Source organism: Romboutsia ilealis (assembly GCF_900015215.1).
Taxonomy (GTDB): Bacteria; Bacillota; Clostridia; order Peptostreptococcales; family Peptostreptococcaceae; genus Romboutsia; species Romboutsia ilealis.
On record NZ_LN555523.1, the window covers coordinates 2,436,256 to 2,482,028 of the forward strand.

43 protein-coding genes, 6 tRNA genes, 2 rRNA genes and 1 other annotated feature (1 of these 52 running past the window's edge) are annotated in these 45,773 nt (G+C 30.7%); of the genes, 16 read left to right on the forward strand and 35 right to left on the reverse strand.

What is annotated here, in order from left to right; all coding sequences use genetic code 11:
* From CRIB_RS11515 to CRIB_RS11530, 4 genes are all read right to left on the reverse strand, one after another.
* Positions 1–768, reverse strand: the 5' portion of a protein-coding gene (locus tag CRIB_RS11515; RefSeq protein ID WP_180702469.1) for an ABC transporter substrate-binding protein. Its footprint begins 288 nt before the window's first position; the window shows 768 of its 1,056 coding nt (coding positions 1–768); the start codon lies at positions 766–768; its stop codon lies off the left edge, out of view.
* 152 nt (positions 769–920) lie between these two features.
* Entirely contained in the window at positions 921–1,400 is a 480-nt protein-coding gene (rlmH, locus tag CRIB_RS11520; protein ID WP_180702470.1) for a 23S rRNA (pseudouridine(1915)-N(3))-methyltransferase RlmH, read from the reverse strand.
* Positions 1,401–1,435: 35 nt separating this feature from the next.
* Positions 1,436–2,230: an MBL fold metallo-hydrolase gene (locus tag CRIB_RS11525; RefSeq protein ID WP_180702471.1), complete on the reverse strand. Its 795-nt coding sequence runs from the start codon at positions 2,228–2,230 to the stop codon at positions 1,436–1,438.
* Positions 2,231–2,316: 86 nt separating this feature from the next.
* Positions 2,317–3,786 carry a M1 family metallopeptidase gene (locus CRIB_RS11530; protein ID WP_180702472.1) on the reverse strand — a complete coding sequence of 490 codons (1,470 nt, stop codon included), beginning with the start codon at positions 3,784–3,786 and terminating at the stop codon, positions 2,317–2,319.
* A gap of 127 nt (positions 3,787–3,913) precedes the next feature.
* Between CRIB_RS11530 and CRIB_RS11535 the strand changes: the two genes are divergently transcribed.
* Together CRIB_RS11535 and CRIB_RS11540 are read left to right on the forward strand one after the other, a co-directional pair.
* Positions 3,914–4,972 (forward strand): DnaD domain protein, encoded by a 1,059-nt coding sequence (locus tag CRIB_RS11535; RefSeq protein ID WP_180702473.1) that lies wholly within the window; start codon positions 3,914–3,916, stop codon positions 4,970–4,972.
* A gap of 8 nt (positions 4,973–4,980) precedes the next feature.
* Positions 4,981–5,970, forward strand: a complete 990-nt coding sequence (locus CRIB_RS11540) for an ATP-binding protein (protein ID WP_180702474.1) — start codon at positions 4,981–4,983, stop codon at positions 5,968–5,970.
* Between the two features lie 122 nt (positions 5,971–6,092).
* Here the strand turns inward: CRIB_RS11540 and CRIB_RS11545 are convergent.
* The 31 genes from CRIB_RS11545 to rpmH form a co-directional block, all read right to left on the reverse strand.
* Positions 6,093–6,167 (reverse strand) — tRNA-Thr (locus CRIB_RS11545).
* Between the two features lie 14 nt (positions 6,168–6,181).
* Positions 6,182–6,258, reverse strand: a tRNA-Asp gene (locus CRIB_RS11550).
* Positions 6,259–6,271: 13 nt separating this feature from the next.
* A tRNA-Val gene (locus tag CRIB_RS11555) sits at positions 6,272–6,347 on the reverse strand.
* A gap of 7 nt (positions 6,348–6,354) precedes the next feature.
* A tRNA-Glu gene (locus CRIB_RS11560) sits at positions 6,355–6,429 on the reverse strand.
* Positions 6,430–6,435: 6 nt separating this feature from the next.
* Positions 6,436–6,511, reverse strand: a tRNA-Lys gene (locus tag CRIB_RS11565).
* Positions 6,512–6,907: 396 nt separating this feature from the next.
* Positions 6,908–8,194 (reverse strand): adenylosuccinate synthase, encoded by a 1,287-nt coding sequence (locus CRIB_RS11570; RefSeq protein WP_180702475.1) that lies wholly within the window; start codon positions 8,192–8,194, stop codon positions 6,908–6,910.
* A gap of 565 nt (positions 8,195–8,759) precedes the next feature.
* The gene (gene dnaB, locus CRIB_RS11575) at positions 8,760–10,088 is read right to left on the reverse strand and encodes a replicative DNA helicase (RefSeq protein ID WP_180702476.1); all 1,329 of its coding nucleotides are present in this window, start codon (positions 10,086–10,088) and stop codon (positions 8,760–8,762) included.
* Between the two features lie 22 nt (positions 10,089–10,110).
* Positions 10,111–10,560, reverse strand: a complete 450-nt coding sequence (rplI, locus tag CRIB_RS11580; RefSeq protein WP_180702477.1) for a 50S ribosomal protein L9 — start codon at positions 10,558–10,560, stop codon at positions 10,111–10,113.
* Complete coding sequence (locus CRIB_RS11585) at positions 10,561–12,552, reverse strand: DHH family phosphoesterase (RefSeq protein ID WP_180702478.1); 1,992 nt, start codon at positions 12,550–12,552, stop codon at positions 10,561–10,563.
* 9 nt (positions 12,553–12,561) lie between these two features.
* Positions 12,562–13,515: a YybS family protein gene (locus tag CRIB_RS11590; RefSeq protein WP_180702479.1), complete on the reverse strand. Its 954-nt coding sequence runs from the start codon at positions 13,513–13,515 to the stop codon at positions 12,562–12,564.
* 7 nt (positions 13,516–13,522) lie between these two features.
* Complete coding sequence (locus tag CRIB_RS11595; RefSeq protein ID WP_180702480.1) at positions 13,523–13,843, reverse strand: MazG-like family protein; 321 nt, start codon at positions 13,841–13,843, stop codon at positions 13,523–13,525.
* A 94-nt stretch (positions 13,844–13,937) separates the two neighbouring features.
* A complete protein-coding gene (gene rpsR, locus CRIB_RS11600) occupies positions 13,938–14,165 on the reverse strand; it encodes a 30S ribosomal protein S18 (RefSeq protein WP_071118875.1) in 228 nt (75 codons plus the stop codon).
* A gap of 19 nt (positions 14,166–14,184) precedes the next feature.
* Entirely contained in the window at positions 14,185–14,631 is a 447-nt protein-coding gene (locus CRIB_RS11605) for a single-stranded DNA-binding protein (RefSeq protein WP_180702481.1), read from the reverse strand.
* 34 nt (positions 14,632–14,665) lie between these two features.
* Entirely contained in the window at positions 14,666–14,944 is a 279-nt protein-coding gene (gene rpsF, locus CRIB_RS11610; protein ID WP_180702482.1) for a 30S ribosomal protein S6, read from the reverse strand.
* A 285-nt stretch (positions 14,945–15,229) separates the two neighbouring features.
* Positions 15,230–16,432, reverse strand: a complete 1,203-nt coding sequence (locus tag CRIB_RS11615; RefSeq protein WP_180702483.1) for an aminotransferase-like domain-containing protein — start codon at positions 16,430–16,432, stop codon at positions 15,230–15,232.
* A gap of 76 nt (positions 16,433–16,508) precedes the next feature.
* Positions 16,509–16,694 (reverse strand): DUF951 domain-containing protein, encoded by a 186-nt coding sequence (locus CRIB_RS11620; RefSeq protein WP_071118869.1) that lies wholly within the window; start codon positions 16,692–16,694, stop codon positions 16,509–16,511.
* 14 nt (positions 16,695–16,708) lie between these two features.
* Positions 16,709–16,972 (reverse strand): DUF3343 domain-containing protein, encoded by a 264-nt coding sequence (locus tag CRIB_RS11625; protein ID WP_180702484.1) that lies wholly within the window; start codon positions 16,970–16,972, stop codon positions 16,709–16,711.
* Positions 16,973–17,000: 28 nt separating this feature from the next.
* Entirely contained in the window at positions 17,001–17,591 is a 591-nt protein-coding gene (yedF, locus tag CRIB_RS11630) for a sulfurtransferase-like selenium metabolism protein YedF (RefSeq protein ID WP_180702485.1), read from the reverse strand.
* A 111-nt stretch (positions 17,592–17,702) separates the two neighbouring features.
* Positions 17,703–18,995 (reverse strand): helix-turn-helix domain-containing protein, encoded by a 1,293-nt coding sequence (locus CRIB_RS11635; protein ID WP_180702486.1) that lies wholly within the window; start codon positions 18,993–18,995, stop codon positions 17,703–17,705.
* 251 nt (positions 18,996–19,246) lie between these two features.
* Positions 19,247–20,389: an aminotransferase class V-fold PLP-dependent enzyme gene (locus CRIB_RS11640; protein ID WP_180702487.1), complete on the reverse strand. Its 1,143-nt coding sequence runs from the start codon at positions 20,387–20,389 to the stop codon at positions 19,247–19,249.
* A 21-nt stretch (positions 20,390–20,410) separates the two neighbouring features.
* Entirely contained in the window at positions 20,411–21,286 is an 876-nt protein-coding gene (locus CRIB_RS11645) for a ParB/RepB/Spo0J family partition protein (RefSeq protein WP_180702488.1), read from the reverse strand.
* Positions 21,287–22,060, reverse strand: coding sequence for a ParA family protein (locus CRIB_RS11650; RefSeq protein WP_180702489.1), 774 nt, complete (start codon positions 22,058–22,060; stop codon positions 21,287–21,289).
* 55 nt (positions 22,061–22,115) lie between these two features.
* Positions 22,116–22,901, reverse strand: a complete 786-nt coding sequence (gene noc / locus CRIB_RS11655; RefSeq protein WP_180702490.1) for a nucleoid occlusion protein — start codon at positions 22,899–22,901, stop codon at positions 22,116–22,118.
* A gap of 172 nt (positions 22,902–23,073) precedes the next feature.
* Entirely contained in the window at positions 23,074–23,793 is a 720-nt protein-coding gene (gene rsmG, locus CRIB_RS11660; RefSeq protein ID WP_180702491.1) for a 16S rRNA (guanine(527)-N(7))-methyltransferase RsmG, read from the reverse strand.
* Positions 23,783–25,681 (reverse strand): tRNA uridine-5-carboxymethylaminomethyl(34) synthesis enzyme MnmG, encoded by a 1,899-nt coding sequence (mnmG, locus tag CRIB_RS11665; protein ID WP_180702492.1) that lies wholly within the window; start codon positions 25,679–25,681, stop codon positions 23,783–23,785. The genes rsmG and mnmG overlap by 11 nt, the downstream gene beginning before the upstream one ends.
* Before the next feature lie 60 nt (positions 25,682–25,741).
* Positions 25,742–27,121 carry a tRNA uridine-5-carboxymethylaminomethyl(34) synthesis GTPase MnmE gene (gene mnmE / locus CRIB_RS11670; RefSeq protein ID WP_180702493.1) on the reverse strand — a complete coding sequence of 460 codons (1,380 nt, stop codon included), beginning with the start codon at positions 27,119–27,121 and terminating at the stop codon, positions 25,742–25,744.
* Positions 27,122–27,243: 122 nt separating this feature from the next.
* Complete coding sequence (gene jag, locus CRIB_RS11675; RefSeq protein WP_180702494.1) at positions 27,244–27,867, reverse strand: RNA-binding cell elongation regulator Jag/EloR; 624 nt, start codon at positions 27,865–27,867, stop codon at positions 27,244–27,246.
* Complete coding sequence (locus tag CRIB_RS11680) at positions 27,842–28,540, reverse strand: YidC/Oxa1 family membrane protein insertase (RefSeq protein WP_180702495.1); 699 nt, start codon at positions 28,538–28,540, stop codon at positions 27,842–27,844. Before CRIB_RS11680 ends, jag begins: the two co-directional genes overlap by 26 nt.
* A 29-nt stretch (positions 28,541–28,569) precedes the next feature.
* Entirely contained in the window at positions 28,570–28,821 is a 252-nt protein-coding gene (gene yidD, locus CRIB_RS11685; RefSeq protein ID WP_180702496.1) for a membrane protein insertion efficiency factor YidD, read from the reverse strand.
* 29 nt (positions 28,822–28,850) lie between these two features.
* Complete coding sequence (gene rnpA / locus CRIB_RS11690; protein WP_180702497.1) at positions 28,851–29,192, reverse strand: ribonuclease P protein component; 342 nt, start codon at positions 29,190–29,192, stop codon at positions 28,851–28,853.
* A gap of 77 nt (positions 29,193–29,269) precedes the next feature.
* Positions 29,270–29,404 carry a 50S ribosomal protein L34 gene (gene rpmH, locus CRIB_RS11695; RefSeq protein ID WP_007285206.1) on the reverse strand — a complete coding sequence of 45 codons (135 nt, stop codon included), beginning with the start codon at positions 29,402–29,404 and terminating at the stop codon, positions 29,270–29,272.
* A 663-nt stretch (positions 29,405–30,067) separates the two neighbouring features.
* Here rpmH and dnaA point away from each other — a divergent pair.
* The 14 genes from dnaA to CRIB_RS11765 all read left to right on the forward strand — a co-directional run bounded on the left by dnaA (position 30,068) and on the right by CRIB_RS11765 (position 45,571).
* Positions 30,068–31,390 carry a chromosomal replication initiator protein DnaA gene (dnaA, locus tag CRIB_RS11700; protein ID WP_180702498.1) on the forward strand — a complete coding sequence of 441 codons (1,323 nt, stop codon included), beginning with the start codon at positions 30,068–30,070 and terminating at the stop codon, positions 31,388–31,390.
* Between the two features lie 241 nt (positions 31,391–31,631).
* Positions 31,632–32,738, forward strand: coding sequence for a DNA polymerase III subunit beta (gene dnaN, locus CRIB_RS11705; protein WP_180702499.1), 1,107 nt, complete (start codon positions 31,632–31,634; stop codon positions 32,736–32,738).
* Between the two features lie 120 nt (positions 32,739–32,858).
* A complete protein-coding gene (gene yaaA, locus CRIB_RS11710) occupies positions 32,859–33,065 on the forward strand; it encodes a S4 domain-containing protein YaaA (protein ID WP_180702500.1) in 207 nt (68 codons plus the stop codon).
* Between the two features lie 15 nt (positions 33,066–33,080).
* Positions 33,081–34,196, forward strand: a complete 1,116-nt coding sequence (recF, locus tag CRIB_RS11715) for a DNA replication/repair protein RecF (RefSeq protein ID WP_180702501.1) — start codon at positions 33,081–33,083, stop codon at positions 34,194–34,196.
* On the forward strand, positions 34,197–36,098 hold the full coding sequence (gene gyrB / locus CRIB_RS11720; protein ID WP_180702502.1) for a DNA topoisomerase (ATP-hydrolyzing) subunit B: 1,902 nt from the start codon (positions 34,197–34,199) through the stop codon (positions 36,096–36,098). It begins immediately after the preceding gene.
* 17 nt (positions 36,099–36,115) lie between these two features.
* Positions 36,116–38,542, forward strand: coding sequence for a DNA gyrase subunit A (gene gyrA, locus CRIB_RS11725; RefSeq protein WP_180702503.1), 2,427 nt, complete (start codon positions 36,116–36,118; stop codon positions 38,540–38,542).
* A 75-nt stretch (positions 38,543–38,617) separates the two neighbouring features.
* Positions 38,618–38,905, forward strand: coding sequence for a YtxH domain-containing protein (locus CRIB_RS11730; RefSeq protein WP_180702504.1), 288 nt, complete (start codon positions 38,618–38,620; stop codon positions 38,903–38,905).
* Positions 38,905–39,165: a DUF948 domain-containing protein gene (locus CRIB_RS11735; protein ID WP_180702505.1), complete on the forward strand. Its 261-nt coding sequence runs from the start codon at positions 38,905–38,907 to the stop codon at positions 39,163–39,165. Before CRIB_RS11730 ends, CRIB_RS11735 begins: the two co-directional genes overlap by 1 nt.
* Before the next feature lie 18 nt (positions 39,166–39,183).
* Positions 39,184–39,501: an STAS domain-containing protein gene (locus tag CRIB_RS11740; protein ID WP_180702506.1), complete on the forward strand. Its 318-nt coding sequence runs from the start codon at positions 39,184–39,186 to the stop codon at positions 39,499–39,501.
* Positions 39,502–39,525: 24 nt separating this feature from the next.
* Positions 39,526–39,912: an ATP-binding protein gene (locus CRIB_RS11745; RefSeq protein ID WP_180703727.1), complete on the forward strand. Its 387-nt coding sequence runs from the start codon at positions 39,526–39,528 to the stop codon at positions 39,910–39,912.
* Positions 39,912–40,688: a SigB/SigF/SigG family RNA polymerase sigma factor gene (locus tag CRIB_RS11750; protein ID WP_180702507.1), complete on the forward strand. Its 777-nt coding sequence runs from the start codon at positions 39,912–39,914 to the stop codon at positions 40,686–40,688. The genes CRIB_RS11745 and CRIB_RS11750 overlap by 1 nt, the downstream gene beginning before the upstream one ends.
* Positions 40,689–40,883: 195 nt before the next feature.
* Positions 40,884–42,388: ribosomal RNA gene (locus CRIB_RS11755) — 16S ribosomal RNA — on the forward strand.
* A 112-nt stretch (positions 42,389–42,500) separates the two neighbouring features.
* Positions 42,501–42,576 (forward strand) — tRNA-Ala (locus tag CRIB_RS11760).
* Positions 42,577–42,673: 97 nt separating this feature from the next.
* Positions 42,674–45,571: ribosomal RNA gene (locus CRIB_RS11765) — 23S ribosomal RNA — on the forward strand.
* The 16S and 23S rRNA genes sit together here with 1 tRNA gene alongside, the layout of an rRNA operon.
* 146 nt (positions 45,572–45,717) lie before the next feature.
* Positions 45,718–45,770: a sequence feature (5S ribosomal RNA rRNA prediction is too short), on the forward strand.
* Positions 45,771–45,773: the final 3 nt, after the last annotated feature.

The window sequence follows — 45,773 nt, forward strand, 5'->3', positions numbered from 1 at the left end:
GAAATTTGCACCTTCCTTAGGTACTACATAAGCTAAATTAGGATATTCATCTTGAAGATTTAAGCCTTCTCCAGACCAAATCATATTTATATCAGATTCTCCTGCTGGAATCATAGTTGTTCCATTATCTACTCCATATACTGGGTCTACTAATTTTCTTTGCTCTAATAATAATTCTTTAGCTTCTTCAATCTCTTTTGGATTCTCTGAATTTAAAGAATATCCTAGTTTCTTTAAAGCTACTCCTATAGTATCTCTGTAAGTGTCAAACATAAAAATTTTATTTTTATATTTTTCATTCCATAATATATCCCAACTATCTACTTCTTCTTTTACTACATCTTTATTATATATAAGACCTACTGTTCCAAACATATAAGGCACTGAATATTTATTACCTGGGTCTATATTTAGGTCTAAGTACTCCTCATCCATCTGAGATATATTAGGTATATTATCTTTATTTAGTTCTTGAATAAGGTTATTCTTAATCATTCTTGGCATTAAAGCATCAGATACTAAAATAACATCATATGTAACTCCTGAATTACTGACCTTTTGATACATAGTTTCCATATCATCAAAAGTTTCCACATTAACCTTTATACCATATTCTTTTTCAAATTCTTTTATAGTCTCTTCATCTATGTTTTCTCCATAGTTAAAAAAGCTTATTTCTTCAGAGTAATTTTTATTACATCCTACAAAGAATGTTCCCATTATCAGGACAAAAGTTGATAAAATTAATAATTTAAATGATTTTTTCATATTATAATTCCTCCTATTTTTTATATAATTATTCTAATACCCCAATCTTACAACTTATAATTCCCTATTTATAATTATATCACTCTTAAAGTTATTAAATAGAAAAAGAATGAATACAATATTCATTCTTTCTTCTTTCAAAATATGTCCCCTTACTTGTGATACGGTTCATTATTATTTATTCTAAACGCTCTATAAACTTGTTCTAATAATATAAGCCTCATTAATTGATGAGGGAAAGTCATCTTAGAAAAAGATAACTTGTAATCTGCTCTTTTTAAAACTTCCTCTGACAATCCTAAAGAACCACCTATAACAAAAGTTATATGGCTGTTACCTCTAACTGCTAACTTACTAATTGTATCTGCAAGTTCTTCAGAAGATAAATTTTTACCGTCTATAGCAAGAGCTATAACATAACTATTATTCTTTATCTTACTAAGAATTTTTTTCCCTTCTTTATCTTTAACAATAAGCATATCCTTTTCACTTAAATTTTCAGGACACTTTTCATCATCAAGCTCTATTACATCTAATTTACAATACTTAGTTAATCTCTTTGAAAATTCATCTATCCCTAACTTTAAATATTTTTCTTTAATTTTACCTACACCGATTATACTTATATTCATAAATTTCTCCTTAATCCGTCCTACTTTTATATATATTATTTCACATTATATATATCAGATACTTCTTCCCTTAATAAAACATCTAGTTTTATATCTTGACCAATAATTATATCATTTTGAGTCAGAATAGATTTAGATGTTTCATACGCTAACTCTGGAAAGTTATTTTCCTTACTTAAGTGAGCTAATAGTATTCTTTCTGTACCCTCTTTTACAAGATCTATACAAAATTTAGCTGCATCTTCATTTGATAAATGCCCTGTATCTGACATTACCCTCTTCTTTAATGAGTAAGGATAAGACCCCATCATAAGCATGTTAGGGTCGTAGTTTGATTCTAATACTACTAACTTTGATTTATATAAATGTCTTCTTATATTATCCGTTATCGTCCCTATGTCTGTAGCTATTGACATCTTCTCATTTTCTGCATAAAAATTATACCCTACTGCATCTGATGCATCATGAGATATAGAAAAAGGTCTTATTATTAAATCCCCCAAAGAATAGCTTCTATCATTTTCAAATACTTTCATATTGCTATCTTTTATATCCCCAAGCTTATCCTTCATTGCACACCATGTCTTTACATTTGCAAATATAGGTATATCATATTTTCTAGATATTATACCCGCACCTTTTATATGATCCGAGTGCTCGTGTGTAATAAATATTCCTTTTATATTTTCCATATCTACATTTATATCATCAAGACCTGTAGTTATTCTCTTCCCACTAAGGCCTGCATCTACTAGTATGTTGGTATCTTTATATCCTATATAATGGCAGTTTCCACTACTTCCGCTTCCTATTGAACAATATTTCAGCATACTGTCACCTCATTCTTTATAGTCATAGCTTATATTATACCAAAAAATTAGAGCATTAAATAAAAATTTAATGCTCTAATTAAAATTTACTTGTATTCACTTATTATCTTATCTATATCTATACCTTTTTTATTCCATAAATCAACAAATTTAGCTCCATTCACATTTTGGAACATATATGTATTGTAGTATTCTTTTAACGTTTCAAAGAATACCTCATCTCCTACTTTATTTCTTACTTCATTAAATGCTAATGCCCCTTTAGTGTACACATTTAAGCTATAGTCTATCGAATTTTTATATTGAGTTGTTGACTTAAATATATCTTCACTAGAATAATTTCTTGTTTGTATTTCCATTGTCTTTATAAGTTTAGAGCCTACCTCTTTACCATACTTTTCTTCAAAATAAAGAACTGTTGAGTATTCTGTAAGGGCTTCATCTAACCAAGGTTCACTTATTTCGTCATTACCAATTACTGAATACCACCATTGATGTGCAGTTTCATGTGCTATTACGTATTCAAGTAAAAATTTGTCCTTTTCATTATATAAACTTTGATCAATCATAACCAATGTTGGATATTCCATTCCACCTATGAAAAAATCACTTGCTATTACTGAATATGTATCATACGGATATTCCCCAAACAAATCACTAAATATTCTAATTGAGTCTTTAGCTATCTTGGTTACTTCTGTTGATAGAGTTTCATTTAGATTATATGTATTTATATTCACATCTTTATAAGTATCCTTCTTAATTTTAAATTTATCACTTAAGACGAATGCAAAATCTCTGACTTTTTTTGCTTGTATTTCATAAAATACTTTTTCTGAATCAGACTTCTCTGAAATTATGTTTCCTGTGCAACCCAATTTATATTTTTTAGGTATTAATAGTTTAACATAAAAATTACTTGTTTCACTATAAAATGGATCTCCTAGTGTCTCATAACTCTTTAAATTCCATCCTCTATCATCATGAACACATACTATAGGGAACCAATTTGTTACATTTATAGTATTTTCCCCATATCCAAATCTACCTTCTGAGTTAGGTATTTTTACATTGTATTTCATATCTATAGATATTTTTTCACCTGGCTTTAATTGTCTTCCTATATTTACTTCTAATACGTCATTTTTTTCACCTGTTATCTCATACTCTAACTTATTGTTATTATTTAATACATTTTTTATATCTATGTATCCCTCATTGAATCCATTTGGATAGGCTTGATTCATTTCATCCTTTTCAAAAGGAGCAAACTCCTCTTTAGAAAAGGCATTGGGATATATATGGAAATATATCTTATCCAAAGCTATATTTGTATTATTTACATACTCTATGTTTTGATTACACATTAGCCTTTTACTTTCCTCATCAAAAATAACATCAATAATGTATTTATTTAAATTTTTACCTTCTTCAACATTTAATGTTTGTACAGAATTTTTGTTATGATATACATATACTCCGCCCCCTATAACAATTAATAACGTGAGTATCATTCCTGTTAATATTCTTACTTTTTTCGTAAAGTTTATTATCAATTTCTTTCCCCCTTTCTTTTTTAATATGAATAATTTTTTTGTTTTTTCTGTAAGATAAACTTGTATAATTACAGGTTATAATTAAAGTTTTAGTTTTTTATGATATAATCTTATCTGAGGTGATAAAATGTTTTTCAAAGAAGTCAATGAGATAGATTTAGGTGAAACTACTATTGCCAATATCTTTATAGATATATTTATGCCTATGGCTAATGGATTATACGTTAAAGTTTATCTTCTAGGTTATAGACAAGCATGTGACCCTAACTCTAATCCTAAATTTGATAATAATTCAATTGCTAAGAATTTAAATATACCTCTTTCTGATGTGATAGAAGCTTGGAAATTTTGGGAGAATAAAAATATAATTAAAATGCATAAAAATGAAGGGTTAGATGATTTTAACTATTCTATAGAATTTTTAGACTTAAAAAGATTTTATATGGATAATATGCATATAAACACAAAGTCTATAAAATCTAATAGTGACAGCATCGTTTCAGCATCAGAAAACCCTAGTATTAGAAAGATGTTCACTACGATAAATAAAATAGTTGGAAGATATCTTGATCCAGGTGAAAAAATAAATATCTTAGAAATAATGAATAAATACAATATGGATCCAGATATGATAGTATGTGCTTACGAGTATGTTAAAGATAAGCATGGTTCATCTAGACCTGTTAAATATATTGAATCAATCCTTAGAGGATGGTATGATTCTAATTTATTTACTCCTCAAGATGTTAAAGATAGCTTTGTAATAAGAAGTGAAAGATATATGATGTACAAAACAATATTTAATGAATTAGGATTTTATAGATCTCCATCTAAACCCGAGGAAAGAATTATGGATAGTTGGTTTGATAAGTATAATATGGATATTGAGGTTATCTTATCTGCATGTTCTAGGGCTAAAAATACATCTAACCCATCTATATCATATATAAATGGTATAATTGAAAAATGGAAAAAATCTGATGTGAAAACTTTAGATGATATAAAAAGACTAGATGATGAATTTAAAAAGAAATCTGAAGAGAAAAAACAAGTATTTAAAAATACTAAATCATCTGAACCTGCAGTAAAAACTAGATTCCATAATATAAATCAAACATTTACAAAATATACACCTGAAGAACTTGAAAAAATGCTTCAAGAAAGTCAAAAAAATAAATTTAAATAGGTGATTAAATGAGAGAATCAAAAATAAGAGAAATACTTGTTTCTTACCAAAAGAAAAGAGATAAAGCTGAATCTGAATTAGAATTTAGAAAAAATGATGTTTATTCACAGATTCCTGAATTTAAAAAATTAGATGATGAAATAAGCAAGGTTGGATTACAGTTAGCTAAATTAGTATTACAAAATCCGTCAAATAAAGAAAATATTATTTTAGAATCTAAGAAAAAAATGGATTCATTAAAAAAACAAAAAGAAGAATTACTAACTAAATATAAAGTTCCAAATGGATATCTTGAAGTTCAACATAATTGTAATATTTGTAAGGATAAAGGATTCTTAGATAATGGACATAAATGCAATTGTTTAAAGCAAGAAATAATAAATGAGGCATATAAAATGTCTAATATATCCAGAATGCTTGAAAAAGAAAATTTCACCACTTTAGATACAAGTATATTTTCTTCTGAAAAGGACCCCGAATCTAATATATCTCCTCAACAGAATATGCTTCAAATAGTATCTATATGTGAGTCATTTATATTGGATTTTGATAAAGATAACGGAGAAAACTTATTATTCTATGGAGATACAGGACTTGGAAAAACTTTTATGTGTAACTGTATAGCAAAATCTCTTTTAGATAAAGGCCATCTAGTTATATATCAAACTGCATTTAAAATGTTTGAGATAATAGAAGATTATAAATTTAAAAATGCAGACAGTCATATCTCTAAAGAAAACTACGAAAATTTATTTGACTGTGATTTATTAATTATTGATGATTTGGGAACTGAACTTACAAACTCCTTTACAAATAGTGAATTATTTAATATCTTAAATACTAGACTTTTATCTGGAAAGAAAACCATTATATCAACAAACTTATCTCCTATGCAATTAGGATCTAATTATGCACAAAGGATATTCTCAAGAATATTTGATAGATTTAAAATGGTTAAGTTTATTGGAAAAGACTTAAGATGGGAAAGTAAACAGTAATAGAAGAAAAATAATCTTAATATTTTTCTTCTATTTTTTTATTTATAGAATTACCTAAATTTATTTCTTTAGCATGCCTTTTTACAAAATAAAAAACTCTTAGAATATTCTAAGAGTTTTATTGGAGCTGGTGATAGGAATCGAACCTACAACCTGCTGATTACAAGTCAGCTGCTCTACCGTTGAGCCACACCAGCATAGTGTATTAAATTGGCGACCTGGAAGGGACTCGAACCCTCGACCTCCAGCGTGACAGGCTGGCATTCTAACCAGCTGAACTACCAGGCCGCATTTATGTAAATGGTGGGACTAACAGGGCTCGAACCTGTGACCCCCTGCTTGTAAGGCAGGTGCTCTCCCAGCTGAGCTATAGTCCCGGGATATTGGTGACCCATAGGGGAATCGAACCCCTGTTACCGCCGTGAAAGGGCGGTGTCTTGACCGCTTGACCAATGGGCCTTAATNTGGTGATCCATCCGCGACTCGAACGCGGGACACCCTGATTAAAAGTCAGGTGCTCTACCGACTGAGCTAATGGATCATCTTATGTGTCAAAATTTATCAAATTTCTTTGTTTCTCTTGCTCACAAAGATTATTATATTAGCTTTTGTATTTTAAGTCAACATTTTTATTATATTTTTTTATATTTTTTTAAAAAATTAAATAATATGTTAATTTTCACTATAATATTATATTTTATATTTTCCTAGAATTAGCTCTATTGCTTACTTTCAATCTTATATTAAGATAGCTATATAAACTTTGTTTATTTGATAAATTTTCTTATTTTAATTATAAAAATAAATAAAATTCACATACTCTTTATTCAAAACTAGTTAAATTTTATAAAATAATTTGTTTGTTGTATAAAATAAGAGGGTATAAAAATATATTTTAATACCCTCGACTATTTTTATTAATTATTAGTATTTAAAATTAGAATATATTTTTTCTAACTATTGTTTGTGCTCTATTTGGTCCAACAGAAACCATGTCAACACTTACTCCTACTAATTCTTCTATCTTAGCTACATACTTCTTAGCATTTTCAGGAAGATCTTCGAATTTTTCTACAGCAGTTATATCTTCTGTCCATCCTTCTAACTCTTCATATATAGGCTCACATTTAGCTAAATCTTCTAAAGATGCAGGGAAATCTTTTACTATTTTATCTCCCATTTTATATGCAGTACATATTTGTATCTTATCAAATCCAGTTAAAACATCTAATAACATTAATGATATACTAGTTAATCCGTTTACTCTTGCTGCATATCTAACTATAACTGCATCGAACCATCCACATCTTCTAGCTCTTCCTGTTACTGTTCCGAATTCACGACCTTTAACTCTTATTTCTTCTCCAACTTCATTATCTAACTCAGTTACAAATGGACCTTCTCCAACTCTAGTTGTGTAAGCTTTTACTATACCAACAACATCTTTTATCATATTAGGTCCTACACCTGCACCTACTGCAAATCCTCCTGATATTGGATGAGATGAAGTAACGAATGGATAAGTTCCTAAATCTAAGTCAAGTAACGTTCCTTGAGCTCCTTCAAATAACACTTTTTTACCAGCTTTTATTGCATCGTAAACTATTACTGAAGTATCTGCAACATGATTTCTTATTTTTTCAGCATATCCTAAATATTCATTGTATATAGTTTCAAAGTCAAACATAGCTTCTTTTCCATATACACCTTGAACTAATTTATTCTTAGCATCTACTTGTAATTTTAACTTTTTAGCAAATACATCTTTATCCATTAGGTCACATATTCTTATTCCTGATCTTTCAGTTTTATCCATATAACATGGACCTATACCTTTTTTAGTTGTTCCTATCTTATTGTCTCCTCTAGCCTCTTCTGCTAAAGCATCTAATTCTTTATGATATGGAAAAACAATGTGGGCTCTATCACTTATTTTTATATTGCTTGTATCTATATTATCTTTTTTAAGCATTTCTATTTCTTCTAAGAATCCTTGAGGATCAAATACTATTCCGTTCCCTATTACATTTATTGTATTTGGATTTAATACTCCTGATGGTATTAATCTTAAAGCAAATTTCTTTCCATCAACTACTAATGTATGTCCAGCATTATTTCCACCTTGACCTCTAATTACTACATCCGCTTGCGTAGCAAGGTAATCTATAACTTTACCTTTTCCTTCATCTCCCCATTGAGAGCCTACAACTGCAACTGTCTTCATTATAATTCACCTCTATATTTCGATTTTCGAACGCTTTACTTATACATTTTATCAAATATACGTACTATTTTCAAACCTTTTTAATATTATATTATTTTTAATATGTACTTTTCTATCATAATTTAAATCTTCTGTAATTTTTATATTATCTATTAAATTACCTAAACTATTTTTCCCATTATAGTTTATAAAATGTATACTTATCTCATAATTACATCTAAAATGTATTCTATTTTTAATACAGTAAAATATTAAACTTTCTTCAATTTTTTAATCTACAATTCTTAATATGTTAATTTAATTGTTTATCTCTATCATTTTGGGATATATATATATTAAATTTATATTCAACACACGTTCCTCTATAAAATTAATTTTTATAAATATAAAAGCAAGCTATTAGCTTGCTTTTATATTTATTCACATTTATCAACATCACTTTTGTGGATATTGTGGATAACATTTTATTAAAATTTCAATGCTTGTAGATATCTTAAGATAAATATCCACAATATAGCATTTTCAATTTCTCACTTTATGTGGATATTTGTAGATATCTTCCAAATTATATATCTCTAGATTTATCCGCAAATTTTTGAATTTCTCCAAGCCAAACTAATTCAACTGAACCCGTTTCACCATGTCTATTTTTTGCAATTATAATTTCACCTATATTTTTTCTATCAGAATCTGGATGATAGTATTCATCTCTATATAAAAACATAACTATATCTGCATCTTGCTCTATAGAACCAGATTCTCTTAAATCTGATAGCATTGGTCTATGATCAGCCCTCTGTTCAGGAGCACGAGATAACTGAGAAAGTGCAACTACTGGACAGTTCAACTCTTTTGCGATTATCTTTAAAGATCTTGATATTTTGGCTATCTCTTGTTGTCTACTTTCGTTATTACCTTCACCTTCCATAAGCTGAAGATAATCTATTAATATTAAGTCTAAACCTTGCTCTATTTTTAATTTTCTACACTTTGATCTCAATTCTGAAATTTTTATACCAGGAGTATCATCTATATGAATTTTAGCATTAGATAAAACTGCCATAGCATCTATTATTCTTGGCCAATCATTCTCATTTAGCTTACCTGTTTTTAATTTACTAAGTTCAACATTTGATTGTGCAGACAACATACGTTGTACTAACTGCTCTTTAGACATCTCTAAACTAAATACTGCTACAGATGCATCACCCTTTAATGCAGCATTTTGTACAAGGTTTAATGAAAATGCAGTCTTACCCATTGCTGGACGAGCAGCAATTAGTAATAAATCTGTCCTTTGCATCCCATTAATTTTTTTATTTAAATCTCTAAATCCAGTTGTTATTCCCGTTATTTCAGATTTATTTGTGTATAAGTGTTCTATCATATCATATGTATCCATTAAAACTGAATTTATAGATTTAAAATCATCACTAGTTTTTTCTTGTGATATATCAAATATCTTTTTTTCAGCTACTTCTAGAACATCTTCAATTTTAGTTGAGCCGTCATATCCTAAATTTATTATATCATTAGAAACCTTTATAAGCTTTCTAAGTACTGATTTCTCTTTTACTATGTCTGCATAATACTTGACATTTGATGTTGTTGGAACAATTGTAGATAGACTGGTTATATAACTAATTCCTCCCACATCATCTAAGTGACCTTGCTTTTTTAATTCTTCTGTTAGTGTTATTAAATCTATAGGTTCAGACTTATTACTTAATTTAATCATAGATTCATATATAATTTTATGAGCCTCTTTATAAAAATCATCTGGATTTATAGTTTCACTGACTGTTATAATAGCATCTTTATCAAGTAATATAGAACCTAATATAGACTGTTCTGATTCCACACTATGCGGAGGGATTCTAGTTATATCCTCCATTTTTATCACCTCAAGATTTTGTCTATTGTTTTTCTTTTACGTCTACTCTTAATTTTGTAGTTACTTTTTGATGTATTTTTATATCAACAAATCTTGAACCTAATACTCTTATTGGTTCATCTAAAGTTATTTTTCTCTTATCTACTTCTATATTATGTTGCTTTTTGATTTGTTCAGCTATATCTTTTGATGTTATTGACCCGAAAAGTCTTCCTCCATCACCAGCCTTAGCATATATAACTACATTTAATTCTTCCATTTTTTTGCCTAATTCTACTGCTGCTTCATATTCTTTTTGAGCTTTTAACTCCTTTGATTTATTCTTTTCATTTAATTCTTTCATATTTGTATTATCAGCAGGTACTGCTAATTTTTTAGGTAATAAGTAGTTTCTTGCGTATCCATCACTTACTTCTTTTACTTCATTTTTCTTTCCTGTTCCTTTTACGTCTTTTAATAATATAACTTTCATCTATTCTTCCTCCTTAATATATGTCTGTATTGTATCTTCTACCATTTCATATGCCTTTTCTAGTGAAGTATCTAATTGAACACCAGCCATATCTCTGTGCCCACCTCCACCTAGCTTTTCCATTAATACATGTACATTTATATTTCCTAGCGATCTAGCACTTATAAATACTCTATCATCTTTTCTACCTAAAACAAATGATGCCTCTACTTCTTTTATATTTAACAATTCATCCGCAGCTTGAGCAATTACTATATTTATATTATCGCTCTCTGTCTTAGTATATGCTAAACATATATTATGGTTTATAACTTTTGCATTTTTAATAATCTCCGCCTTAGTTATAAAGTCTTTTATATCTGAATTAAATAATTTCTTAACCTCAATAGTATCTGCTCCAGATTTCTTTAGATATGATGCAGCTTCAAAAGTTCTTACACCTGTTTTAAATGCAAAGTTTTTAGTATCTAAACTAATCCCTGCTAATAGTCCTTCTGCTGTTAATTTATTTATTCTTACATCATCTTCAATATATTGTACAAGTTCTGTTACCATTTCACATGTAGATGATACGTAAATTTCATGGAATAAAAGGACTGTATCATTAATAAAATCTACACCTCTTCTATGATGGTCTATGACAACTACTTTATCCGATATATCTAATAACTGTGGACACTCGGTAAAATTAGGTCTATGTGTATCTACAACTACTACAACAGTGTTTTTCTCACACTCTCTTATTGCGTAATCACTATCAACAAAAACACCATCATAATAATCTGATTTTTTAATCCTTTTTATAAATTCTTCAATAGATTCATTTGCATAATTTAAAACTATATTAGCTGTTTTATTACATGATTTACATATATCATATATACCAATAGCTGCTCCTATAGCATCCATATCTGGATACTTATGACCCATTATAAATACATGGTCACTTTCTAAAATAACTTCTCTCAAAGCATGCCCTATAAGTCTTGATTTTACTTTAGTAGTTTTTTCTACTGCTTTAGATTTGCCACCATAGAAAGCAAACTTATCTTTTGTTTTTACAACAGCTTGATCTCCACCTCTACCTAAAGCTAAATCAAGTGCTCCTGTTGCAAGTTTTAAGTTTTCATTTATTGTATCTCCATCTATACCAATCCCCATACTTATCGTTACAGGAAGATTGTTTCCAAAGTCAATTTTTCTTATTTGATCTAACACTGAAAACTTATCTACTTCTAATTTCTTTAGTTCTTTTTTATTCATTATTAAGAAAAATTTGTCTTTAGATGTTCTTCTTAATGCACCAGTTGAATTTATTTCTAATGAAGTTAATTCTTTTTCTATTGCTACGCTTAGAAGTGGTCTATTCTCTTCATTTGTGCTCTTTAAAACTTCATCATATCCATCTACTTGTATTAACATTATTGCATTTTTTTCTTCATTATATTTTTGCTGCATGTGTAAAAAATCTGTTTTATCTATCCAATATAGCATCATTAGATATTTTGCACTTTTTCCATTTTCATTTTTTATTACGTTATAAACTATAGTATACTCTCTATCTTTATAGCTTATATCCGTATACATTTCTTTATTTTCATTTAATACTTTTCTAAGATTTAAGTTTTTTATAAGATTATCAATATTTACGCCTAGTAAATCATCCTCACCTATCATAGTATTAAACTTTCCATTATACCAAGTAATGCTACCATCAAATTCAAGTATACATAAAGGTATTGGAAGATTCATTACTGCTTTTTTAGTAGTTTCATCTATATCCAAAGATAAATTTTGAATATAATTAGTCCATTCTTTTCTTCTTATATTAGTTGTCTTCCAATTGTTAAAAACCATATATAAAAATCCAATAAAGAATAAGCATCCTATATAAAAATTGTAGTAAAGTAGAAATATAGATGCTATTCCTACAATGACTATATATAGGTTTACTTCTGGCATATTCATTTTTAAGATTCGTTTACTAGTCATCTATACCTCCTAAGTAGATTTATAGCTTCTTACCCTTCTAAAGTCTATTATACTATCTAACATACCTACAAAAGATATTCCCATAAATCCAAATATACTTAAAATTAATACTGATATAAATATCATTTTTAATGAACCACTTCTAATCCACTTTTTAAAATAGTGAATAGAAACTGATATACCTTGAAGCATAAACATAAAATTAAATACTAGTTGTAAATTTAACATTATTAAATCCGTATGTAAATTTACTTTAATTAAATCCATAAATAAAACAAGTATATATAGCGTAAATGATACAGTTACAGCATTCCCTGGTAAATAAAAATCTGTAAATTTAGGTAATCCCAAATTTATCATTTTTATTCTCTTTAAAACAAAAATTTCTAAAGCATATACGATAAATGAAACAATAATCCCTTGTAAAAATAACATTGTAGGTAACATATTATTAATATAATCTACTATATCTGATGCCTTAAATCCTTCTTTTAAAATTATTCCTGCATTTTCCATAATAGCTACTTGAACATTTACAGATTCTTTTAGTGTATTCATAAAATCATCTAATATATTTGTTTTAAATATTATATTTGCAATAAAGAAAAATACTATTACACATATCATAGTTACTATAGTACCTATATATATCGGTTCAAATTTATTAAAATTATCTTCTTTATTATTTCTTATTGCACTTCCTATAAAAAGTCCTGGAACTATGCTCATTATACATAAGCTAACTGAATATAGTGGATTTACAGTAAACATTAATATTAAAAATGTTACTATTAAAGATAATATAGAGTATTTATTATCAGTTAATGTTCCTATAATTGCATAGGGTACTGGTATTGCTATACTTAGTATACTTAGCATAGGTACATATACTGTTATTAAACATAACAATATACCTAATGTAGCTATCAGCGATGCCTGAGTTAGCCTTAATCTATTATTCAATTTAAAATCACTCCCTGTTTTCTATATGTTTTTTTAAATTTGAAAAATCTCCATACCAACTTTCTACACTATGATTTTGATCTATTCCTATTCTTATCTTTTCTTTTATCTTATAATCTATTTCACTAAAACTTATTCCTAATCTTTTAGCTAGTAAATATGTTATCATTATTATATTTGCCAAAGTGTCTTGAAGTACTTCATCTAAAGGTTTTACACCCTTGAAAATTAAATCAAATACATCTCCTACACTAAGTATAAGCTCCTTCTTCATCCACTCTATTATTTTTACATTTTTAGTTACATCAGAATTTCTATCGAATTTCACAGCTTCCCCCCCTTAATATATAAATATTATATCATAAATTATAACAGATTTAACCAGATAAACAAAAAAACGAGCCATAAGGCTCGTCCTTTTCTTAGTCTAATGTATATGGTAAAAGTGCTATGTTTCTAGCTCTCTTTATTGCAACTGTTAATTCTCTTTGGTGCTTAGCACAAGTTCCAGAGATTCTTCTTGGTAATATTTTACCTCTTTCAGTTACGTATTTTTGTAATCTTTGAGTGTTTTTGTAGTCTATTCTAGCATCTTTAGAAGCACAGAATTGACAAACTCTCTTCTTCTTACGTCTCTTCTTGTTTATCATAGTAAATTTCCCTCCTTTTTTAGAATGGTATATCGTCATCATCTATTGCTTGGAATCCTTGTGGATCTAATCCAGTTGGCTCAAAGCTAGGTTCAAAGTTCGGCTCAAACCCTTGATGATTTCCTTTATATGAACTCTCAGATTTATTTTTTGTATCTAAGAACTGTACTCTATTTGCATTTACTCTAGTAGCCCTTCTAGTTTCTCCAGCTTGATTTTGGTAACTATCAATTCTTAATGAACCTTGTATAGCCACTAAACTTCCTTTTCCTATATAGTTAGCGCAATTCTCTGCAGATTTGCCCCAAACTTGTATATCTATAAAGTCAGTTTCTCTTTTCCCATCTTTGCCTGAGAATTCTCTATCAACAGCTATTGCAAAGTTTGCAACAGGCGTTCCAGTCCCTGCGATGTATCTTAACTCAGGATCCCTAGTTAATCTACCAATTAATACAACATGGTTCATAATAACACCGCCTTTTTAGTAATAAAACTAGTTATTAAGCAACAACTATCATATGTCTTATTACGTTTTCGTTTATCTTTAAGTTTCTATCTAATTCTTTAGGTACTTCAACACCAGCTGCGAAGTTAACTAATACGTAGTGACCTTCAGTGAACTTAGCTATTGGGTAAGCTAATTTTTTGTTCCCCCATACGTCAACTTTAGCTACTTCTCCGTTAGTAGCAACTACTTCCTTAACTTTGTTAAGAACAGCTTCTCTTGTTTCTTCATCAGCGTTTGGCTTTACTACGAAAACTAATTCATAATTTCTCATTATCTTTTCACCTCCCTTTGGACTTAACGGCTCTACATTTGTAGAGCAGAGAAATGAGATTTAAATCTCATACCTACACATTTTATCATTAGTTTTTACAAATGTCAATTCGATTTTATGTCGCACCTTCTATTATTACATTTTTTTGCCTTCTAATACGTATACATTTAAATTAATCTGCTAATAATATATACATATAGCCCCATAACTTAAATATTTTTCATCCCAATCTCCCATAAAAAAATGGTGGTAATGTTACCACCATTTTTTTATGTACAATTTTAATTAAATGTTTTGTTTAACAGCCATATATTTTCTTAAAATTAATCCTATCCTCTTTATTCCTTCAACTATTCTATCATCTGACATGTTTGAGTAATTTAATCTAAAGCAGTTTTCTGTTCCTCCATTAGGGAAAAATGACCCACCAGGTACATATGCAACATTATTTGCCAAGCAATCCTTCATTATAATTCTTGAATCTAAATGTTTTGGAAGTTCTACCCATATAAATAATCCACCCTCTGGATAAGTATATTCTACACCTTCTGGGAATTCTTCTTTCATTGTCTCTAACATTAAATCTCTACGTCTTGCATATACTTCATTTATTTTTTTTACATGATTATCTAAATTATATAAATCTATAAATTTACTTACTTCTCTTTGGGATATACTTGATGATTGTAGGTCTGCTACTTGTTTTACAAATATGAATTTCTTTAATATGTTTTGAGATGCACATGTCCAACCTAGTCTATATCCTGGACATAATATTTTCGAGAAAGTACCTAAGAAAATAACTAATCCTTTTTTATCCATAGATTTCAAAGATGGTATACTTTCACCTTCAAATCTTAATTCACCATATGGGTTATCCTCTAAAACAGGTATTTCATACTTACTTATTATTTCTATAAATTTTTTACGCCTTTCAAGTGTCCATGTTATACCTGTAGGATTTTGAAAATCAGGTATTACATAAATCATTTTTACATTTTCTGTAACCTCTAATATTTTTTCTAACGCTTCCATAATCATTCCATCTTTATCAGTAGGAACTTCTATGAATTTAGAGCCATATGATTTAAATGCATTTATTGCTCCTAAATATGATGGACTTTCACATAAAACTATGTCACCTTCATTTAAGAATACTCTTCCTGCGAAGTCTAGTCCTTGTTGAGAACCATTGGTTATTAGTATATCATCTTTAGTTACATTTGTTTTATTTTTACTATTCATTCTTCTTGCTATTTTTTCTCTCAATGGTTGAAATCCTTCTGTTGTTGAGTATTGAAGGGCTTGAGTCCCTGATTCCTCTAATACTATTTTAGATATTTCTTTCATTTCCTCTATAGGAAATAGCTCTGGTGCCGGCAATCCCCCAGCAAAAGATATTACTTCCGGTTTTTCTGTAAGCTTTAAAAGTTCACGAATTTCTGATTCCTTTAACCCTTCCATTCTTTTGGCAAATCTAATAGCCATAATTAAAGCACCCCCTGAAAATAATTCCCTTACTTTAATTATAGCAAATCAAATTTTGTTTCCATGTCTATTTACATTACTTTTTTATTATTTTTTTAATTCTTTTTTCGACAGTTTCTCTATCAAGCATTATACTTCTTAAGCATTTCGTACATTTTATTTTTATATCCATGCCTACTCTTGTTATTTCAAACTCTTTGCATCCACAAGCATGTTGCTTTTTTAATTCTACAACGTCACCTATCTTTATATCCATTGGCATAAATACTCACTCTCCTAGCCTATATTTTCTACTTCTTTTGTACCATTCTCTAATCTAATTATTTTATATATACCCTTATATTCAATATTATTTTCAGCTAAAATAGCCTTTACTTTTTCTATATCTTCGTATAAGAATCTTATAGATATACCACAACTAGCCGTTATCTCTCTAGGGGTAGGTAATGTAGTCGCTCTTACAGAAGCTTCACCTAATAATTTATCTAGTCTTATCGCATGATGTGTCGAGTTAAATGAAACTATATACATTTCGTTCATATTGTCATCCTCTTTCTACTTTATAATATTATATAGATATAGTTTGTGATGAATTTTTCATTATATCCACTATAGTGTACATATTAGTAACACTTCCTACTTTTAAACTTTCCTTAAGTCCATAGTAATCGAGGCAAGTTCCGCAAGATAGTATCTCAACTCCAGCCTCTTCAAGTATTTTAAAATTTTGAGTTGTATCATGATTTTCTGTACTTAATTTTACACCTGAGTTCACTAAAAGTATACTTTTAGGATATGGTTTTGATTCTGTAAGGGTATATATAAATCCTCTCATAAGTACCTCACCTAATTCATCATTTCCATTTCCCATTTTATTTGAAGATATAAATATACACTTATCCTCTAATTCTTCTTGTTTTTTTTCTTCTATTATAACATTTTCTCCCTTTTTTATCTCTATAGAAATTAAGTCTTTTTCTTCTTTAATCACTCTTGATTCACAGTTTAAAGAATTAGATAATTTCAATATATTTTGCTTTGCAACATCGTTGTCTACTGTAACTATTACTATCCCTTGTTCAATATTATCTAATTCTTTCTTTGTATTTATAACAGGTTTAGGGCAAGCTAAACCTCTTGCATCTACTTCTATATACATTTATAATCATCTCCTTAAAATTATTCACATTTATTCTAACACACTTATATTTTTACTTGTTATAGATTATTTCTATACGCAAAAAGATTCCTAAAAGGAATCTTTTATATTTTATATTATCTCTAGACTTTTATATATACCGACACCCTTTTGATAATATTCTAATTCTTTTTCTTTAGAAATATCTGAGTATAATTCACCAAGTCTTATGTATAAATCTGCTAATATATTTTTATCATTTAATTCAAATATTATATTTATACACTTATTTAAATATTCTATAGCTATAATACTTTCATTTTGAGCTTTGTGTATATCTGAATAATATTTTAGAATTTTATATTCATTTAATCTATTTTTATTTTTTATTGAAGATGCTAATGCTATTTTACAATACCTTTTAGCCATATCATATTCATAGTTAGATATATAAGTCTCTATTATTTTAAATAGACTTTCCATCATATATTCATCTTCGTCATTCTTTTTAATATCATATACTCTTTGTGAGTACTCTAAAACTTTATCTAACCTACCTATTCTCTTATATACTTCAGATATAGTTAAATAAATAGATGCTAATTCAGTTTTATTTTTTTCTTTATCTAGAATTTCTAATGCTTTTTTAAAATATTCTTTAGACTCCTCAAATTTTCCCATATTTAAAAGATTATTTGCTTTTAGCATTATTACATTTAATTCTTCTTCTGGATTATTTTTTATATCCATTTCATTCATTTTATTTATATAGTCTAAAGACTTTTCATTATCATTTAATTTTATATAACAATATGCCATTTTACTATATAAATCCTTGTATATATCTACATCTTCAACTTGTATTTCATTTAATACGCTTTCTGCAAATTCAAATTGAAGTATTGCTCCTTTATAAAATTCTTCTATTATATAAATTTTACCTATATTTAAGTAACATTTATATATTTTCTCTTTATCATTATTTTTTATAAAACAATATAGTGCCTTTTCATAACTCATAACTGACTCACTATACTTATCTTTTTTTAAATTTATATCGGCTAGTAAGAAATTACATGTTCCATAATTGTCTAAAACTTTATATTCATCACATATTTTAATTGCTTTATTTAGTTGATCTTCAGCTTTCTCTAAGTCATTACATTTAATTAAAACCTCACTTTGAAGTATTAGGTTGTCTGTTAACTTTTTAGACTGCATCTCTTTAGTCTCTAATAAATAATCCACACTTACATCTAGTTTATTAGCTAAGTACTCTAATAATTCATGGCTAGTGTGAGACTTATCTCTCTCTATATGACTTATTTGGGCTGCAGTAATTCTATCCCCCGCTAATTCTTTTAATGTCATATTTTTTTCTTTTCTTAATTTTTTTATCTTTTCTCCTAAACTTAAAATGTTCATACTACTCCCCCCATGAAATCATTTTCTTGTATTCTAATTATAACTTATATTTCCTCTAAAAACACTATCTATTTTTCAAGATATTCTATTGTTCGATTAAATAGTATTTATTTCTACAAAATCAATAAATATATTATATATTTATAAATATAGCATATTTTATTCCCAAATATTATATTTTAATCTACAAAAAAAAATTATCTTAATCAAAATTATATATAATTTTGATTAAGATAATCCTTATTATCTATTTAATTATTTTTAGATATTTCCTTTAATGCTTCTATTGCTTTATCTATTTCTTCTTTAGTATTAAAATATCCCATACTAAATCTTACTGCACCTTGTTCAAATGTCCCTAGCGTTTTATGAGCTAAAGGAGCACAATGTATCCCTGATCTAGTAGCTATATCATATTCATTATCTAGTAAAAATGTTATTTCACCCGAATCCATATTTCCTATGTTTACAGCTATAACCGATGCTCTTTTATTCGCATCCTTTGTTCCATAGATTTTTATATTAGGAACTTCATTTAATCTTTCTAACATATATCTACATAACTCTTCTTCATGCTCTTTTATTTTATTTATGCCTTCTTTAAGAATAAACTTAACCCCTTCATTTAATCCAGCTATACCAGGAGTATTATGTGTTCCTGATTCATATTTATCTGGAAATAGATCTGGTTGGAATAAATCTTCCGACTTACTTCCTGTTCCACCCTCTTTCAAGATATTGATATTTAATCCTTCTCTTATATATAAAATCCCTGTTCCCTGTGGACCTAATAATCCTTTATGCCCAGGTGCTGCTAACATGTCTGCATAAACTTCTTTTAAGTCTATATTATATACACCTGCTGTTTGAGAAGCATCTACTAAATATAGTATATTATGTAACTTTGCAATTTCGGATACAGTTTTTATATCTATTAATGTCCCACATACATTTGATGCATGTGTTGTTACTATTAATTTAGTATTCGGTTTTATTGCTTTTTCCAAGTCTTTTACATCTAAAAAACCATCTTTGTCACATTGCACTATAGTATTCTCTATTCCTAATTTTTCAAGAGCTTTTATAGGTCTTATTACAGAATTATGTTCCATACTAGTAGTTATTATATGATCTCCACTATTTACAATACCTTTTATCGCTAAATTTAACGAATCTGTTGCATTGTTAGTAAATACTATATTCATAGGATTATCTATATTAAATAATTTTGCTATATTTTCTCTAGCATCATATATTTCTCTAGCTGATTTCATAGCTAGTTTGTGTCCTGATCTTCCTGGATTTGCACAGTAATTTTTCATACAATCCATTACAGCATCATATACGGCTTCTGGTTTTGGAAATGTCGTTGCTGCATTATCTAAATAAATCATACTATTATTTCCTTCCTTGTATTAATTATCCTCAAGGAGCATAGATACTATATTATTTAAATCCTCTTCATTATAGTATTCTATTTCAATTTTTCCTTTTTTCTTTCCTTTAGATATATTTACTTTAGTTCCAAATATATTTCTTAATTTTTCTTCTACATCAACAATAAACACATCTTTTTCTTTTGATTTTTTAGGAACTTCTTTAATATTATCCTCACATATTTTCTTAGCTAAGGCTTCTGTTGCTCTAACTGAAAGCTCTTCAGCTATAACTTTATTTGCTAATTCTAATTGAATATTTTCATCTGTTAACCTAAGCAATGCTTTACCATGTCCTGCAGTTATCTTACCTTGATCTATCATATCCATTATTTTTTGTGGAAGATTTAATAATCTTAATGTATTTGTTATATGCGGTCTACTTTTTCCTACAGCTTCTGATATTTCTTCTTGAGTAACTTCATAATTTTTTATTAGACTTCTATAAGCTAATGCTTCTTCTATAGGATTTAATTCTTCTCTTTGTAAGTTTTCTATAAGTGCTATTTCCATTATATCTTTCATAGGTATATCTTTTATAACTGCAGGTATCTCACTTTTATGAGCTAACTTAGATGCTCTATATCTTCTTTCCCCTGCAATTATCATGTATTTACCCTTATCATCAGGTTTTAGCACTATTGGTTGTAATACTCCGTAATTCTTTATCGATTCACTTAATATCTTTATTTTTTCTTCATCAAATACTCTTCTAGGTTGATCTTGATTTGGATATATATTTTTTAAATCTATTGTTATTATATCTTTTTTATCTATTTCTGTACTAATATCAGGTATTAATGCACTAAGACCTCTGCCTAATCTATTAGTTCTTTTTGTCGCTTTATTCTCCATTTATATTATATCCTCCTCTAAATCTATAAATTCTTCTGCTAGTTCCATATATGCTACTGCACCCTTACACTTTGAGTCATAATAAATTACTGGTTTACCATGACTAGGTGCTTCTGCTAGTCTAACATTTCTTGGTATTAGTGTAGTATACACATTTCCTTTAAAGTACCTTTTAACTTCATCCACTACTTGAATTGACAAGTTTGCTCTTCCATCAAACATACTTAATACAACTCCTTGGATATCTAGATTTGAATTTAATCTAGATTTTACTAACTTTATAGTACCCATAAGCTGACTAACACCCTCTAATGCATAATATTCACATTGTATAGGTATTAAAACACTGTCTACCGCAGTTAGACTATTTATAGTTAACATACCTAATGAAGGAGGACAATCTATAAATATATAATCATAGTTATCTCTTACTTTATCTAATGAATTTTTTAATATATACTCTCTACTTTCTCTTGAGGTAAGTTCTATTTCACATCCTGCTAGATCTGTGTCTGCTGCCACTATATCAATATTTTCAAATTCCGTGTTTAATATTGTTTCGTTTATGTCTACACCTTCTATTATAACATCATATATAGTTTTCTCCACTGACTGTTTATCTATTCCATATCCACTTGTTGTATTTCCCTGTGGATCTAAATCTAATACTAATATTTTTTTTCCCATTGCTCCTAAACTTGCAGTTAAATTTACGTTCGTAGTAGTTTTTCCTACTCCTCCCTTTTGATTAAATACAGCTATTACTTTACTCATCTTAACTTTCCCCCTATAATCTTTAAAAAAAGATTACTGCAAAACAGTAACCTTTCTATTTTTTAGGAATTTTTACGACAACTTCCATATAATCACCTTTATCTATTTCATTATATTTAGCTTCGATTCCTGTACCAATTATTGCATCAAAGGCTTGCTTCATCGTGTTTAAATATATCCTTATACCCATAGTTCCTTTTATATTTTGTTTTTTATCTAAATCTTGAGGACTTTCTAATTCCTCTATGATATCTTTTATTATCTTCTCTGTTTTCTTTACAGTTAACTCATTTTTTATTATCTTATCAAGAACTTCATTGACTAAATCTTCTGTTGGCAATTTAAGAAGAGCTCTTGCATGTCTTTCAGTTAAATTATTTTCTACTAACTTTATTTTTACGCTATTAGGTAGTCTAAGTATCCTCAACTTATTTGCTATAGTAGATTGGTTTTTGCCTAATTTTTCAGCTAACTGTTGTTGTGTAAATTCATGTTCTTTTATTAGGTTTTCATAGCCCATTGCTTCTTCTATAAAATTTAAATCTTCTCTTTGTAAATTTTCTAATAATGCTAGTACTGCAGATGATTCATCAGACATGTTATTTATTATAGCTGGAACAGCTTGAAGATTAGCTAATTTTGCAGCCCTAAATCTTCTTTCCCCCGCAATCAATTCATACTTATCATCTTTTTGTCTAACTGTTATTGGTTGAAGTATTCCATAAACTTTTATAGAATTGCTTAGCTCTTCTAATGCTGCTTGTGAAAATACCTTCCTTGGTTGATATGGATTAGGGACTATGTTTTCTATAGGTATCTCCATAACTTTTTTATCTTCCATAACATACCTCTCTCATTTTGGATAAATATATTTTAATCTAATTTTTTACAAATTAATACTTCATTTTAATACTATATTATATATATAAATAACATTTCTTCACAATACTTATATAATCCTTCTATTTTATTTTATTTTTAACATAATTTTATATATTTCTAAAATAAAACATTTATTTTATCGGACTTTTCGCTGGTTTTCCCGCTTTTCTTGGATATTTATCTGGTGTATTTTTTACTTTTTTGAATACTAATATATTATGATTCAAGTCAGATTCAGGTAATTCAATATTTATCTTCTCTATAAATTCAACTCCTAAAACGTCCATTGCTGCTTTTGATTCTTCTAACTCTAGGTTTGCATTTGGACCTTTTAAGCACACAAAGTATCCACCTACTTTAATAAATGGAACACAAAACTCCATTAAAACAGGCAATCCAGCAACAGCCCTTGCAGTAGCTATATCATACTTTTCTCTGTATTCTTCTAATTTACCAAAATCCTCTGCTCTACCATGTATAAACTTTATATTATCAATTTCTACTTGTTTGCTAACTTCTTGTAAGAAATTAATTCTCTTATTTAATGAATCTAATAAAGTTAATTCTATATTTTTTAGACATATTCTTAAAGGTAACCCTGGAAATCCTGCTCCAGTACCTACATCTATAATAGATACTCCATCCTTTATATATCCATTAGTTACCGCTGAAACAGAATCTAAGAAGTGCTTTATATACACTTCTTTTTCATCTTCTATTCCAGTAAGATTCATTTTTTGATTCCAATCGACTAATATTTCCCTGTAAATATTAAAGTCATTTAATATTTTGTCGTCTACTGCTATTCCTAAATCTTCAAGGCCATTCTTTAATATATCTCTATTGTTCATCTCTTCCTCCTCTAGTTCTTCTCATTTGTTCTAAATATATAAGAAGTACTGATATATCTGCAGGTGAAACTCCAGAGATACGAGATGCCTGTCCTATAGATATAGGTCTTATTGCGTCTAGTTTTTGTCTTGCTTCTATTCTAAGGCCATCTATTGATAAATAATCTATTCCTTCTGGTAATCTTTTATTTTCAAGCTTTTTAAATTGATCTATCTGCTTTAATTGTTTTTCTATATATCCTTCATATTTAGTCATTATTACACATTGTTCTTTAACTTCATCTGAAACATCTTCACTAGCGCCTTTACCTATAGCCTCTATTAGCTCATAAGTTACTTCTGGACGCTTTAAAAATTCATATAAAGATAAACCTACTTTTATTTCTGATGCTCCCATTTCATTTAATAAATGATTTACTTCTTTAGGAGTAACTCTTTCAGTCTTTAATCTTTCTAATTCTTGTTCTACTTCTGCTTTCTTCTTAAGATATCTTTGATATCTATCTTCTGTAACTAAACCTATATCATAACCTCTTTGAGTAAGTCTCATATCAGCATTATCTTGTCTTAAATATAGTCTGTATTCTGATCTCGAAGTCATCATTCTATATGGTTCATTAGTTCCTTTTGTAACTAAGTCATCTATTAAAACACCTATATAAGCTTCTGATCTATCAAGTACGAAAGGCTCTTTTCCTTCTATTTTACGAGCTGCATTTATACCAGCTATAAGACCTTGAGCTGCCGCTTCTTCATATCCTGATGTTCCATTGAACTGTCCAGCACTAAATAAGTTGTCTACACCTTTTATTTCTAAAGTTATTTTTAATTGAGTTGGATCTATACAATCATACTCTATAGCATATGCCGGTCTCATTATTTTAGCATTTTCAAGACCTTTTACACTCTTATACATTTCAAGCTGTACTTCATAAGGTAAACTTGTTGATATTCCTTGAATGTACATTTCCTTTGTGTCTAAACCTTCTGGTTCTATAAATATTTGATGTGATTCTTTGTCATTAAATCTTACCACTTTATCTTCTATCGATGGACAATATCTAGCTCCTGTACTTTCAACTCTTCCACTATACATAGCCGTTCTATCTAAGTTATTAGTTATTATCTCATGTGTTTTCAAGTTAGTTCTTGTTAAATAACAAGGTTCTTGCTTTATTCCTATATTATCTGTTAAAAATGAGAATGGAGTAATCTTTTTATCTCCTTCTTGTATAGACATTTCCGAGAAATCTATACTGTCTCTATGGATTCTTGCAGGAGTTCCCGTTTTGAATCTTCTCATATTTAATCCTAAGTCAACTAATCTATCTGTAAGGTATTTAGAATATGCTAATGCATTAGGGCCTTCATCTATAGTTAATTCTCCTATAAATATCTTAGAATTTAAGTAAACTCCAGTTGCCAATATAACTGCTTTAGCTTCATATTTACATCCTAATTTAGTAACTACACCTGTAACAACTTGTCCCTCGTGTAATATGTCAACTACTTCATCCATAACTATATCTATATTAGGATTATCTTCTAGAGTTTTCTTCATTTCTGTATGGTATTTAAATTTATCAGCCTGCCCTCTTAAAGAGTGAACGGCTGGACCCTTAGCAGTATTTAACATTCTACTTTGTATAAGTGTTTTATCTGCATTTATACCCATTTGCCCGCCTAAAGCATCTATCTCTTTTACTAATTGTCCTTTTCCTGTTCCACCTATTGATGGATTACAAGGCATTAAAGCTATTGAGTCTAAAGACAGAGTAACTACTAATGTCTTATGTCCCATCCTTGCTGTAGCAAGAGCAGCTTCACAACCAGCATGTCCTGCTCCAACTACTATTACGTCATACTTCCCTGCATTAAACTGTTTCATGTAGATCTCCTTTCTGTTTTACGAAATGTTTCACGCAAAACATAACGTTCTTTTATATATTTATTTACCTATACAGAAGTTTGCAAATATTGTATCTAATAAATCTTCTCTTACTGTATCTCCGTTTATATATCCCAAATAATCCCATATATTTTTAAAATCAACTTCTATAAAATCATATGGCATTCTCTGCTCAATAGCGCTTATAGCGTCATTTATAGATTCATATGCTTTAAATAAAGCATCTTTATGTCTTGAATTAGTTATCATTAAGTTAGAAGAATTTTTTACACTTCCTTGATACACCATTGACTCTATTTTATCTTGTAATTCTTCTATACCTTGATTCTTTAAAGCCGATATCTCTATTATATCATCACTACTAACAAATTCTTTTATTTTTTCTAATTCTATTTGAGCCTCTAAATCTACCTTATTTAATAAAACTATAGTCTTTTTATTTTTAATGCTTTCTAAAATCTCCATATCTTCTTCAGATAATTTTCTAGATGCATCTAGTACCATTATAACTAAATCTGCCGTGCTAAAAGATTCTCTAGATTTTTCTACACCTATTTTTTCTACTACATCTTCTGTTTCTCTTATACCTGCAGTATCAACTATTTTTAAAGGTATACCTTTTATATTAACAAATTCCTCAATGACATCTCTAGTTGTACCTGCTATATCAGTTACTATAGCTCTATTTTCTCCTAATATAGAGTTCAGTAACGATGATTTTCCTACATTAGGCTTACCTACTATTACAGTTTTTAAACCATCTCTAAGTATTTTACCACTCTCTGCCGTATCGTAAAGTTTTTTAATTTCATTTCTAAGTTCAAGAGATTTTTCTTCAAGTGTTTGATATGTGATTTCTTCCACATCTTCTTCTGCAAAATCTATAGAAACCTCTAAGTGAGCTAAAACTTCCGTAACATTCATTCTTAAATCTTTAATTTTTTTAGCTAAACTTCCTTCTAATTGATTTTGAGCTACTTCATGAGCCATATCCGTTTTCGATTTTATAACATCAATTATAGCTTCTGCTTGAGATAAATCTATCCTTCCATTTAAAAACGCCCTTTTTGTAAACTCTCCTGCATCAGCTATTCTTACACCTTTAGATAATATAAGTTCTAATATTTTTTTTACTGAAATAAATCCACCGTGGCAATTTATTTCTATTACATCTTCAGCAGTATATGAATTTGGACCCTTCATGTAAGCTACTAATACTTCATCTATTACCTTTTCACCATCAACTATTTTCCCATATATTAAAGTTCTGGTATTATAATCTTTTATCATTTTACCCGATTTAGATTTAAATATTGATTGAGCGACTTCAAGAGATTTTTCTCCGCTAATTCTGACTATTCCTATTCCTCCTTCTCCTGGAGCCGTAGCAATTGCTGCTATAGTATCATCTATAAACAAATTTTTCACCTCTTAATATATTTTTTTCTATTTCATTACTTTTAATTGTTTCCTTAATCTTATCATTATATAAAATAAATTGCAAAAATAAAATTAACCTCCTAGATGATAGGAGGTTAATTTTATTTTATATATTCTATTACTAATCTTCTATATGGGTCAGTTCCTTCACTATAAGTACTTACATACTTATCATTTTGAAGCGCAGAATGTATTATTCTTCTTTCATAAGGATTCATATAGTCCAGTTTTTTAGTTATCTTTGTTTTAGCTACTTCTCTAGCTACCTTGTGTGCATATCTTATTAAAGATTCTTCTCTCTTTGATCTATAATCTTCTATATCAACAAGAACTCTCATATTAGAATTTTTATTTATTTTATTAAGGGCAAGTCCTGTTAATAATTGTATAGAATCTAAAGTTTCTCCTCTTCTACCAATTAAAGACGCTGCTTCTTGACCTCTTATATCCACTTTTATAAGATTACCTTCTTGAGTTACACTTAAATCTGCATCTATATTAGAATTTTTAAGTATGTTTTTAACAAAAGACTTAGCTATATCTGTTTCTTTTTCTATAACAGTAAATCTATAAAGACCTTCCTTAGCACCTAAAAATCCTAAAAACCCTTTTGTTGGGCTTTCTAATACTTCAATTTCTAAATCTTCTAACTTAGAATTTAGTTCAACTAACGCTTTGTTTATAGCTTCTTCTTTACTTTTACTTCTTATTTCTAGGCTTTTCATCTACTACTTCCTCCTTAGAAACAGCCAGTTTAGCTCTTAAAGGATTCATGATTAAATAGTGTTGTCCTATTGCAAACACGTTACCTATCGTCCAGTATAATGTAAGACCTGCTGGGAAAGAGAATCCCCAGAATAACATCATAGCTGACATAACATAAGTCATTATCTTCATAGATCCTTGTTGCTGATCTTTAGGCATCATTAATGTTTGCATTAAAAATGTAGTTGCTCCTGATAATATAGCTAATATATAATCTGGCGTAGTTAAATCCTTTATCCATAAAAACCCTTTAGCTGCATTTACAAATTGAGCCTGGTCTGCGAAAACTCCATATGTAACAGGTTCTCTTAATACAGAGAATAGTGCAATTAATATCGGCATTTGTATTAGTAAAGGTAAACATCCTGCTAATGGATTAATTTTAGCTTCTGTGTATATCTTCATTATTTCTTGTTGTTGCTTTTCTGGTTTATCTTTATACTTCGTTTGTATTTCTTGTATCTTAGGCTGTATATCTTGCATTGCCTTTGTAGATTTTGTTTGCTTAATTGTAAGTGGTAATAATAATACTTTTACTAATATAGTGAATAATATTATTGAAAGCCCATAATTTTGAACAAGTTCAAATATTATTCTTAGGACATGCCCTAGGGCATTACTTAAAATGTTCACTTTATATACCTCCTAAAGTATGTGTTGTTTTATTTAAGTGGATCATATCCTCCTGGATGAAAAGGATGGCACTTTAATAATCGTCTTATAGTTAAATATATCCCTTTTAACACTCCATATTTTCTAATTGCTTCAATTGAATACTGAGAACATGTAGGATAAAATCTACAAGTTGGTCCTTTTAAAGGAGATATAAACTTTTGGTAAAATCTCACTAAGTAAATAAGTAACTTCGATAAATACCTATTAATTTCCTTTAATATGTAATACTTTTTTTTCAAAATATAGACCTCCAAGCAAAAAAATATATTTATATTAATCCTGCTTTTTTTATAATATGATTCATAGATTTTTCTATATCCTTATAGTCAGCTTCTTTTATCGCAACCCTAGCTATAAATACAATATCATATCCACATTTAACGTTTGCATCAATATTTAATCTATATGATTCTTTTATTCTTCTTCTTACTTTATTTCTATTAATAGCATTTCCTACTTTTTTAGAAACTGAAATCCCTACTCGAGTAGAGTCTGATTTATTATCTAGTATATACATTACTAAGTTTCTATTCGCAAAAGATTTGCCGTGTTTGTATACTTTTCTAAAATCAGAGTCTTTTTTTAAACCTTGGGTTCTTTTGAAGTCCATCTTAAAACCTCCATAAACACAGCTGTTAATTATATTTTCTACACAAAAAGGCCACTTAATAGCGGCCTTTTTAATTATTAATGAGTTAATCTATTTCTTCCTTTAGCTCTTCTTCTTTTTAACACGTTTCTTCCGTTAGACGTTTTCATTCTCTTTCTGAAACCATGTTCTTTCTTTCTTTGTCTTTTCTTTGGCTGATAAGTTCTTTTCATCGTATTACACCGCCTTTCAGATTTGTTTTCCGTTTATAAAAATAATAACTTTACCCTCAAAGTAAACATAACACATACAATTATAAATGCTTTTATATATGTTGTCAACGAGTTTTTGGAAGTCATACATAACAATTTTACTATAATTATCTTATTTCTAATTTAAGAGATTTTATAATTATTATTCACATCTTTCATTATTATTTATATTTATTTTTTTATATAGTATAAACAATTTATTTTTAACCATCATATTGATGTATATATATTTATCAACATATAGTGAATATTGTGGATAAATTCGTTGTAAATTATTGAAGTTTGACGTTTATTCTGATATTATAGATGTACTTGTGTATAATGTTAATAAAATTTATTAACTTATCAACGTTATGCACAAGCTGTGGATATAAATGTGTATAACTTATTAGCTAACTGACAATACTTTAGTTATAAAGTAATTTCTTTATACATTTTACTATTTATAACTTTATATACATATTGTTTATAACTTTTTGCTTTACAAGAATAATTACCACTATTTTATTTTATCCACACAATTATCCATAAATATTCTTATTTTATAAAATTTATATAGATTTAATTAGCTTTTGTTAATAAATTTGTGGAAAATGTCAATTATTCTATGCGGAGGTTAATATTATGGACATAGTTTCTTTATGGGACAAAACATTACAATTAATAAAAGGTGAGTTATCTCCACCTAGTTTTAATGCTTTTTTTAAGCAAATAATACCTTTAAAAATACATATAAACGAATTAATACTTTTAGTTCCTAATGATTTTACTAAAGGTATTTTAGAGGATAGATATTTAAATCTAATTGAAAGCTCAATAAATCAACTTTCATTAAAAAAGTATAAAGTCAAATTTGTTTTAGATGAAAAATACATTGAAGGCTTAGAGGAAGAACCGAAATCTTCTAATTTACCTCCAAAAAATTACCCTAATTTAAATCCTAAATACACTTTTGATACTTTCGTAATCGGTAATAGTAATAGATTTGCACATGCTGCATGCGTTGCTGTTGCTGAATCTCCTGCTAGAGCTTACAATCCACTGTTCCTATATGGAGGTGTTGGATTAGGAAAAACTCACTTAATGCATGCGATAGGTCATCATATAATAACTCAAAAAAAGGATGCTAAGGTTGTTTACGTTTCATCTGAAAAATTTACCAACGAGCTTATAAATTCTATAAAAGATGATAGAAATGAAGAATTTAGAAATAAATATAGAAATGTAGATATACTTCTTATAGATGATATTCAGTTCATCGCAGGAAAAGAAAGAACTCAAGAAGAGTTTTTCCATACTTTTAACTCATTACATGAGGCGAATAAGCAAATAATTATTTCTAGTGATAGACCTCCAAAGGAGATACCTACATTAGAAGACAGATTAAGATCTAGATTTGAAATGGGACTTATAACAGATATTCAAGCTCCAGACTTTGAAACTAGAATAGCCATACTTAGAAAAAAAGCTCAAATGGAAAACATAGAAGTTTCAAATGAAGTAACTAACTATATAGCTAAAAATATAAAATCTAACATAAGAGAATTAGAAGGTGCTTTAACAAGAGTAATTGCATATTCATCTCTTACTAATAGAACAGTATCTTTAGATCTTGCTGTAGAAGCGCTAAAAGATATAATAACTACTACTAAAAATGAAGAAATTACTGTAAATAGAATAAAAGAAAAAGTATCTTCTGTATTTAATATAAAGATGGAAGACTTCAATTCTAAAAAAAGAACAAGATCTATAGCTTATCCAAGACAGATAGCTATGTATTTATCTCGTGAACTTACAGATTTATCACTTCCTAAAATAGGTGAAGAATTTGGAGGAAGAGATCATACAACTGTTATTCATGCCCATGATAAGATAGTTAAAGATATACAAGTAAATGAAGAAATTAAATCTAAAATAGACAAAATAATTTTAGATTTAAAGGGATAATTTATAAACATTTGCCTGTGGATATAGTGTTAATGTAATGTTTATAGTTTTTTTGTCTAAATTTTATTAACACAATATTATATAAAAAATAACAAAGATATTAACATTTTATACACATGTTGATATCTTTGAATTTATTTAGGCATAGATACTTATTAACATTATCAACAACACTTACTACTATTACTACTAATATTTTTATTTATTTTTTTATATAAATGCAACAAGGAGGTTATCCACATTGAAAATAATTTGTAATCAAAAGTTTTTAGCTAATAAAATAGGTATTTCACAAAAAGCTATTAATGGAAAAACAACTTTAGAGCTTTTAAAAGGTATTTTATTATCCGCTAAAGACGAACAATTAAAATTAACTGGATATGATTTAGAAATAGGAATAGAAACTTATACACAAGCTGAAGTTATTGAAGAGGGAGAAATTGTAGTAAACGCTAGACTTTTTGGGGATATTATTAGAAAGTTACCTGATTCATTTGTTGAAATAGAAACAGACGCTGAAAATAATGTATATATAAATTGTTTAAATTCAAGATTTAAGATAAAGGGAGATTCTGCAAAAGAATATCCAAGACTTCCTGAAGTTAATGAAGAGGATCTATATAACATACCTCAAGAGTTATTAAAGAATATGATAAAGCAAACAGTATTTGCTATATCTCAAGATCAAACAAAGCCTATATTAATGGGAGAACTTTTAGAAATAGTTGATGGAGATATAAGCTTAGTTGCTATTGATGGATATAGACTAGCAGTTAGAAGTTGTAAGATTAATAATATAATAAATAATGCGAAGGTTATAATACCTGGAAAAACATTAAATGATGTAAATAGCTTATTATCATCTGAAGAGGATGTAAAAGTAGGATTTGATGAAAAAAATGCAATATTTATTATAAATGACACTAAAATAATAACTAGACTTCTTGAAGGTGACTTTATAGATTATAAAAAATTATTACCTAGAGAATATAACTCAAAAGTAAAATTAAAGACAAAGGAACTTTTAAATAGTATAGAAAGAGCATCACTATTATCGCAATCTGAGAAAAATAATTTAATAAAGTTATCTATAAGAGATAACGTTATGGCAATTACTTCAAATACTGATAAAGGAAATGTATATGAAGAAGTTAGTTTAGAATTAACTGGTGAATATTTAGATATAGCATTTAACTCTAGATATTTTTTAGAAGGTTTAAAAAATATAGATAGTGAAGAAATATTTATAGAATTCACTACAAATATAAACCCATGTATAATAAGACCAGCAGATGACGTTAAGTATACTTATTTACTACTTCCAGTAAGAATATCATCTAATATATAGTTTAAGCAGAAAACCCAACTAATAAAGTTGGGTTTTTGTAGCTAATTTTGTGATATAATATATATTTAATGTGATATTTTATAAATATCACAAATTATTATTAATAGGAGGAACTCATTGATGATTGAAATAAATATAGATTCAGAATACATAAAATTAGATCAACTTCTTAAGTTAGCAGATGCTGTATCTACAGGTGGACATGCTAAATTTTTAATATTAGAAGGTTTAGTTAAGGTTAATGGAGAAGTTGAAATGAGAAGAGGTAGAAAATTAAAATCTCAAGATGTTGTAGAGGTTGAAGGACAGAAAATAAAAGTAGTGTAAAAAGGAGAGCCTTTTATGCGACTAAATAATTTACAATTAGTGAATTTCAGAAATTATAATAATTTATATTTAGAATTTAATAAAAAAGTTAATCTTCTTTTAGGAAAAAATGGTCAAGGGAAGACGAATATAGTAGAATCTATATATATGTTATCTTTTGGAAAATCATTTAGAACTAGCAGAGATAAAGAAATTATAAAATTTGATACTGAAAATTTGTATGTTGGTGGTAGTTTTTCAAAAGAACATACAGATGGTCTAATAGAGATAGCAATTGGAAAGAATAAAAAGGGTATAAAGGTAAACAAAATTCACATACAAAAGATTCATGAATTACTTGGAAATTTAAACGTTGTTATATTTTCACCGGAAGATCTTAGATTAGTTAAAGAAGGTCCAAAGGAAAGAAGATCGTTTATTGATAAAGAAATTAGTCAAATTATGCCTAAATATTATAATTATCTTACTAATTATAATAAAGTACTTTTTCAAAGAAATCAGTTACTAAAAACTAATAACGTAGATGAAGCATTACTAGATGTTTATGATGAAAGTTTAGCTAGATATGGAAGTTATCTATATATTTTAAGACGAGATTTTATAAAAAAAATAGCAGATATATCTAAAAATATGCATTTTAAATTGACAAATTCAATTGAAGAATTATCAATTACATATAAAAGCCAGATTGATATAAACGATGACGATACTATTGATAGCATATATAATAAATTCTTAGATAAACTTGTTTCAAGTAGGAAGCATGATATTGATGTAAGAACAACTAGATATGGTTTACATAAAGACGATCTAAATATATATGTAAATGGGTTAGATGTTAGACTTTATGGATCACAAGGACAACAAAGAACAGCGTCTATTTCATTAAAATTATCTGAAATAGAGCTTATAAAAAATGAAGTTGGAGAATACCCAATTCTAATTTTAGATGATGTATTTAGTGAATTAGATGAAACAAGACAAAAACTATTGATAGATAACTTGAGTGTAGTTCAAATGTTTATAACTACCGCTGAAGTTTCACATATAAATATATTTAATAAAAGTAATACAACCATTTTTAGGATTGAAAATGGACAAGTTATTAATATAGAGAATGGAGGGAACTAGATGAAACAAGAATACGGTGCAAGTCAGATACAAGTTCTAGAAGGATTAGAGGCCGTTAGAAAAAGACCAGGTATGTATATCGGTTCAACAGGTCCTAGAGGTTTACACCATTTAGTTTATGAAGTAGTAGACAACAGTATAGATGAAGCATTACAAGGTTATTGTTCAGAAATATATGTTGCAATAAACAAAGATGGAAGTATAACAGTAAAGGATAATGGTAGAGGTATACCCGTAGAGATACATCCTAAAACAGGAAAATCTACACTAGAGACAGTTTTAACAGTACTTCATGCAGGAGGTAAATTCGGTGGAGGAGGATATAAGGTATCTGGTGGTCTTCACGGAGTTGGGGTTTCTGTAGTGAATGCTCTATCTGAATGGGTTGTAGCAGAAGTTCGCAGAGATGGAAAGATACACAAACAATCATATAAATTAGGTACACCTACAACAGATCTTGAAATAGTAGGTGAATGCAAAGATACAGGTACTACTATAAGCTTTATGCCAGATGCTACAATATTTGATGAAATTGAATTTAAATTTGATACATTAGAGCATAGACTTAGAGAGTTATCTTTCTTAAATAAAGGTATAAAAATAGTATTTGAGGATAAGAGAGAAGGGCAAGAAAAGAAAAAAGAATTCCATTACACTGGAGGATTAGTAGAATACGTAAAATATTTAAATAAATCTAGAACTGGAATTCATGATGAAATAGTTTATATAGATAAAAAAGTAGATGATTATGTTGTTGAGTTAGCTATGCAGTATACTGACGGTTATTCAGAGAACATATATTCTTTTGCTAATAATATAAATACTCACGAAGGTGGTACTCACTTAGCAGGATTCAAGACAGCTCTTACAAAGACAATAAATGAATATGCTAAGAGAAATAAACTTTTAAAAGAAAATGAGCCGAACTTATTAGGTGAGGATATAAGAGAAGGTCTTACAACTGTAGTATCGGTAAAGCTTCCAGAGCCTCAATTTGAAGGTCAAACAAAGACTAAATTAGGAAATACGGTTATGAGAGGTATAGTAGATAGCGTAACAGTAGAAGAGTTAGGAGCTTTTTTAGAGGAAAACCCAACTACAGCTAGGATAATAGTAGATAAAGGTCTTAGAGCTCAAAGAGCAAGAGAAGCAGCTAAAAGGGCAAGAGAACTAACTAGAAGAAAGAGTGTATTAGAAAGTACTTCATTGCCAGGGAAATTAGCTGACTGCGCTGAAAAGGATCCTTCTAAGAGTGAAATATTCTTAGTCGAAGGGGATTCTGCCGGTGGTTCTGCTAAACAAGGTAGAGATAGACATACGCAAGCAATACTTCCGTTAAGAGGTAAGATATTAAACGTTGAAAAATCTAGATTAGATAAAATATTATCATCAGATGAAATAAAAAATATGATAACTGCATTTGGATGTGGGGTTGGTAATGACTTTGATTTAGAAAAAGCTAGATATCATAAAATAGTTATCATGACCGATGCCGACGTCGATGGAGCACATATAAGAACATTATTATTAACGTTCTTCTTCAGATATATGAGACCATTAATAGAGAATGGATTAGTGTATATAGCACAGCCACCTTTATACAAAGTTAAAAAGCAAAAGAAAGAATACTATGTTTATTCTGATGAACAATTAAATGTTTTATTAGAAGAAATCGGAAGACAAGGTGTAGAGCTTCAAAGATACAAAGGACTTGGAGAGATGAACGCTGAACAGTTATGGGATACTACAATGGATCCTGAAACAAGAACTTTATTACAAGTATCTATAGAAGATGCAGTACTTGCAGATGAGGTATTCTCAATGCTTATGGGTGACAAAGTTGCTCCTAGAAGAGAATTTATAGAAGAAAATGCAACATATGTTAGAAACTTAGATATATAGAAAGGGGATGAGTATCAATGGAAGAAAATAATAGAATACTCCCTATTGAAATAGCAGAAGAAATGAAAAAGTCTTATATAGACTATTCTATGAGTGTTATAGTTGGTAGAGCTCTTCCGGATGTAAGAGATGGATTAAAACCAGTTCATAGAAGAATATTATATTCAATGAATGAATTAAATTTAACACCAGATAAACCATATAGAAAGTCTGCCCGTATAGTTGGGGACGTTCTAGGGAAGTATCATCCACACGGAGATTCAGCAGTTTATTTAGCAATGGTTAGAATGGCTCAAGATTTCGCAACTAGGGGACTTTTAGTTGATGGACATGGTAACTTTGGTTCTGTAGATGGTGATTCGCCAGCCGCAATGCGTTATACAGAAGCAAAAATGACTAAATTATCTCTTGAATTATTAAGAGATATAGAAAAGGAAACAGTTGATTTCGTACCTAACTTTGATGAATCATTAAAAGAACCATCAGTATTACCATCAAGATATCCAAATCTTTTAGTTAATGGATCTAATGGTATAGCCGTTGGTATGGCTACATCTATACCACCTCATAACTTAGGTGAAGTAATAGATGCAACGGTACATTTAATAGATAACGAAGAATGTTCTGTTGAAGATTTAATGCAATTTATAAAAGGTCCAGATTTCCCAACAGCAGCGTTAATAATGGGTAAAGAAAACATTGCTGAGGCATATAGAACTGGTAGAGGTAAGGTTAAAGTTAGAGCTAGAGCGGTAATTGAAGAATTACCAAAAGGAAAACAACAAATAGTAGTAACTGAAATACCTTATCAAGTTAATAAAGCTAAGTTAGTTGAAAGAATAGCTGAATTAGTTAAAGACAAAAAGATAGAAGGAATATCTGATCTTAGAGATGAAAGTAATAGAAATGGGATGAGAATAGTTATAGAGCTTAAAAGAGATGTTAATGCTAATATAGTATTAAATAACTTATATAAACATTCTCAAATGGAAGATACATTTAGTGTAATAATGCTTGCATTAGTAAATGGTCAACCTAAAGTATTAAATCTTAAACAAATACTATATCATTATGTACAACATCAAAAAGATGTAGTAACTAGACGTACTAAATTTGAACTAAATAAAGCTGAAGCGAGAGCACATATATTAGAAGGATTAAGAATAGCTTTAGATAATATAGATGCAGTTATAAGCTTAATAAGAGCTTCTAAAACTACTCAAGAAGCTAAAGCTGGTTTAATTGAGAAGTTTGGATTAACTGATATACAAGCTCAAGCTATATTAGATATGAGACTTCAAAGGCTTACTGGATTAGAAAGAGATAAGATAGAAGCTGAGTATGAAGAATTAATAAAGAAAATTAATAGATTAAAAGAAATCTTAGCTAATGAAAGATTACTTCTTAACGTAATAAAAGAAGAAATGCTTATAATAAAAGAAAATTATGCAGATGAAAGAAGAACTGAAATAAGACATGCTGAAGGCGAAATAGATATGAGAGATCTTATAGATGATGAAGAAATAGCAATAACTCTTACTCATTTTGGATATATCAAGAGACTTCCAGCTGATACTTATAAGAGTCAAAAAAGAGGCGGTAGAGGAATATCTGCTCTTACGACAAGAGAAGAAGACTTTGTAAAACATTTAGTAAGTACAACTACACATAGTAGATTACTGTTCTTTACAAATAAAGGTAGAGTATTTAGACTAAATGCTTATGAAATACCTGAAGGTAAGAGACAAGCAAAAGGAACTGCTATTGTAAACTTACTTCAATTAGGTCCTAACGAAAAAATAGCTACACTACTAGCTATAGATGAAAAGGATGAAAACAAATACTTATTATTAGCTACTAAAAATGGTATAGTTAAGAAAACTAACCGTGAGGAATTCAAAAACATAAATAAATCTGGATTAATAGCTATAGGTTTAAGAGAAGATGATGAACTTATAGGCGTTAAAGTAACTGATGGAAACAAAGATGTTCTTTTAGTGACAAAAGAAGGTATGTCTATAAGATTTGATGAAAATGACATAAGACCGATGGGAAGAACAGCTATGGGGGTTAAGGGTATAACATTATCTAATGAGGATAAAGTTGTATCTATGAGCTTATGTGAAGAAGGTACTGATGTATTAGTAGTTAGTGAAAATGGATTTGGAAAAAGAACAGATATAAATGAATATAGAACTCAGATAAGAGCAGGAAAAGGAATAAAAACTTACAACATAGCTGAAAAGACAGGAAAACTTGTTGGAGCAGAAATGGTAAATGAAGATGATGAAATGATGATAATAAACTCTGATGGTGTACTTATAAGATTAAGAGTTAATGAAATTTCATTATTCGGAAGAGTAACTAGTGGAGTTAAGTTAATGAAAACTGACGACGAAGTCAATGTAGTTTCTATTTCAAAAATAAAGATGGAAGAAGAATAGGATTATATCCTATTCTTTTTGCTAACTTTATATATACATATATATAAATAATTTAATTTTAGAGGAGGAAATATTATGAGTAAAAAGAGTGGAAATTTTTTATTATTAGGAGCACTAATAGGTTTTATAGCTGGTCTATTCCTTGCACCTAAAAAAGGTTCTGAATTAAGAAAAGATGCAAAAAATAAATTAGATGAAATTAAAGAAAATCCAAAGGATGTTTTACAAGGAACATTTGATGATGTAAAAGAAAAAATCAACGATTTTATAGATGATAACTTTGTAGAAGACGATAATATACATATATCTGAAGATGAAATTGTGATAAGTAAAACATTTAGTAACGAGGGAGATAATAAGTAATGAATACTTTGGGATGGCAGATAGGGGCATTTTTAATAGGAGCCTCAGCTTTAATTATAGCTATATATATAGGGAAATTACTAAATACTACTAATAAAGTTGTAGAAAAAGTATATAAAATTATAGACTATAACGAAAGACACATACATGAAACTATAGAAAATGTGGCATCAATAACAACATATACAGAAGAAATAGTTAGTATGCTAAGTAAGATTACAAGTATAACGAAAGTATTCAGATTTGTAAAAAGGAGATAACAATAAGGAGGAATTAGAATGTCAATGAATATAGATTCTAAATTAAATAACGAAAATAGTTTTTGGGATATATCTCTTCGAGGAGAGTTAGATGTATCAACAGCAGATAAGTTAAAAGAGCATTTACATAATTTAGCTGACGAAAAAATATTAGATATGAAGATAAATCTTGAGAACTTAGATTATATAGATTCTACGGGCCTAGGTGCTATGATAGGTGTTTTAAAGAAGCTAAAAACGGATAATAAAGAAATATATATAATAAATCCAAAGAGTAACGTAAAAAAGATTTTTACTATAACAGGTCTAGATAAAATATTTAAAGTGGAGGGATAGAGTTTGACTTGTGAAACTATAAAAATGGAGATAAGTGCTAATCCTGATTTTGTAAGTATAATAAGATTAACTACTTCAGGTATAGCTAATAAGATAGGCTTTTCAATAGATGATATAGAAGATATGAAAGTAGCAGTATCAGAAGCTTGTACTAATGCTATAAAGCATAGTGATGATGAAAGCGTAAGTATAACATATACTATATTAGAAAATGGATTAGATATAGAAATAAAAGATAATGGAAAAGGGTACGATGTAAAATCAATAGCTACACCTGATTTAACACAACCAAAAGAAAATGGATTAGGATTATTTATAATCCAAACACTAATGGATGATGTGAAGATAGAATCAAAAGACAACCAAGGAACAATAATAAAAATGACTAAGTATTTAGGAGTTGATATTTAATGAAGAATGTAGCTAATGCTACAAATTACCTAGATATAGATACAAAAGAGTTATTTAGGATATATAGTAAAGATAAAGATAATAAGGATGTTAGAAATATTCTTATTGAAAGACATTTATATTTAGTAAACTTGTTAGCTAAAAAGTATATTAATAAAGGTGTTGAATATGAAGATTTATATCAAGTAGGATCTTTAGCACTAATATATGCAATAGATAGATATGATATAGAAAAAGGGTATGAGTTTTCAAGTTTTGCAACACCAACAATAATAGGTGAAATAAAGAAATACTTTAGAGATAAAGTATGGGCCTTAAGAGTTCCAAGAAGAGTTCAAGAGCTAAGCAAAAAAATAAGTGAAGCTAAAGTGGCACTTGAGCAAGAAAATAAGACTCATCCAAAGGTAAAAGATATATCTGACTATATAGGTTGTACTGAAGAAGAGGTTTTAGAAGCGATGGAAGCATCTTATGGATACCAGCCAATATCTTTAGATTCATCTGGCAATGATGACTCAGAAGATAAAGATATCACGCTTATAGATAAAATCGGTGAAGAGGAAAGTAGTTTTAATAATATAGAACAAAAAGATTTTATAAATAAATTTATGGAAAGTTTAAATGAACTAGAAGTTAAAATATTTAAAGATAGATTCTTTTTAGATAAAACTCAATCTATAATAGCAAAAGAGTTAGAAATATCTCAAATGACAGTCTCTAGAATAGAAAAAAAGATTGTTGAGAAACTTAGAAAAGAGTACGAAAAGCACTTGTAGAAAAAAATATAAAAATATTTTAAAAAAAGTATTGACCTACTGTTTAATATATAGTATATTATTACTTGTCCTTAAGAAAACAGGACAATCAAATAAGAACTTTGAAAATTAAACAGTAGGTTAATTTATAGAATTGAAACTAAACAAACCAAGCCAGATATTCAGATAATGATTAGTCTGAGCAGGTAACAACTTTTATTTGAGAGTTTGATCCTGGCTCAGGATGAACGCTGGCGGCGTGCCTAACACATGCAAGTCGAGCGATTTACTTCGGTAAAGAGCGGCGGACGGGTGAGTAACGCGTGGGTAACCTGCCCTGTACACACGGATAACATACCGAAAGGTATGCTAATACGAGATAAAATACTTTTATCGCATGGTAGAAGTATCAAAGCTTTTGCGGTACAGGATGGACCCGCGTCTGATTAGCTAGTTGGTAAGGTAACGGCTTACCAAGGCGACGATCAGTAGCCGACCTGAGAGGGTGATCGGCCACATTGGAACTGAGACACGGTCCAAACTCCTACGGGAGGCAGCAGTGGGGAATATTGCACAATGGGCGAAAGCCTGATGCAGCAACGCCGCGTGAGCGATGAAGGCCTTCGGGTCGTAAAGCTCTGTCCTCAAGGAAGATAATGACGGTACTTGAGGAGGAAGCCCCGGCTAACTACGTGCCAGCAGCCGCGGTAATACGTAGGGGGCTAGCGTTATCCGGAATTACTGGGCGTAAAGGGTGCGTAGGTGGTTTCTTAAGTCAGAGGTGAAAGGCTACGGCTCAACCGTAGTAAGCCTTTGAAACTGGGGAACTTGAGTGCAGGAGAGGAGAGTGGAATTCCTAGTGTAGCGGTGAAATGCGTAGATATTAGGAGGAACACCAGTTGCGAAGGCGGCTCTCTGGACTGTAACTGACACTGAGGCACGAAAGCGTGGGGAGCAAACAGGATTAGATACCCTGGTAGTCCACGCCGTAAACGATGAGTACTAGCTGTCGGAGGTTACCCCCTTCGGTGGCGCAGCTAACGCATTAAGTACTCCGCCTGGGAAGTACGCTCGCAAGAGTGAAACTCAAAGGAATTGACGGGGACCCGCACAAGTAGCGGAGCATGTGGTTTAATTCGAAGCAACGCGAAGAACCTTACCTAAGCTTGACATCCTTTTGACCGATGCCTAATCGCATCTTTCCCTTCGGGGACAGAAGTGACAGGTGGTGCATGGTTGTCGTCAGCTCGTGTCGTGAGATGTTGGGTTAAGTCCCGCAACGAGCGCAACCCTTGCCTTTAGTTGCCAGCATTAAGTTGGGCACTCTAGAGGGACTGCCAGGGATAACCTGGAGGAAGGTGGGGATGACGTCAAATCATCATGCCCCTTATGCTTAGGGCTACACACGTGCTACAATGGGTGGTACAGAGGGCAGCCAAGTCGTGAGGCGGAGCTAATCCCTTAAAGCCATTCTCAGTTCGGATTGTAGGCTGAAACTCGCCTACATGAAGCTGGAGTTACTAGTAATCGCAGATCAGAATGCTGCGGTGAATGCGTTCCCGGGTCTTGTACACACCGCCCGTCACACCACGGAAGTTGGGGGCGCCCGAAGCCACTTAGCTAACCCATTTGGGAAGCGAGTGTCGAAGGTGAAATCAATAACTGGGGTGAAGTCGTAACAAGGTAGCCGTATCGGAAGGTGCGGCTGGATCACCTCCTTTCTAAGGAGAATTACCTACTGTTTAATTTTGAGGGTTCTTAATAAAAATTAAAAACTCTATTGACAATCTTCGACATATACTATAAAATATATATCGTTGTAAAAATAAATACGGGGGTGTAGCTCAGCTGGGAGAGCACTTGCCTTGCACGCAAGGGGTCAGGAGTTCGATCCTCCTCATCTCCACCATGTTTGTACTTTGAAAACTGCATAACATTTAGTGATATGACATCATTTTAAACATATATAGACAAGAAAAGTCTTAAAAATTACACTTTTAATAACTGGTCAAGTTATTAAGGGTGCAGGGCGGATGCCTTGGCACTAGGAGCCGATGAAGGACGTGATAAGCTGCGATAAGCTTCGGGGAGTTGCACGTAAACTTTGATCCGAAGATTTCCGAATGAGGAAACTCACTTAGAGTAATGTCTAAGTATCGTTAAGTGAATACATAGCTTAGCGAGGGGAACCCGGGGAACTGAAACATCTAAGTACCCGGAGGAAGAGAAAGAAATTCGATTCCGTAAGTAGCGGCGAGCGAACGCGGAACAGGCCAAACCAATGAAGTTTACTTCGTTGGGGTTGCGGACATACAACATGGATGCAATATCGTAAATGAAGAGAGTTGGAAAGCTCCGCCATAGAAGGTAATAGCCCTGTAGTTGAAACGAGAAAGCTACTAGTATGATCCAGAGTACCACGGGACACGTGAAACCCTGTGGGAAGCAGGAGGGACCATCCTCCAAGCCTAAATACTACCTAGTGACCGATAGCGCATAGTACCGTGAGGGAAAGGTGAAAAGAACCCCGGGAGGGGAGTGAAATAGAACCTGAAACCCTGTACTTACAAGCTGTGGGAGCACATTACTTGTGTGACCGCGTACTTTTTGTAGAACGGGCCAACGAGTTACGTTAAGTAGCAAGGTTAAGCACTTAAGGTGTGGAGCCGTAGCGAAAGCGAGTCTTAAATGGGCGATTAAGTTACTTGGCGTAGACCCGAAACCGGGCGACCTATCCATGAGCAGGTTGAAGCGAAAGTAAAATTTCGTGGAGGACCGAACCCACGAGCGTTGAAAAGCTCGGGGATGACTTGTGGATAGCGGTGAAATTCCAATCGAGCCCGGAGATAGCTGGTTCTCCCCGAAATAGCTTTAGGGCTAGCCTCAAGCGTAGAGAAACGGAGGTAGAGCACTGAATGTCCTAGGGGGTATTGCACTTACCGAAGACTATCAAACTCCGAATGCCGTTTTCTTTTACTTGGGAGTCAGACTGTGGGTGATAAGATTCATAGTCAAAAGGGCAACAGCCCAGATCGTCAGCTAAGGTCCCTAAATGTACGTTAAGTGGTAAAGGATGTGGGATTGCACAGACAACCAGGATGTTGGCTTAGAAGCAGCCACTCATTTAAAGAGTGCGTAATAGCTCACTGGTCGAGTGATCCTGCGCCGAAAATTTCCGGGGCTAAAACGTACTACCGAAGCTACGGCATCAATTATGATGGGTAGGGGAGCTTCGTATGCAGGCTGAAGCATGACCGTAAGGACATGTGGACAGTATACGAGTGAGAATGTTGGCATGAGTAGCGAGACGTGGGTGAGAATCCCACGGGCCGTAAACCCAAGGTTTCCAGGGGAAGGTTCGTCCGCCCTGGGTTAGTCGGGACCTAAGCCGAGGCCGAAAGGCGTAGGTGATGGACAACAGGTTGATATTCCTGTACCGCCAATAAGCGTTTGAGAGATGGAGTGACACAGTAGGATAAGCTAACCGTACTGTTGGTTATGTACGGCTAAGCATTGAGGCAGTCTAAATAGGCAAATCCGTTTAGACAATGCTAGGATGTGATGGGGAAGCCCTTCGGGGCGAAGTAGCTGATTTCACACTGTCAAGAAAAGCTTCTATCGAGTTTAAAGGCGCCCGTACCGTAAACCGACACAGGTGGGTGAGGAGAGTATCCTAAGGCCAGCGAGAGAACTATTGTTAAGGAACTCGGCAAAATGACCCCGTAACTTAGGGAGAAGGGGTGCCTGTCTATGACAGGCCGCAGAGAATAGGCCCAAGCGACTGTTTACCAAAAACACAGGTTTCTGCTAAGTCGCAAGACGATGTATAGGAGCTGACGCCTGCCCGGTGCTGGAAGGTTAAGGGGATCTGTTAGAGCAATCGAAGCAGTGAACTTAAGCCCCAGTAAACGGCGGCCGTAACTATAACGGTCCTAAGGTAGCGAAATTCCTTGTCGGGTAAGTTCCGACCCGCACGAAAGGCGTAACGATTTGGGCACTGTCTCAACAATAGACTCGGTGAAATTGTAATTCCGGTGAAGATGCCGGGTACCTGCGACAGGACGGAAAGACCCCATGGAGCTTTACTGTAGCTTGACGTTGGGTCTTGGTACTACATGTACAGGATAGGTGGGAGACTAAGAAGCATGGACGCCAGTCTGTGTGGAGTCAACCTTGGGATACCACCCTTGTAGTACTGGGATCCTAACCATAGGCCTTGAATCAGGTCTTGGAACACCGTCAGGTGGGCAGTTTGACTGGGGCGGTCGCCTCCTAAAAAGTAACGGAGGCGCTCAAAGGTTTCCTCAGCACGGTCGGAAATCGTGCGAAGAGTGTAAAGGCAAAAGGAAGCTTGATTGCAAGACATACAGGTCGAGCAAGGACGAAAGTCGGACTTAGTGATCCGGTGGTACCGCATGGAAGGGCCATCGCTCAACGGATAAAAGCTACCCTGGGGATAACAGGCTTATCTCCCCCAAGAGTCCACATCGACGGGGAGGTTTGGCACCTCGATGTCGGCTCATCACATCCTGGGGCTGTAGTAGGTCCCAAGGGTTGGGCTGTTCGCCCATTAAAGTGGTACGCGAGCTGGGTTCAGAACGTCGTGAGACAGTTCGGTCCCTATCCGTCGCAGGCGTAGGAAATTTGAGAAGACCTGTCCTTAGTACGAGAGGACCGGGATGGACGTACCTCTGGTGTACCAGTTGTTCTGCCAAGGGCATGGCTGGGTAGCTATGTACGGAATGGATAAGCGCTGAAAGCATCTAAGCGCGAAGCCAACTTCAAGATAAGATTTCCCACCGTAAGGGTAAGACCCCAGGAAGACTACCTGGTTGATAGGTCGAAGGTGTAAGTGCAGTAATGTATTTAGCTTATCGATACTAATAGGTCGAGGACTTGACCAAAAGAAATGATGGAATTAAATGGTATGCAGTTTTCAGAGTACTAACTTTGAAAAAACTTTATAAAAAAGTATTGACATTATTAATCGAAAATGTTAATATTATACTTGTCCTTAAGAGAAGGGCAAACATATAATGTGGTTATTATAGCAAAGAGGATACACCTGTTCCCATACCGAACACAGAAGTTAAGCTCTTTAGCGGC

Coding starts and splice junctions, on each gene's coding strand:
- rnpA (WP_180702497.1), bottom strand. CDS start 29,192: ATGGACTTCAAAAGAACCCAAGGTTTAAAAAAAGACTCTGATTTTAGA.
- yaaA (WP_180702500.1), top strand. CDS start 32,859: ATGATTGAAATAAATATAGATTCAGAATACATAAAATTAGATCAACTT.
- noc (WP_180702490.1), bottom strand. CDS start 22,901: ATGGAAGATAAAAAAGTTATGGAGATACCTATAGAAAACATAGTCCCT.
- CRIB_RS11745 (WP_180703727.1), top strand. CDS start 39,526: ATGGAGATAAGTGCTAATCCTGATTTTGTAAGTATAATAAGATTAACT.
- CRIB_RS11730 (WP_180702504.1), top strand. CDS start 38,618: ATGAGTAAAAAGAGTGGAAATTTTTTATTATTAGGAGCACTAATAGGT.
- rplI (WP_180702477.1), bottom strand. CDS start 10,560: ATGAAAGTTATATTATTAAAAGACGTAAAAGGAACAGGAAAGAAAAAT.
- CRIB_RS11635 (WP_180702486.1), bottom strand. CDS start 18,995: ATGAACATTTTAAGTTTAGGAGAAAAGATAAAAAAATTAAGAAAAGAA.
- rpmH (WP_007285206.1), bottom strand. CDS start 29,404: ATGAAAAGAACTTATCAGCCAAAGAAAAGACAAAGAAAGAAAGAACAT.
- CRIB_RS11750 (WP_180702507.1), top strand. CDS start 39,912: ATGAAGAATGTAGCTAATGCTACAAATTACCTAGATATAGATACAAAA.
- CRIB_RS11535 (WP_180702473.1), top strand. CDS start 3,914: ATGTTTTTCAAAGAAGTCAATGAGATAGATTTAGGTGAAACTACTATT.
- CRIB_RS11605 (WP_180702481.1), bottom strand. CDS start 14,631: ATGAACCATGTTGTATTAATTGGTAGATTAACTAGGGATCCTGAGTTA.
- CRIB_RS11570 (WP_180702475.1), bottom strand. CDS start 8,194: ATGAAGACAGTTGCAGTTGTAGGCTCTCAATGGGGAGATGAAGGAAAA.
- yedF (WP_180702485.1), bottom strand. CDS start 17,591: ATGTATATAGAAGTAGATGCAAGAGGTTTAGCTTGCCCTAAACCTGTT.
- CRIB_RS11525 (WP_180702471.1), bottom strand. CDS start 2,230: ATGCTGAAATATTGTTCAATAGGAAGCGGAAGTAGTGGAAACTGCCAT.
- CRIB_RS11740 (WP_180702506.1), top strand. CDS start 39,184: ATGTCAATGAATATAGATTCTAAATTAAATAACGAAAATAGTTTTTGG.
- jag (WP_180702494.1), bottom strand. CDS start 27,867: ATGAAAAGCCTAGAAATAAGAAGTAAAAGTAAAGAAGAAGCTATAAAC.
- dnaB (WP_180702476.1), bottom strand. CDS start 10,088: ATGGAGGATATAACTAGAATCCCTCCGCATAGTGTGGAATCAGAACAG.
- CRIB_RS11650 (WP_180702489.1), bottom strand. CDS start 22,060: ATGAGTAAAGTAATAGCTGTATTTAATCAAAAGGGAGGAGTAGGAAAA.
- CRIB_RS11640 (WP_180702487.1), bottom strand. CDS start 20,389: ATGATTTATTTAGATAATGCAGCAACGACATTTCCAAAACCAGAAGCC.
- mnmG (WP_180702492.1), bottom strand. CDS start 25,681: ATGAAACAGTTTAATGCAGGGAAGTATGACGTAATAGTAGTTGGAGCA.
- CRIB_RS11585 (WP_180702478.1), bottom strand. CDS start 12,552: ATGACTAGTAAACGAATCTTAAAAATGAATATGCCAGAAGTAAACCTA.
- CRIB_RS11735 (WP_180702505.1), top strand. CDS start 38,905: ATGAATACTTTGGGATGGCAGATAGGGGCATTTTTAATAGGAGCCTCA.
- CRIB_RS11540 (WP_180702474.1), top strand. CDS start 4,981: ATGAGAGAATCAAAAATAAGAGAAATACTTGTTTCTTACCAAAAGAAA.
- rlmH (WP_180702470.1), bottom strand. CDS start 1,400: ATGAATATAAGTATAATCGGTGTAGGTAAAATTAAAGAAAAATATTTA.
- CRIB_RS11645 (WP_180702488.1), bottom strand. CDS start 21,286: ATGGAGAATAAAGCGACAAAAAGAACTAATAGATTAGGCAGAGGTCTT.
- recF (WP_180702501.1), top strand. CDS start 33,081: ATGCGACTAAATAATTTACAATTAGTGAATTTCAGAAATTATAATAAT.
- CRIB_RS11620 (WP_071118869.1), bottom strand. CDS start 16,694: ATGCCAATGGATATAAAGATAGGTGACGTTGTAGAATTAAAAAAGCAA.
- gyrA (WP_180702503.1), top strand. CDS start 36,116: ATGGAAGAAAATAATAGAATACTCCCTATTGAAATAGCAGAAGAAATG.
- dnaA (WP_180702498.1), top strand. CDS start 30,068: ATGGACATAGTTTCTTTATGGGACAAAACATTACAATTAATAAAAGGT.
- rpsF (WP_180702482.1), bottom strand. CDS start 14,944: ATGAGAAATTATGAATTAGTTTTCGTAGTAAAGCCAAACGCTGATGAA.
- rpsR (WP_071118875.1), bottom strand. CDS start 14,165: ATGATAAACAAGAAGAGACGTAAGAAGAAGAGAGTTTGTCAATTCTGT.
- gyrB (WP_180702502.1), top strand. CDS start 34,197: ATGAAACAAGAATACGGTGCAAGTCAGATACAAGTTCTAGAAGGATTA.
- rsmG (WP_180702491.1), bottom strand. CDS start 23,793: ATGAACAATAGAGATATATTAAAGAATGGCCTTGAAGATTTAGGAATA.
- CRIB_RS11615 (WP_180702483.1), bottom strand. CDS start 16,432: ATGGCTATTAGATTTGCCAAAAGAATGGAAGGGTTAAAGGAATCAGAA.
- CRIB_RS11625 (WP_180702484.1), bottom strand. CDS start 16,972: ATGAACGAAATGTATATAGTTTCATTTAACTCGACACATCATGCGATA.